Annotated in this window: 58 protein-coding genes and 1 riboswitch (2 of these 59 only partly in view); of the genes, 56 read left to right on the plus strand and 2 right to left on the minus strand. The window is 45.9% G+C overall.

Going from position 1 to position 56,979, the window contains the following annotated elements; all coding sequences use genetic code 11:
• The 23 genes from HMPREF9380_RS08680 to HMPREF9380_RS08570 all read left to right on the plus strand — a co-directional run.
• Positions 1–183, plus strand: partial view of a cob(I)yrinic acid a,c-diamide adenosyltransferase gene (locus HMPREF9380_RS08680; protein WP_002896444.1) — the 3' portion only. Its footprint begins 393 nt before the window's first position; only the last 183 of its 576 coding nucleotides appear in the window; its start codon lies beyond the left edge, outside the window; its stop codon occupies positions 181–183.
• A gap of 11 nt (positions 184–194) precedes the next feature.
• Positions 195–626, plus strand: a complete 432-nt coding sequence (locus tag HMPREF9380_RS08675; protein WP_002896443.1) for a precorrin-2 dehydrogenase/sirohydrochlorin ferrochelatase family protein — start codon at positions 195–197, stop codon at positions 624–626.
• A 15-nt stretch (positions 627–641) separates the two neighbouring features.
• A complete protein-coding gene (gene hemA, locus HMPREF9380_RS08670; RefSeq protein ID WP_002932264.1) occupies positions 642–1,895 on the plus strand; it encodes a glutamyl-tRNA reductase in 1,254 nt (417 codons plus the stop codon).
• The gene (gene hemC, locus HMPREF9380_RS08665; protein ID WP_002932265.1) at positions 1,882–2,802 is read left to right on the plus strand and encodes a hydroxymethylbilane synthase; all 921 of its coding nucleotides are present in this window, start codon (positions 1,882–1,884) and stop codon (positions 2,800–2,802) included. The genes hemA and hemC overlap by 14 nt, the downstream gene beginning before the upstream one ends.
• The gene (locus tag HMPREF9380_RS08660) at positions 2,787–3,512 is read left to right on the plus strand and encodes a uroporphyrinogen-III synthase (RefSeq protein ID WP_002932267.1); all 726 of its coding nucleotides are present in this window, start codon (positions 2,787–2,789) and stop codon (positions 3,510–3,512) included. The genes hemC and HMPREF9380_RS08660 overlap by 16 nt, the downstream gene beginning before the upstream one ends.
• On the plus strand, positions 3,499–4,470 hold the full coding sequence (hemB, locus tag HMPREF9380_RS08655; RefSeq protein WP_002932272.1) for a porphobilinogen synthase: 972 nt from the start codon (positions 3,499–3,501) through the stop codon (positions 4,468–4,470). Before HMPREF9380_RS08660 ends, hemB begins: the two co-directional genes overlap by 14 nt.
• A gap of 43 nt (positions 4,471–4,513) precedes the next feature.
• Positions 4,514–5,812 (plus strand): glutamate-1-semialdehyde 2,1-aminomutase, encoded by a 1,299-nt coding sequence (hemL, locus tag HMPREF9380_RS08650; protein WP_002932273.1) that lies wholly within the window; start codon positions 4,514–4,516, stop codon positions 5,810–5,812.
• The gene (cobU, locus tag HMPREF9380_RS08645) at positions 5,805–6,389 is read left to right on the plus strand and encodes a bifunctional adenosylcobinamide kinase/adenosylcobinamide-phosphate guanylyltransferase (RefSeq protein ID WP_002932274.1); all 585 of its coding nucleotides are present in this window, start codon (positions 5,805–5,807) and stop codon (positions 6,387–6,389) included. The genes hemL and cobU overlap by 8 nt, the downstream gene beginning before the upstream one ends.
• Positions 6,386–7,114: an adenosylcobinamide-GDP ribazoletransferase gene (gene cobS / locus HMPREF9380_RS08640; protein ID WP_002932275.1), complete on the plus strand. Its 729-nt coding sequence runs from the start codon at positions 6,386–6,388 to the stop codon at positions 7,112–7,114. Before cobU ends, cobS begins: the two co-directional genes overlap by 4 nt.
• Positions 7,111–7,683: a histidine phosphatase family protein gene (locus tag HMPREF9380_RS08635; RefSeq protein ID WP_002932276.1), complete on the plus strand. Its 573-nt coding sequence runs from the start codon at positions 7,111–7,113 to the stop codon at positions 7,681–7,683. The genes cobS and HMPREF9380_RS08635 overlap by 4 nt, the downstream gene beginning before the upstream one ends.
• 51 nt (positions 7,684–7,734) lie before the next feature.
• Positions 7,735–8,838 carry an NADH-dependent flavin oxidoreductase gene (locus HMPREF9380_RS08630; RefSeq protein WP_002932277.1) on the plus strand — a complete coding sequence of 368 codons (1,104 nt, stop codon included), beginning with the start codon at positions 7,735–7,737 and terminating at the stop codon, positions 8,836–8,838.
• A gap of 176 nt (positions 8,839–9,014) precedes the next feature.
• Complete coding sequence (locus HMPREF9380_RS08625) at positions 9,015–10,550, plus strand: ABC transporter substrate-binding protein (RefSeq protein WP_002932278.1); 1,536 nt, start codon at positions 9,015–9,017, stop codon at positions 10,548–10,550.
• 3 nt (positions 10,551–10,553) lie between these two features.
• On the plus strand, positions 10,554–11,336 hold the full coding sequence (locus tag HMPREF9380_RS08620; protein WP_002902478.1) for an ATP-binding cassette domain-containing protein: 783 nt from the start codon (positions 10,554–10,556) through the stop codon (positions 11,334–11,336).
• A complete protein-coding gene (locus HMPREF9380_RS08615) occupies positions 11,333–12,103 on the plus strand; it encodes an ABC transporter ATP-binding protein (protein ID WP_002932279.1) in 771 nt (256 codons plus the stop codon). The genes HMPREF9380_RS08620 and HMPREF9380_RS08615 overlap by 4 nt, the downstream gene beginning before the upstream one ends.
• Entirely contained in the window at positions 12,093–13,076 is a 984-nt protein-coding gene (locus HMPREF9380_RS08610; RefSeq protein WP_002932280.1) for a M14 family metallopeptidase, read from the plus strand. Before HMPREF9380_RS08615 ends, HMPREF9380_RS08610 begins: the two co-directional genes overlap by 11 nt.
• Positions 13,069–14,064, plus strand: coding sequence for an ABC transporter permease (locus HMPREF9380_RS08605; RefSeq protein WP_002932281.1), 996 nt, complete (start codon positions 13,069–13,071; stop codon positions 14,062–14,064). The genes HMPREF9380_RS08610 and HMPREF9380_RS08605 overlap by 8 nt, the downstream gene beginning before the upstream one ends.
• Positions 14,057–14,866 carry an ABC transporter permease gene (locus tag HMPREF9380_RS08600; RefSeq protein WP_002932285.1) on the plus strand — a complete coding sequence of 270 codons (810 nt, stop codon included), beginning with the start codon at positions 14,057–14,059 and terminating at the stop codon, positions 14,864–14,866. The genes HMPREF9380_RS08605 and HMPREF9380_RS08600 overlap by 8 nt, the downstream gene beginning before the upstream one ends.
• Positions 14,867–14,951: 85 nt before the next feature.
• The gene (nikA, locus tag HMPREF9380_RS08595; RefSeq protein ID WP_002932287.1) at positions 14,952–16,559 is read left to right on the plus strand and encodes a nickel ABC transporter substrate-binding protein; all 1,608 of its coding nucleotides are present in this window, start codon (positions 14,952–14,954) and stop codon (positions 16,557–16,559) included.
• Positions 16,560–16,650: 91 nt separating this feature from the next.
• Positions 16,651–17,592: an ABC transporter permease gene (locus HMPREF9380_RS08590; protein ID WP_002932289.1), complete on the plus strand. Its 942-nt coding sequence runs from the start codon at positions 16,651–16,653 to the stop codon at positions 17,590–17,592.
• Positions 17,585–18,391, plus strand: a complete 807-nt coding sequence (locus HMPREF9380_RS08585) for an ABC transporter permease (protein WP_002932291.1) — start codon at positions 17,585–17,587, stop codon at positions 18,389–18,391. Before HMPREF9380_RS08590 ends, HMPREF9380_RS08585 begins: the two co-directional genes overlap by 8 nt.
• Positions 18,379–19,170 carry an ATP-binding cassette domain-containing protein gene (locus HMPREF9380_RS08580; protein WP_002932293.1) on the plus strand — a complete coding sequence of 264 codons (792 nt, stop codon included), beginning with the start codon at positions 18,379–18,381 and terminating at the stop codon, positions 19,168–19,170. The genes HMPREF9380_RS08585 and HMPREF9380_RS08580 overlap by 13 nt, the downstream gene beginning before the upstream one ends.
• On the plus strand, positions 19,157–19,867 hold the full coding sequence (locus tag HMPREF9380_RS08575) for an ABC transporter ATP-binding protein (protein WP_002932294.1): 711 nt from the start codon (positions 19,157–19,159) through the stop codon (positions 19,865–19,867). The genes HMPREF9380_RS08580 and HMPREF9380_RS08575 overlap by 14 nt, the downstream gene beginning before the upstream one ends.
• Before the next feature lie 52 nt (positions 19,868–19,919).
• Positions 19,920–20,495, plus strand: a complete 576-nt coding sequence (locus tag HMPREF9380_RS08570) for a flavin reductase family protein (protein ID WP_002901082.1) — start codon at positions 19,920–19,922, stop codon at positions 20,493–20,495.
• A 32-nt stretch (positions 20,496–20,527) separates the two neighbouring features.
• Here HMPREF9380_RS08570 and queG read toward each other — a convergent pair whose 3' ends face one another.
• Positions 20,528–21,670, minus strand: a complete 1,143-nt coding sequence (gene queG, locus HMPREF9380_RS08565; protein WP_002932299.1) for a tRNA epoxyqueuosine(34) reductase QueG — start codon at positions 21,668–21,670, stop codon at positions 20,528–20,530.
• A gap of 183 nt (positions 21,671–21,853) precedes the next feature.
• Between queG and HMPREF9380_RS08560 the strand changes: the two genes are divergently transcribed.
• From HMPREF9380_RS08560 to recG, 32 genes are all read left to right on the plus strand, one after another.
• Complete coding sequence (locus tag HMPREF9380_RS08560) at positions 21,854–22,510, plus strand: hypothetical protein (RefSeq protein ID WP_002932301.1); 657 nt, start codon at positions 21,854–21,856, stop codon at positions 22,508–22,510.
• Positions 22,511–22,813: 303 nt separating this feature from the next.
• Positions 22,814–23,545 carry a hypothetical protein gene (locus HMPREF9380_RS08555; protein ID WP_002932303.1) on the plus strand — a complete coding sequence of 244 codons (732 nt, stop codon included), beginning with the start codon at positions 22,814–22,816 and terminating at the stop codon, positions 23,543–23,545.
• 306 nt (positions 23,546–23,851) lie between these two features.
• Complete coding sequence (locus tag HMPREF9380_RS08550; RefSeq protein ID WP_002932304.1) at positions 23,852–25,168, plus strand: HAD family hydrolase; 1,317 nt, start codon at positions 23,852–23,854, stop codon at positions 25,166–25,168.
• Between the two features lie 39 nt (positions 25,169–25,207).
• Positions 25,208–25,642: a EutP/PduV family microcompartment system protein gene (locus tag HMPREF9380_RS08545; protein ID WP_080560675.1), complete on the plus strand. Its 435-nt coding sequence runs from the start codon at positions 25,208–25,210 to the stop codon at positions 25,640–25,642.
• A gap of 64 nt (positions 25,643–25,706) precedes the next feature.
• Positions 25,707–26,801, plus strand: a complete 1,095-nt coding sequence (cobD, locus tag HMPREF9380_RS08540; RefSeq protein ID WP_002932307.1) for a threonine-phosphate decarboxylase CobD — start codon at positions 25,707–25,709, stop codon at positions 26,799–26,801.
• Entirely contained in the window at positions 26,794–27,660 is an 867-nt protein-coding gene (locus HMPREF9380_RS08535; RefSeq protein ID WP_002932310.1) for a hypothetical protein, read from the plus strand. Before cobD ends, HMPREF9380_RS08535 begins: the two co-directional genes overlap by 8 nt.
• Position 27,661: 1 nt before the next feature.
• The gene (gene cobT, locus HMPREF9380_RS08530) at positions 27,662–28,729 is read left to right on the plus strand and encodes a nicotinate-nucleotide--dimethylbenzimidazole phosphoribosyltransferase (RefSeq protein WP_002932312.1); all 1,068 of its coding nucleotides are present in this window, start codon (positions 27,662–27,664) and stop codon (positions 28,727–28,729) included.
• 12 nt (positions 28,730–28,741) lie between these two features.
• Positions 28,742–29,341 (plus strand): cob(I)yrinic acid a,c-diamide adenosyltransferase, encoded by a 600-nt coding sequence (locus tag HMPREF9380_RS08525; RefSeq protein WP_002932314.1) that lies wholly within the window; start codon positions 28,742–28,744, stop codon positions 29,339–29,341.
• A gap of 260 nt (positions 29,342–29,601) precedes the next feature.
• Positions 29,602–29,750, minus strand: a riboswitch (adenosylcobalamin (AdoCbl) riboswitch).
• A gap of 310 nt (positions 29,751–30,060) precedes the next feature.
• Positions 30,061–31,203 carry a 1-propanol dehydrogenase PduQ gene (locus HMPREF9380_RS08520; RefSeq protein ID WP_002896393.1) on the plus strand — a complete coding sequence of 381 codons (1,143 nt, stop codon included), beginning with the start codon at positions 30,061–30,063 and terminating at the stop codon, positions 31,201–31,203.
• Between the two features lie 96 nt (positions 31,204–31,299).
• Positions 31,300–31,644: a BMC domain-containing protein gene (locus HMPREF9380_RS08515; RefSeq protein WP_002898216.1), complete on the plus strand. Its 345-nt coding sequence runs from the start codon at positions 31,300–31,302 to the stop codon at positions 31,642–31,644.
• Between the two features lie 24 nt (positions 31,645–31,668).
• Positions 31,669–32,244, plus strand: coding sequence for an ANTAR domain-containing response regulator (locus HMPREF9380_RS08510; protein ID WP_002902510.1), 576 nt, complete (start codon positions 31,669–31,671; stop codon positions 32,242–32,244).
• Positions 32,244–33,680 (plus strand): sensor histidine kinase, encoded by a 1,437-nt coding sequence (locus HMPREF9380_RS08505; protein WP_002932319.1) that lies wholly within the window; start codon positions 32,244–32,246, stop codon positions 33,678–33,680. Before HMPREF9380_RS08510 ends, HMPREF9380_RS08505 begins: the two co-directional genes overlap by 1 nt.
• A 113-nt stretch (positions 33,681–33,793) precedes the next feature.
• The gene (gene eutA, locus HMPREF9380_RS08500; protein WP_002922089.1) at positions 33,794–35,227 is read left to right on the plus strand and encodes an ethanolamine ammonia-lyase reactivating factor EutA; all 1,434 of its coding nucleotides are present in this window, start codon (positions 33,794–33,796) and stop codon (positions 35,225–35,227) included.
• 31 nt (positions 35,228–35,258) lie between these two features.
• Positions 35,259–36,629: an ethanolamine ammonia-lyase subunit EutB gene (locus HMPREF9380_RS08495; RefSeq protein ID WP_002903902.1), complete on the plus strand. Its 1,371-nt coding sequence runs from the start codon at positions 35,259–35,261 to the stop codon at positions 36,627–36,629.
• A gap of 16 nt (positions 36,630–36,645) precedes the next feature.
• A complete protein-coding gene (gene eutC, locus HMPREF9380_RS08490; protein WP_002919542.1) occupies positions 36,646–37,566 on the plus strand; it encodes an ethanolamine ammonia-lyase subunit EutC in 921 nt (306 codons plus the stop codon).
• 15 nt (positions 37,567–37,581) lie between these two features.
• Entirely contained in the window at positions 37,582–38,235 is a 654-nt protein-coding gene (gene eutL / locus HMPREF9380_RS08485) for an ethanolamine utilization microcompartment protein EutL (RefSeq protein WP_009659835.1), read from the plus strand.
• A 15-nt stretch (positions 38,236–38,250) separates the two neighbouring features.
• Positions 38,251–38,814: a BMC domain-containing protein gene (locus tag HMPREF9380_RS08480; protein ID WP_002903904.1), complete on the plus strand. Its 564-nt coding sequence runs from the start codon at positions 38,251–38,253 to the stop codon at positions 38,812–38,814.
• Between the two features lie 6 nt (positions 38,815–38,820).
• Entirely contained in the window at positions 38,821–40,299 is a 1,479-nt protein-coding gene (locus HMPREF9380_RS08475; RefSeq protein WP_002901059.1) for an acetaldehyde dehydrogenase (acetylating), read from the plus strand.
• Between the two features lie 34 nt (positions 40,300–40,333).
• Positions 40,334–40,615: a BMC domain-containing protein gene (locus HMPREF9380_RS08470; RefSeq protein ID WP_002932323.1), complete on the plus strand. Its 282-nt coding sequence runs from the start codon at positions 40,334–40,336 to the stop codon at positions 40,613–40,615.
• Positions 40,616–40,670: 55 nt separating this feature from the next.
• Positions 40,671–40,946, plus strand: coding sequence for a propanediol utilization microcompartment protein PduA (gene pduA / locus HMPREF9380_RS08465; protein ID WP_002896373.1), 276 nt, complete (start codon positions 40,671–40,673; stop codon positions 40,944–40,946).
• A 195-nt stretch (positions 40,947–41,141) separates the two neighbouring features.
• Positions 41,142–41,783 (plus strand): hypothetical protein, encoded by a 642-nt coding sequence (locus HMPREF9380_RS08460; RefSeq protein ID WP_002896366.1) that lies wholly within the window; start codon positions 41,142–41,144, stop codon positions 41,781–41,783.
• Between the two features lie 23 nt (positions 41,784–41,806).
• Complete coding sequence (eutD, locus tag HMPREF9380_RS08455) at positions 41,807–42,433, plus strand: ethanolamine utilization phosphate acetyltransferase EutD (RefSeq protein ID WP_002896361.1); 627 nt, start codon at positions 41,807–41,809, stop codon at positions 42,431–42,433.
• Positions 42,434–42,464: 31 nt separating this feature from the next.
• Entirely contained in the window at positions 42,465–43,112 is a 648-nt protein-coding gene (locus HMPREF9380_RS08450; protein ID WP_002932325.1) for a hypothetical protein, read from the plus strand.
• 14 nt (positions 43,113–43,126) lie between these two features.
• Positions 43,127–43,408: a EutN/CcmL family microcompartment protein gene (locus HMPREF9380_RS08445; RefSeq protein ID WP_002896356.1), complete on the plus strand. Its 282-nt coding sequence runs from the start codon at positions 43,127–43,129 to the stop codon at positions 43,406–43,408.
• A 16-nt stretch (positions 43,409–43,424) separates the two neighbouring features.
• Positions 43,425–44,519 (plus strand): ethanolamine utilization protein EutH, encoded by a 1,095-nt coding sequence (locus tag HMPREF9380_RS08440; protein ID WP_002896353.1) that lies wholly within the window; start codon positions 43,425–43,427, stop codon positions 44,517–44,519.
• 17 nt (positions 44,520–44,536) lie between these two features.
• Positions 44,537–44,986, plus strand: a complete 450-nt coding sequence (locus HMPREF9380_RS08435; protein WP_002896350.1) for a cupin domain-containing protein — start codon at positions 44,537–44,539, stop codon at positions 44,984–44,986.
• Between the two features lie 501 nt (positions 44,987–45,487).
• Entirely contained in the window at positions 45,488–48,007 is a 2,520-nt protein-coding gene (gene secA / locus HMPREF9380_RS08430) for a preprotein translocase subunit SecA (RefSeq protein WP_002932331.1), read from the plus strand.
• Between the two features lie 20 nt (positions 48,008–48,027).
• Entirely contained in the window at positions 48,028–49,059 is a 1,032-nt protein-coding gene (locus HMPREF9380_RS08425; protein ID WP_002932333.1) for a 3-deoxy-7-phosphoheptulonate synthase, read from the plus strand.
• 1 nt (position 49,060) lies between these two features.
• A complete protein-coding gene (locus HMPREF9380_RS08420) occupies positions 49,061–50,092 on the plus strand; it encodes a 3-deoxy-7-phosphoheptulonate synthase (protein ID WP_002932335.1) in 1,032 nt (343 codons plus the stop codon).
• Positions 50,093–50,203: 111 nt separating this feature from the next.
• The gene (acpS, locus tag HMPREF9380_RS08415) at positions 50,204–50,566 is read left to right on the plus strand and encodes a holo-ACP synthase (protein ID WP_002896329.1); all 363 of its coding nucleotides are present in this window, start codon (positions 50,204–50,206) and stop codon (positions 50,564–50,566) included.
• The gene (alr, locus tag HMPREF9380_RS08410; protein WP_032907189.1) at positions 50,556–51,662 is read left to right on the plus strand and encodes an alanine racemase; all 1,107 of its coding nucleotides are present in this window, start codon (positions 50,556–50,558) and stop codon (positions 51,660–51,662) included. The genes acpS and alr overlap by 11 nt, the downstream gene beginning before the upstream one ends.
• 105 nt (positions 51,663–51,767) lie before the next feature.
• On the plus strand, positions 51,768–53,783 hold the full coding sequence (recG, locus tag HMPREF9380_RS08405) for an ATP-dependent DNA helicase RecG (protein ID WP_002932337.1): 2,016 nt from the start codon (positions 51,768–51,770) through the stop codon (positions 53,781–53,783).
• A gap of 714 nt (positions 53,784–54,497) precedes the next feature.
• Here recG and HMPREF9380_RS08400 read toward each other — a convergent pair.
• Positions 54,498–55,460: an asparaginase gene (locus HMPREF9380_RS08400; RefSeq protein ID WP_002932338.1), complete on the minus strand. Its 963-nt coding sequence runs from the start codon at positions 55,458–55,460 to the stop codon at positions 54,498–54,500.
• A 180-nt stretch (positions 55,461–55,640) separates the two neighbouring features.
• Here HMPREF9380_RS08400 and HMPREF9380_RS08395 point away from each other — a divergent pair, with 180 nt between their 5' ends.
• Positions 55,641–56,979: the 5' portion of a Cof-type HAD-IIB family hydrolase gene (locus HMPREF9380_RS08395; RefSeq protein ID WP_032907192.1), read on the plus strand. 59 nt of this gene lie beyond the right edge of the window; only the first 1,339 of its 1,398 coding nucleotides appear in the window; the start codon lies at positions 55,641–55,643; the stop codon falls past the right edge of the window.

A 56,979-nucleotide genomic window follows, 5' to 3' on the forward strand; every position in this document is an offset into this window, starting at 1 on the left:
CGCCTGGAGCGGCGCATGGTGGCTGTTATAGAGGCAGATGAAGCGGTCAATGAGATAGGCTTGATCTACATCAACCGCCTGTCAGATTACTTTTTTGTGCTGGCTCGATTGGTCAATGACCGTCTAGAGGAGCCAGATACAATCTACAAACGCAGCGCGAAAATCTTTCGGGAAAAGAAATAGGAGAAGCTAGCATGTATCCAGTCATGATTAATATCAGAGAGAAGAAAGTCGTGGTAGTGGGAGGCGGCAAGGTCGCTGCGCGGAAGATTAAGACCCTGCTGGCTGAGCAGGCTGCTGTGACAGTGGTCAGTCCGACTCTGCATGCTGACATTCCGCAGGCGGAGATCCAATGGCTAGCTAGACCCTACCAGACAGGCGATTTGGAAGGCGCGAAGCTGGTCTTTGCCTGTACAGATCAGGCGGAGGTCAACCGTCAGATTATGGAGGATGCGGCACCTAGCCAGCTGGTAAACAATACGGGCGACAAGACCTTTTCTGACTTCTACAATGTAGCCATTGCGAGAAAGAAGGACGTATCTGTCATGATCTCGACCAATGGTCTCTCGCCCAGCCGTTCCAAGGAGATTCGTAAGAAGATAGAAGCAATTTTAGACCAACTTTAAAAGAAGGAAAGAAGCATGCACCTATTATATGTGGGTTTGACCCATCGGGAAACGCCGCTGCCAATTTTGGAAAAAGCGCATTTCTCAGATCAGGAGGGGCTCAAAGCTCTAAAGCTCCTGAAAAGAGAAAAAAGTATCTTGGAAAATATCATCCTGTCCACCTGCAATCGGACCGAGCTCTATCTGGTGGTGGACCAGCTGCACACTGGCCGCTACTATTCCAAGCATTTTTTGGCGGACTGGTTTCAAATTCCTGTCAAGGAGCTGGAAGAGTATTTAGTCTTTCGTGAGGGGGATGAGGCCTTGCGGCATCTGCTGCGGGTTTCTATCGGCCTAGAATCCAAAATTGTCGGTGAAAGTCAGGTCTTGGGCCAGCTCAAGCAGGCTTTCTTGACAGCGCAAGATGCTGGTACGACTGGAATTGTCCTCAATCAGGCTTTCAAGCAGGCGCTGACCTTTGCCAAGCGCATGCATGATACTTATCGAATCAATGACCGGCCTATTTCTATCGGCCTGACGGCTATCCAAGAATTGGACCGAATGGGGCTGGATTACAGCACTAAAAAGATAGCTGTTATCGGTTTGGGAGAGATTGGTCAGCTGGTGACCAAGTATGCTCTGCATCGTCCATTCGAATCCGTCATGCTGCTCAACCGGACGGTCAGCAAGGCCCAAGCATTTCTGACAGAGGACAGGGTATCTGCCCATGGCTGGGATGAGTTGGAGGCAGTGCTGGCGGATGCGGATGTGGTCTTTTCAGCGGTTAAAACGGAAGAATACATTATCTTTCCCTCTATGCTTAAGGAGGGTGCGATTGTATTTGACCTCTGTCTGCCGCGTTCCTGCCATCCTAGCTCGTCTCTGAAGCTCTATAATATCGAAAATCTAACCAATCAACTCGAGCAATATAAGGCAGAGCGGCAGGAGATTGCCGGTCGGATTGCTTTGGAGATTGATGAGGAGCTGGTCAAGTTTGCTGACTGGCGTCAGCAATTGGGCATTATTCCTCTGATTCAGGAAATCAGGGATAAGGCTTTGGAAGCTCAAGCTTCGGCCATGGAAAGTCTTAATCGCAAGATTCCAGATTTGACCGAGCGGGAGCAGAAGCAGATCTCCAAGCACATGAAGAGTATCATCAACCAAGTCTTGAAGGAGCCAATCTTGCAGCTCAAAGAGCTGTCAGTAGGAGAGCATTCAGACTATGACATTGCCTTGATTGCCAAGATATTTGGCTTGCACAGAGAAAGGGGAAAAGATGAAGGTCATTAAGGTAGGAACCCGCAAGAGTAAGCTGGCCATAACCCAGACCCAACAGTTAGTGGACCAACTCAAGGAGCTCCATCCAGAGCGGGACTTTGTCCTCGTTCCCTATACCACAAAAGGAGATCGCCTGACCCACGTCAGCCTCCAGGAAATTGGCGGCAAGGGAGTCTTTGTCAAGGAAATTGAGCGGGCTCTCTTGGCTGGTGAGATTGATATGGCCGTTCACAGTCTCAAGGACATGCCGGCTAAGCTAGCTGAGGGCTGTGCGCTCGGTGCGATTAGTCGGCGAGAAGATGTTCGGGACTGCTTGATTTTCCGTCAAGCTGGCCAGACGCTGGCGGACCTGCCTAAGGGCGCTCTTATAGGAACCAGCAGCATTCGCCGACAGGTTCAGCTGCAGGCTCAGAGACCGGATTTGGCTTTTAAACCACTTCGAGGCAACATTGATACACGCATCAAGAAGCTGGAAGAAGGCGAGTACGACGCGATTGTCTTGGCTATGGCCGGACTTAAACGCTTGGGCTGGCTGGACCAAAGCCGTCTTCACATTCAGCCTTTAGAGACCAGTCTTTGTCTGCCGGCTATTTCTCAGGGAGCTTTGGCAGTGGAATGCCGGGAAGAGGATGAGGAGTTGCGGAGTCTGTTAGCGGCTGTTCAGGATGAGAAGACAGCAGCTGAAGTGGCAGTTGAACGGGCAGTTTTGGCTCAGATGAATGCAGACTGCACCTTCCCTATCGCTGCTTTTGCCCAGAAAAACGGTCAGGACTATCAGCTAGAGGCCATGCTGGCCAAGGAGGACGGCCAATGTGTGTTTGTCAGCCTTCAAGGGCAGGATGGTCAGGAATTGGCAGAGCAGGCTGTGCGCCAGTTAGCCGATAAGGGAGCAGTAGGAATGCCATGGTTAAAAAAATAATCTTTACCAGAGAGCAGGCGCCGAACTCTGCCTGGCTAGAAGAAATCAGACGAGCTGGGTTTGAGACGCATCATGTTCCTCTCATTCGTTGTCAGTCCCTGCCCTTGCCAGAAGATGTCCAAGCAGCACTGCCAGAAGCTGACTGGGCCTTTTTTACCAGTGCTGTCGCAGTAGAGGCTTTCAGTCCCTATCTGAAAGCGGACTACCAGATTGCGACCATTGGGCCGCAGACCAGTCAGGCGCTGGATAAGCTAGGCCGAGCCTGTGATTTTCAGGCCAGCAGCCACTATGGTCTTGATTTTATTCAGGAGTGGCTGGATTTGGCTCTGCCGACGCAGAAGATCTTGTTGCCCCAGAGCAGCTTGTCCAATCCCAGTCTGGCTGAGAAATTAAAAGAAGCAGGCCATGAGGTCTGGGCTTGGCCTATGTACGAAACGACCTCAAATCCTGCTGGTCAGGACCAGCTCGAGACCTATCTGTCCCAGGAGGATGTGATTTGGACCTTTGCCAGTCCGTCGGCTTGGCAGAGTTTTTGTGCTATTAAGCCCCATCTAGCGTCCAGCCATCAGATTGCAGTGATTGGCCAGACCACGGCTCAGGCGGTTAAGGAGTCCGGCTATGGGGTAGACTACCAGCCCCAGAGTCCTTCTGTTGAGGAAATGGTCAAGGAAATAATCAAGAAAGAAGAGAAGAAGCATGGAATTTTATAGACATCGCAGACTGAGAAGAAGCAGCGGTTTGCGGCAGCTGGTTCGAGAAACCAAACTGTCTGTGGATGATTTTATCCAACCCTTGTTTGTCAAGGAAGGCTTGACTGAAAAGAAAGAAGTTGCCTCCATGCCGGGAGTTTATCAGTTCTCCCTCGAGGATTTGCTGCCAGAAGTTCAGGAATGTGTGGACTTGGGCATTCGAGCTTTTATCGTCTTTGGCATTCCGTCAGGAAAGGACGAAATAGGCAGTCAGGCTTCAGCTGAAAATGGCATTGTCCAAGAAGCTATCCGTCTAATCAAGAAGCATTTTCCTGAGACGGTCGTCATTGCAGACACCTGTCTCTGTGAGTTTACCAGTCACGGACATTGCGGTATTTTGCGAGGGGAGGAAGTGGACAATGATCTGTCTCTGACTAGACTGACAGAAGTCGCTGTCAGCCAAGCCAGGGCTGGAGCAGATGTCATTGCGCCTTCCAATGCCATGGACGGTTTTGTGGCGGCTATCCGTCAGGGACTTGATGTGGCGGGCTTTGAAGACATTCCGATCATGTCCTATGCGATTAAGTTTGCCTCTAGCTTTTATGGACCTTTCCGAGATGCAGGTGAGAGTGCTCCGGCCTTTGGCGATCGCAAGACCTATCAGATGAATCCAGCCAATCGCTTGGAGGCTTTGAGAGAAGCCAAGAGCGATGAGGAGCAAGGAGCAGACTTTCTCATGGTTAAGCCGGCTCTGGCCTTTCTGGATATCCTCAGAGAGCTGCGCCAGGAAACCCGGCTGCCTCTGGTGACCTATAATGTCAGTGGAGAATACGCCATGGTCAAGGCAGCAGCTCAGCAGGGGTGGATCAATGAAAAAGCCATTGTCATGGAAACTTTGACCAGTATGAAGCGGGCTGGTGCAGACTTGATTATCACTTATTTTGCCAAGGATGCGGCTGGCTATCTGAAAGAAGGATAGAGACTGCGGAAAATCAGCAGTTTTCTAGATAAGGAGGACGAACTTGAAGAGAGAACATTCCAACCAATATTTCACAGAGGCTCAAAAGCTCTTTCCAGGCGGGGTCAACAGTCCTGTCAGGGCTTTTAAGGCTGTGGGCGGCCATCCGCTTTTTATTGAAAAAGCCAGCGGAGCCTATCTGCATGATGTCGATGGCAACCGCTATATTGACTACGTCCTGTCTTGGGGGCCTATGATTTTGGGACATGCTCCTAAGGATGTGTTGCCAGCAGTTGAGGAAGCTATTTGGGAGGGGACCAGTTTTGGTGCTCCGAGCCCCAGAGAGATTGCCCTCGGCCAGCTGGTGCAGGAGCGTCTGCCTTTCATGGAAAGAATGCGGATGGTCAATTCGGGAACGGAAGCGACCATGAGCGCCATTCGGGTAGCGCGTGGAGTGACCAAGCGTTCTAAAATTGTCAAATTTATCGGCTGCTATCACGGCCACAGCGATTCCTTTTTGGTTCAGGCTGGTTCAGGCTTGGCCAGCTTTGGGATTGCTGATTCTGCCGGAGTCATTGCTCAGGTAGCTGGGGAAACTCTGGCCTTGCCTTACAATGACACAGATGCTCTCAAGACTTGCTTTGAAAAGCATGGAGATGACATCGCCTGTGTCATTTTAGAAGCAGTTGCTGGCAATATGGGTTTGATTCCAGCGGATGCGGACTTTATCAGTACTATTCGCTCCCTCACTCAGGAATACGGCTCTCTCTTTATCGTGGACGAGGTCATGAGTGGTTTCCGAGCTCATTATCAGGGGGCAGTTGGCCTCTATCAGACAGAGCCAGATCTGGTCTGCTTGGGCAAGGTTATTGGTGGCGGCTTCCCAGTCGCAGCCTTTGGCGGTAAGGCCCTCTATATGGATCAGGTAGCGCCTCTAGGCAGCATCTACCAGGCTGGTACCCTATCAGGCAATCCAGTTGCCATGACGGCCGGTTATGAAACCCTGAAACAGCTAACACCTGAACTCTTTGCTGAGATTGAAGAGAAAACAAGCTACCTCTGTGATGGCTTGCGAAATCTAGCAGACAAGTACAGTATTGATCTGCAAGTCGTATCAAAAGGTACCATGTTTGGCTTCTTCTTCAGTCAGAAGCCAGTCCGCAATTTTGAGGATTCTAAGGCGGCTGACCATGCTCAGTTTGCACGACTGCATGGACTCTTGCTGGAAGAGGGCATTTATCTGGCGCCATCTCAGTATGAAACCAACTTTATGTCCAGTGCCCATACTAGAGAGGATCTAGACCAGACTTTGGCAGCCTTTGAGCGGGCATTTCAAGCAATGAAAGAAGAAGCAAATGGCTAAGATTGTGTTAGTGACAGGCGGTGCCAGAAGCGGTAAGTCGGCATTTGCGGAGGAGCAGTTGGCGGATCGAGAGCGAGTTTGCTATATTGCGACCGGCCTACCCCGAGGAGAAGATCCAGAATGGCAGGAGCGGATTCGGCTGCACCAAGAACGCCGGCCGACTTCCTGGACGACTCAAGAGCAGTATGCAGGGCTGGCCGACTGGCTGCGAGAGCAGTCGCATCCAGTTTATCTGCTGGATTGTGCCACGCTTCTGACCAGCAATCGCCTCTTTGATTTGATTGCTCAGCATTTTCCAGACAAGCTGGAGCTGACAGAGGAGCACTTTCTCAGTCGGCAGGAGCAGTCTTTCCTACTGCAGCTCTTGGAAGAAGAATGGCAAGAGCTTCTATCTATAATCCGTCAGATAGATTCTGAGTGCTGGATTGTAACGGACGAGGTTGGCCTGGGCATTATCCCAGAGACCAGACTAGGACGCTTTTTCCGTGATGTGCAGGGAAAGATCAACCAACTGATTGCAAAGGAGGCGAGTGAGGCTTATCTAGTCATCTGCGGCCTCGCTCAGCAGTTGAAATGATAAAGGCATTGATTATCTATACTCAATTTTTTAGCCGGATTGTGATTCCAAAGGCAGTGGATATTTCCTATCTGCGACGGGGACTTCCTTTTCTAACCCTCTTTGGTCTCTTGCTGGGTTTGATTTCAGGAGGATTTTATTTCCTGATGAGTCTAGTTCTGCCTGGAATGGTTGCTTGGGTTCTGACCCTTGCTTTCGATGTTCTGCTGACGGGCGGTTTTCACTTAGACGCTTTAGCGGATACGGCAGACGGTCTCTTCTCCTCTCGTAAGAAGGAGCGGATGCTGGAAATTATGAAGGACAGTCGCATTGGCAGCAATGGCGTTCTGGCACTCATTCTCTACTATGCTCTGATGCTGGTTCTCTACCCTTATCTGCCAGAGCCTCGCTGGTTTATCGTGGCTAGTCTGTCCATGATTGGCAAGGCCGGTCTGAGCCTACAGCTCTATCGGATGACCTATGCCAGAGAAGGCGGTGGATCAGGGAATTTCTTCAGTGGCAGCAAGACTAGTCATATTCTGCTTGCCCAGTTTTTGCCTGTGCTCCTGTCTCTGTTGTTTTTCAGCTGGAGAGGTCTCTTGGCTTACGGCTTGGTATTTCTGGGAGCAATCGGCTATCGCCGGTTCGTTTATAATAAAATTGACGGCCACACAGGCGATACGCTAGGAGCCTATGTCGAAATTGCCCAGCTCCTCTATCTCTTAGGATTGGTGGTGCTAGGATGAAAAGATGGTATCTAATGCGGCACGGTCAGACAGACTACAACCGCAGGCGCTGTTTCTATGGCAGCCATGATGTCTCTATCAACGGACAGGGCCAAGAGGATGCTAGGCAGCTGGCGCTTCTGATGCAGGAGCACCCAGTTGATGTGATTTACACCAGCTGTCTCAAGCGGACACAGGAAACAGCCCAGCTGGCTTTTCCAGAAAGGAAAGTCCAGCCCATAGCCGACTTTGACGAGCGGGGCTTTGGGCAATGGGAAGGCTTGACAGCTGATGAGATTGAAGCGGCTTTTCCAGAAGTCTGGCAGGCTTGGCTGGAAGCACCCTTTGAGGTCACGCCTCCTGAGGCAGAAGTTTTCTCAGCTTTTCAGACCAGAGTCTGGACAGCAACAGACCGCCTGCTAGATAGTGCTGAGGAATCAATGGCTCTAGTAGCTCATTTGGGAGTCCTTCGCTTAATTTACCAGCATTTGGTTGACCGAGAGGCTGTTTTTTGGAACATTGATGTCCCCCAAGGACGAGTGCTGCTCTTGGAAGAGCGGGACCAGACTTGGCAGGCGACCTTACTCTAAGGCTTTATTATTAAAAAACAACATGATTTATCTTGGGAAAGAGGTGACTAGATGAATACACAGATTCAGGATAAATTTACTTTTAAAAATGGTCAGACCATGCGCAATCGCGTTGTATTGGCTCCTATGACTATCTGCGCTAGTGAGCCGGGTGGCTATGTATCTCAGGCAGATATTGATTTTTTTGCCCGCCGGTCTAGGTCGGTTGGTATGGTCATTACTGGCAGTACCTATGTCCATCCTCTGGGAAAGTCCTTTGCGGAGAGCTTCAGCGGCGCCGAGGACGATAAGATTGAGGGGCTTAGCCGTCTAGCTAAGGCCATCAAGGACCAAGGGGCTCTGGCTATTGTGCAGCTTTATCATGGTGGTCGTATGGTTCTGCCTGATTTGATTGACGGTCAGCCAGTAGCACCCAGCGCTGTCAAGGCTCCGCGCGATTATCTGGCAGAGCCGAGAGCGCTCAAGAATTCTGAAGTGGAGCAGGTGATAGAGGATTTTCTGTCAGCCATCAGACGGGCCATTCAGGCTGGCTTTGACGGAGTTGAGCTTCATGGCGCCAATACCTATCTGATCCAGCAGTTTGTCTCTCCCCATTCCAATGTCCGTCAGGACAAGTGGGGCGGCAGTCTTAACAACCGCCTGCGCTTTCCAAAGACCTTGCTGAAAAGAGCCAAGCAACTAGTCAAAGAAGAGGCTGACCGCCCCTTCCTGATTGGCTACCGCTTTTCTCCGGAAGAGATTGAGGAACCAGGTATCCAGCTTTATGATACCCTGCAGTTACTGGAGCAGCTTATCTATCATCAGGTGGACTATCTGCATATTTCGACCTCTGATGTCTGGCGCTCGTCTATCAGAGATTCTCAGGACTCAGAGCCAGTGATTCAGAAAATTATCAAAAAAATTAATGGTAGAGTGCCCCTGATTGGTGTCGGTCAGATAGAGACCAAGCAGGATGCCCAGCGAGTATTGGATGCGGGGATTCCGCTTTTTGCCCTCGGCAAGGCCCTGCTCCTAGACCCCGACTGGGCAGAAAAGGTTGTCTCTGGCCGAGAGGCAGAAGTCATCCGAGCTTATCGCGATGAGCTGCAGGCTGACCTAGCTCTGCCAACGGCCTTTGTCGAAGATGCTCGAAGCTATCTGGAAGGAAAAGATTAAGACAAGCAAATCCCCAAGGAGGAAAAAGAATGAGCAATCATTTGTTTTTCACTCGTTTGCTCTCTCATCTTCAGGACATAGAACCACCTTAGACAGAGAGCGAAGCGTATTTAGATTTGACTAGGACAGACCGTCTTAAAGTAGTTTACTAAATAGAAAAGGAAGTTGAATATTTTATGAAACATTTTAAAAAAATTATGGCTCTAGCCTTGGCAGGCCTAGCCCTAGCCTCCTGTGTAAACCCTAGCAAAACCAGTGAGTCTACTGGCGATAGTGGCAGTAAGACTGTAACCATTGGCTACACTCAATTTCCAGCAAATGTAGATCCAGCAGCGGAATACAATGGCTGGTTCACGGTTCGTTACGGAGTGGGAGAAACCCTCTTTAAGATGGACGACAAACTTGAGGTAAAACCTTGGCTGGCTGAGAAAATCGAAGCAGTCTCGGACCTAGAGTGGAAAATTACCCTCAAGGATAAGGTGACCTTCCAAAATGGTGAAAAAATGACCGGTGAAAAGGTCAAAGCTTCTCTGGAACGCTTGATTAAGACAAGCGAGCGGGCAGCATCAGATATGGGTATTGACAGCATTTCTGCGGAAGGTCAAACTGTGACCATCAAGACAAAGGCTGCGCAACCGATTATGGCGAATCTCTTGGCAGAGCCCTACTCCGCTATTGTTGATACGACTGGCAAGAGCGCATCTGACAAGGCTCCTGTCGGAACTGGACCTTACATGGTGACCAAGTACACTCCTGAGAGCGGAGCAGAGCTCAAGGCTTATGAAGACTACTGGGATGGCAAGCCAAAAGTTGCTAATCTGAAGATTAAATACTTCTCTGATCCGACAGCTATTTCTGCAGCCCTCAAGTCTAAGGAAGTTGATGCCGTCTATGGTCTGCCTTATGCAAATCTAAGTACCTATGCTTCCGATAAGAACTACAAAATCTCTGAAGTAGAAGGTTCTCGCTACCTAGCTTACTACTATAACTTTGAAAATCCTTATGTAGCAGATGACAAATTCCGTCAGGCTTTAGATACCTTGGTAGACAAGAAGACCTACTCAGAATCCCTCTTTAAAGGCTCAGCTGTGCCAGCTGTTGGACCTTTCCCTAAAGGGTTTGCCTTTGCCCTGCAAAAGAGCGTCCATGAATTTAACGTAGACAAGGCTAAGAAACTCTTGGATGAAGCTGGTTACAAGGATACTGACGGTGATGGTTATCGTGAAAAAGACGGCCAAAAAGTCAGCATTGAGTTGCTGTCCTTTACTCGTCTGCCTGAAATGCCGCTGGCTGTAGAAGCAACCCAGCAACAGCTCAAGGAAGTCGGAATCGAAGCGACTATCAAGAAAGTTGAAGTCAGTGCCGTTGCCAGTGAAAAGGACTATGCCTTCACACCTTATGCGGTGGTAGCAGCTCCTATCGGTGACCCATACGCCTTCTTCAACAGTGCTGTTAAGACTAATGGTACAGCCAATATCGGTCACTACAGCAACCCAGAAGCAGACAAGAAAATCGAAGAGTTAGCGACTGAAACTGATCCAGCTAAGCGTAATCAGCTCAGCAAGGAAATCCAAGAAATCATGGATAAGGACTACGGCTTTACTATTATCGGCTTCTTCAAGGTCGCTCTGGTGATGGACAAGTCCGTCTCTGGTTTGGAATCTCATCCGACAGACTACTATCACGTCAGCAACAAACTATCAAAGGAATAAAACATGCTGGAAATGAAAGATCTGCTGGTGCAGTCAGCAGATAAAGTCATTCTCGATCGGGTCTCCCTCTCTCTTGCTGAGGGGGAGTCCCTTTCGATTGTGGGCGAGAGTGGCAGTGGCAAGTCCACCCTGCTCAAGATGCTGCTGGGTCTCCCTCTTAGGGGTCTGACAGTAACAGAGGGCAGTATTACCTTTGAGGGGCAGGAAATTCAGCCCCAGGATCACCGCATTTATCTGCCTTTTGTAGGCCGAGAAGTGGCTTGGATTAGTCAGCATGCCAGTCTCAGCTTCAATAACCGCCGTAAGATCAAAAAGCATTATCAGGACTTGGTGAAAAATCAGGGCCAGCAGGCAGCAAATCTCCGTCCCTTGGAAGAATGTCTAGAAATGGTGGGACTGCTGCCTGAAAAAGTCGTCAATAAGTATCCTTTCGAACTTAGTGGCGGTATGATGCAGCTAGTCGGTGTGGCGCTAGCTCTAGCTAGCAGACCCAAACTATTGCTGGCTGACGAGCCGACTAGCGCTCTTGATGTCCTGTCGAAAATGAAGCTGCTTGATCTCTTGAGCAAGCTTCATCAGGAGGAAAAAATGGCCATTCTCTTTGTTACACATGATATCAGTGTGGCTGAGCATCTAGCGCAAAAAGTAGTCGTCATGAAAGAAGGGCAGATTGTCGAAAGTGGTCCAGCCCATCAAGTTCTTCGCCATCCTGAGCAGGCCTACACCCAGAAATTGCTGAAGGCCGTGCCTAAGCTAGCAGCATTTAGAGAAGGGGGGCAGCTATGAATCAAGTATTGGTTGGTCGCCAACTGACCTACGAGTACAGTCAGATAGGTGAGCGGAGAATCGGTGTATTTGATATTGACATTAGCTTGGAAAAGGGACAGGCTTTAGGGCTGGTCGGAGAGTCAGGCTCTGGTAAGAGTACCATTGCCAAACTCATTTGCCGCTTTTTAAAGCCGGACCAAGGGAAGCTGACCCTACTGGGCAAACCAGTCTATGACTACAAGGATAGGGAATACTATGCTCGGGTCCAGTATATTGCCCAGCAGCCCCAGTCGACTTTTCATCCCAAGCGCAGCATTCAGCAGAGCCTGGAAGAGGTCTGTCGTAACTTCTCTCTCTATCAGCAGCAGTTAGATAGAAAGCAGGCCATCCATGACTTGCTGACCTCAGTTGGTCTGACAGCTGAGCTTGCCCAGCGGCTGCCGTATCAGCTGAGCGGAGGAGAATGCCAGCGGGCGGCCATTGCCCGTGCCCTGCTGATTAATCCCGATGTGCTCATCTGCGATGAAATCACCAGTGCCCTTGATGTGACTGTTCAGTATGAAGTCATGCAGCTGCTGGCAGATATCAAGGAGCGCTCGCAGACATCCTTTCTCTTCATCTCTCATGACATCGCTCTGGTCAGCAATTTTGCGGAAGATTTGATCGTCCTCAAGGACGGAATCGTGCAGGAGAAGGGCAGCATGCGAGAGGTCGTCTCTGCTCCCAAGAGTGACTATACCAAGCTCTTGCTCAGTCAGTACAGGGAGGATAAAGATGAGGATTAAGCAAGAACTAGACTCTATGGCTCCTTGCAGCAGCTATCAAGGCAGTCTGCCCATCACGGATGAGCTGGCTATCCAGTACACCCTGCTCAAAGGACAGGCTACCCAGCCCTTGCTGACCATCAGTGCGGCGGTTCATGGCTGTGAGTATGTCGGGGTTAAGGCGCTGATGGACTTAGCGCATGAATGGGACTTTAACTTTCAGGGCTCTGTCCTCCTCCTGCATGCAGTCAATGTCAGCGGCTTCTGGGCTCGGGAGACGACACTTGTACCTGAGGACGGCCTCGATCTGAACAGGATTTTTCAGGATCAAGAGCCGGTTTCCAGCCTCAGCTATCAGATTCGGTCTGTGATTGAGAGTCAGGTCTTTAGCGTCAGTGACTTCCTGATTGACCTGCATAGTGGCAATCGGGAAGAACTGCTGACCCCTCATGGTTACTATTCTCTGCGGGCAAATCCAGAGGTGATGGAAAAGTCCTATCAGATGCTGCAGGCTTCAGGGACACCGATAATCTATCAATCTCAGGACTGCGGCAATCTTTATCACGCTGCCTCGGTGGACTATGGACTGCCTAGCATCCTGCTGGAGCAGGGAGAAAATGGTACCTGTCTGCCAGAAGATGTATTGGCTATGAAGGAGTCAGTCAAACAAGTCGCCCGCTATCTTTTTGAAGGGACCATGCCCTATTATAAGCAGGCGCCGCTGATCTTTGACGACAGTTACTATCTGACCTGTCAGAGGTCGGGCTGCTGGATGTGCTTTGTCCGGCCCAATCAAACAGTACAGGCTGGTCAGGTCATCGGCGAAATCTGTGATATTTATGGCAATATTTTAGAAAAGGTGACTGCCAAGGAAGACGGTCTGGTCCTCTACCAGAAGGCGACCCTGGTTGTCCACCAAGACGAAGTGCTGCTGGCCGTAGCTAGCAAGAAGCCTGAAAGCTACCAGACATCTGAAAGGGAGGCGCATGATTAAATTTATTATCAAAACTATTCTGCAATTCGTCCTCATCCTGCTCTGCGTCAGCTTTATCTCCTTTTTGCTGGTTTATCTAGCACCGGGAGATCCGGCTGAGAGCATCCTCAACGCTCAGGGCATTCCTTTTACCAAGGAACTGCTGGAAATCAAGCGGGCAGAGATGGGTCTGAATGGCAGCTTTATGGAGCAATATCTGGCCTGGCTGGGCAAGATTGTCCATGGCGACTTTGGTGTGACCTATAATTCCGGAGCTTCGGTCTGGGAGCAGCTGGTTTTCTATTTTCCCAATACAGTCTACCTAGCTTTTTATACCCTGCTAACAACTCTGGGAATTTCCTTGCCGACAGCTCTCTACACATCCTACCATGCTGGAAAGCCGGTTGACCGCTTCCTGATGGGAGGTCTGGCCTTCCTAAATGCCATTCCTAGCTTTGTTATGGGGATTATCCTGATTCTGATCTTTTCTGTTCAGCTGCACTGGTTTCCCATTCAGGCAACGGCCAATGAGCTGGGCTTGGTCTTGCCAGTCATAACACTGGCCATGATCATGTCCACTCGCTATATTCCGCAGCTGCGGACCGCTCTGATAGAAGTGCTGCATTCGCCAGAAGTCGAAGGTGCGCAAGGTCGGGGGATTCGAGAGGGACATATCCTGTTGCATGACGTGATTTACAATGTCCTGCCCTTTCTTCTCACCTTGGTCAGCCTTTCTCTGGGCTCGCTCTTGGGCGGCGTGGCTATTATTGAGCACCTCTTTTCCTGGCCGGGCATTGGTAAGATGCTGATTGGCGTAGTTGCCAAGCGGGATTATCCTCTCATTCAGGGGGCGGTTCTCTTTATCACAGCGGGAGTTTTGACTGTAAATCTAGTCTTTCAACTGCTTACTGTTTGGCTCAATCCTCGTGTCCGACTGGCTCAGGAAAATCCCAAACTGCTGCCGCGCACGAAGAAATTAAAAGTAAGCAAGGAGGGTTCGTATGGATAAGAAAATCAATCGAAAACTCCTGGTCTTGGGCGGTCTCATCCTCCTGGCCTTGGTCCTTTCCTCCTTGGCTCCTCATCTCTTGGGTGACAGTTTAACCAAGGTCAATCTGGGACAAGCCCTACAAGGGCCCAGCAGCAGTGAGTGGTTCGGAACAGACGCTCTGGGACGGTCTGTCTTTGCGCGTGCAGTGAGCGGAGGTGCGGAAACGGTCCTGCCAGCCTTGATGATTCTGATGCTGATTGCGGCGGTGGGCTCCTTTATCGGGGTGACTAGCGCTTTTATCGGCGGGAAATTCGACCAGTTCATCTTGCTAGTAATCACGGCTTTTCAGTCTTTCCCATCTATCATTCTGGTCATTGCTATCGTCAGTATCTTGGGCATCGGTCTCCAGCAAACCCTCATCGCTATTTGCTTGACGGCCTGGACCAAGTATGCCTACCTGATGCGCTCCATGACCATGCAGCTGAAAAATGAACCCTATATCCAGTCCTCGAAAATGTATGGCAATAGTTTTTGGACAAGCCTGAAAAACTATTATTTCCCCAGTCTTTTCCCTCAGATTCTGACGACCATGAGCTTTGACATCAGCACCATTATCATGGAAATCGCTGGTCTCAGCTTTGTTGGATTGGGAGCTCAGGCACCGTCGCCTGAGTGGGGAGCCATGATAAATGACGGACGGATCTACATTCAGGAAGCCCCTTGGATTGTGGTCTTTCCTTGTATCTTGCTGATTTTGACCATTCTCCTCTTTACCAAGTTCGGAGACGCTCTGAACAGCAAGTACAACCGCATGAATTGATTATCAAAAAAACATAAACTATAGCCCCTATCTCTTGGGACTGCAATCATAAAAAATATGAATACAAGAAAGTGATTCAATAAAAATGAGAAAAAAACTATTTTTATTAGTTGTCCTCTTGCTGCCTTTATTCTTGGTAGCCTGCCAGCAAAACTCAAATTCTTCCAAACAAGCCAATGAGAAAGACAAACTCACTATGGTCTGGGGAGAGGACTTTGGGGATGTCAATCCTCACCGCTACAATCCAGACCAATTTGTCATTCAGGATATGGTCTATGAAGGCCTAGTCCGCTACGGTGACAATGGTAAAATCGAGCCAGCCTTGGCTGAAAGCTGGGATATCAGCGAAGATGGTAAAACCTATACCTTCAAGCTGAGAAAGGCAAAATTCTCAGACGACTCTGACTTTAATGCTGAGAATGTCAAACGGAATTTCGATACCGTCTTTTCAGAGGAAAACAAGAAAAACCACACTTGGTTTGACTTTACTAACCAATTGGAAAGCTATCGAGTTGTAGATGAGCATACCTTTGAGATTAAGCTCAAACAAGCCTACAGTGCGACTCTCTATGATTTATCAATGATTCGTCCGATTCGCTTCATAGCTGATGCTGCTTTCCCTGACGGAGACGATACGACCAAGGACAACCTCAAAAAGCCAATCGGAACAGGTCAATGGGTTGTCAAAGACAAGAAGCAAAACGAGTACATTACCTTTACCCGTAACGAAAATTACTGGGGTGAAAAGCCTAAATTGAAAGAAGTAACAGTCAAGATTATTCCAGATCCACAAACCCGTGCTCTTGAGTTTGAGTCTGGCAATGTTGACTTGATCTATGGAAATGGCGTTATCGGTCTGGATAACTTTGCCAAGTATGCCAAGGATGACAAGTACACAACGGATGTATCACAACCAATGTCCAGCCGCCTCATGCTCTTGAATGCCAAGCAAGAAATTTTCAAAGACAAGACTGTCCGTCAGGCGATGAACCATGCAGTTGATAAGAAGTCTATTGCGAAAGACATTTTCCGCGGCACAGAAACACCAGCTGATACCATCTTCTCTAAGTCTACACCGCATTCTGACGCCAATCTGACTCCCTATGACTACGACATCAAGCAGGCTGAAAAGATGCTGGATCAAGCAGGCTGGAAGAAAGGTTCTGACGGTATACGTGAAAAAGATGGCAAGAAATTAAGCCTAAATGTTCCTTATATCTCTTCTAAGGCGACAGACAAGGACTTGGTTGAGTACTTCCAAGGCGAATGGAAGAAAATCGGAATCGACGTTCAGCTTAAAGCTATGGAAGAAGATGACTACTGGGAAAATGCCAAGACAGGAAACTTTGACCTGATGTTGACTTATTCTTGGGGAGCACCGTGGGATCCGCATGCTTGGATGACTGCCTTGACTTCACCAGCAGACCATGGTCACCCAGAAAATATTTCCCTAGAAGCTCTGCCATCTAAGCCAGAAATTGATAAAATTATCAAGGCGACTCTGGTCGAACCAGATGAGGCAAAAGTCGATGAAGGCTATAAGAAAGTCCTCACCATGCTCCATGATGAAGCTATCTATATTCCAATCACTTACCAATCTGTTGTTTCCGTCTACCGCAAGGGAGAACTCGATGGCATGCGCTTTGCCCCAGAAGAAAATGCTTTCCCACTGCGCTATATTGAGAAAAAATAAAAGCTGGCTTCATAACTGCAAATTTTAATATAAAGGGAGTAGTGCTGCTAAGTTGAAAAGCTTATCAGCCGCCCCTTTTCTTTTAAGGACTATGAAAAAAGATTTATTTAAAAAAATAGTTTCTTTCTTAGCTGCTCTATTGATGATATCAGTATTGACCTTTCTCTTGGCCAAGCTATCCTCGGCTGATCAAGCAGAAAACTATTTAAGGGTATCTAAGATTCAAGTAACCCCTCAATCCTTGGAAAAAGCCAGAGAATATCTGGGCCTCAATCAACCTTGGCCCCGGCAGTATCTAGCTTGGCTGACTAAGGCCCTTGGTGGGGATTTTGGGACGTCTTATCTATTAAAGGTTCCTGTCCTGCCCTTGGTGCTGGAACGTTTCCAGTCAACCCTTTCTCTGGGCTTGACTTCCTTTGCTCTCATTTTGCTTACGTCCATTCCTTTGGGGATTTTTAGTGCGGTCTACAAGGATTCTCTCTTTGATAAGGTCACTCGTTTTCTATCCTTTTCCAGCGTTTCCATGCCTAGCTTTTGGTTAGGCTACATGCTGATTGTGATTTTTGCTGTTCAGCTCAGATGGCTGCCCGTTTCGGGCAAGCAGGATTTTAGCAGCTTGATTCTTCCTAGTCTGACCCTCAGTATGTCATTGATTGGCCAGTATACCGCTTTGATCCGCAAGGCTGTGCTGGAGCAGATGAACAGTGTCCATGTCGAAAATGCCCTCCTGCGCGGAGTCAGCAAGTTCTTCCTGGTCAAGAATCATCTCTTGAGAAATTCCCTGCCAGCCATTGCGACAGGCCTGAGCCTGACCTTGGTCTATCTCCTGACAGGTTCCTTGATTGTCGAAGAAGTCTTCTCCTGGAATGGTGTCGGCTCCCTCTTTGTAGATGCGCTCCAGTCTGTGGACCTGCCCATCATCCAGTGCTGTATGCTTTTATTTGGCCTATTATTCTTGGGAAATAACATTCTAACCCAGCAGCTGCCGCTCTGGATAGACCCTAGAGTCAGAAAAAGGAGGAGCAATGTCTAAACGATTTATTTTTTCAAGTGTCATTTTGCTGGTCCTCTTCATCTGCGCTCTCTTTGCTCCCTTTCTATCCTCTTTTGATCCCCAGCAGGTAGAAATCTCAAACAAACTAATGGCACCTGACGCTGTTCATCTGCTGGGAACGGATCAGCTAGGTAGAGATGTCTTGTCTCGTCTGCTGCACGGGGCTCGTTATTCTCTCTTTTTATCCTTGACTATCAGTCTGCTAGAAGTGGTCATCGGTGTGACAGTCGGCTTGCTGATCGGATGGTACCAGGGAAAGGCTGAAGCAACCTTCTTATGGTTTGCAAATGTTATTTCCGCCTTTCCTAGCTTCCTGCTATCGCTAGCTACTGTTGGGATATTGGGGCAAGGAATGACCAATATGATTTTAGCCATTGTTATCATAGAGTGGGTCTATTATGCTCGGGTAACGGCCAATCTGGTCAAGAGTGCCAAAGAGGAAGCCTATGTCATTTCTGCCCAGACCATGGGACTCTCTCAGATTCATATCCTCAAAACTCATATCCTGCCCTTTATATACAAGCCTATTTTGATTATTGTGTTGATGAATATCGGGAATATCATTCTCATGATTTCTGGCTTTTCCTTTCTGGGAATCGGTGTCCAGCCCAATATTACCGAATGGGGTATGATGCTGCATGATGCTAGAAGCCATTTTCAAACGGCAACTTGGATGATGCTGGCGCCTGGACTGGCTATCTTTCTGACTGTGGTCGCCTTTAATCTATTTGCCGAATGCTTTGAAGAGAAAGGCTGGAAACAGATATGGAAAAAATAGCAGTAAAGCAACTGACAGCCCAGATTGAGGGAAAGACCATACTACAGGACATCAGCTTTGAAGTGGAGGTGGGGCAGTCTCTGGTCATCATTGGGGAGAGTGGTTCTGGTAAAACTCTCTTAACCAAGATATTGATTGGGCAACTGCCTTCATCCTTGAGCATGCAAGGTGAAGTTCACTATGGCTCCATGTCTCTGGAGCGCAGCTCTCTTAAGGACTGGCAGCAGCTGCGGGGGAGCCGAGTGGCCTATATGTCTCAAAATCCGATGGCTATGTTCAATCCCTTTCAGACCATTCAAAGCCATTTTTGGGAAACCATGCGCAGCCATAGCAAGATTTCAAAAAGCGCTTGTCTGACTAAGGCCCTAGCCTCTATGAAAGAGGTCAGACTGGGAGAGCCGGAAGAGCTTTTGAAGAAATATCCTTTTGAGCTCAGTGGCGGTATGCTGCAGCGGGTCATGCTGGCCATCTTGCTTTGCCTAGAGCCAGAGACTATCATTTTGGATGAGCCTACTTCGGCGCTAGACATCCACAATCGCGAGCAGATTATCCTCATCTTAAAGGAGCAGTTAGCTAAAGGAAAGACCCTCATCACAGTGACCCATGATTATCATTTGGCGCAGGAGCTAGGAGGCAAGATGCTTGTCATGTATCAGGGGGCTATCATGGAGGAAGGTCCAGTGGACAAGATCCTCGAAAGTCCTTCGCAGGCCTATAGCCAAGACCTTATTTTAGGAAATCCATACGAACGGTTGGTGAGACAAGATGCTGGAATGTAGACATGTTTTTAAAAAATTCGATGGCAAAATGGTTGTCAAAGACTGTAACTTCTCCGTCCAGAAAGGTGAAATGATTGGTCTGATGGGCGAGAGCGGCAGTGGTAAGAGCACGCTGGCTAAATTGCTGATTGGTTTAGAAAAGCCCAGTCAAGGTCAGGTCTTACTAGATGGCCAGCCCTATTCAGTCAAAAAGTCTGGCGTGAGAATTCTGTTGGTCTTTCAAGACTCGCTCCATTCAGTCAATCCGCACTTTACAGTCGAGCAGGTTTTGACAGAGGCCCTGTCAAAAGATGTGGCTAGAGACGAGATAGAAGCCATTCTAGAAGACGTCGGTTTGGATAAAAGCTATCTGAATCAGCCAGCACGCCAGCTCAGTGGCGGCCAGCTCCAACGGATTTGCATCGCCCGCGGCCTGCTCTTAAAGCCAGATATTCTCATCTTTGATGAGGCTCTGAGCGGTTTGGATCCCATTGTTCAAGGAAAGTTGTTACGCCTCCTATATGATTTGTGGGAGAAATACCAGCTGACCTATCTTTTCATCTCGCATGATTTCAAGCTGAGCTATGCTCTCTGCCATCGGATTTTGGTCATGGCAGACGGGGAAATCGTTGACGAGATAAAGGACTTTGAGCTTCCTATCCAGGCTCATCACCCTGTGACAAAAAAGTTGATAGGCGACATGGGACATTTTAGCTGACGCATGCCCCAGCCAGCTAAACTATTTTAAAATTAAAAATAAAGGAATATATATGAAACGTACTTTTGAAACGAGAAAACTTTACTTCGGCTTTCCAGTCTTCTTTTTAGGCTATAAAGACGATGTTCACGGCTATAATATTTCAACCTCAAGCTCGGTTTATTCCTTGGGCAGCATGATGGTTATTGCCATGCGTACCAAGGGGAATGCCATTACAGAGATTACCAAACACCAGCAATTCACTGTCAATGTCCCTGAGAAGGATTTGACCAAAGAGTCTGAAATTGCTGGTTTCAACAGTCGTAAGGACAAGTTTGCCCTGACCGGTCTCAGCTACACAATCGGCGAGACTGTGGATGCTCCGCTGGTAGACCAATGCCCTGTATCCATTGAGTGTCAGGTGCTGGATATGGTCGAATGCGGTGCCTTGACCAATGTCATCGCCCGTGTCACTCGGCGCGTGGTTGATGAAGACTTGATTGATGAGAATGACGCTTTCCGCAGCGACCGCTTTTCCCCTATCAGCTACATGGGAGACGGTGATGGTCGGCTTTACCGCTATTTCAGCGACGAGTCTGTCAAGATGGGCTCCATTATCAAAGAAATCCGAAAACAAGAAGAAAAATAAAGAAACCGCTGAGATTGAAGAATCTCGGCGGTTTAGTTTTCTATCATAAGTTTTTCTTTTAGGCCAAATTTCTCTAGGAAACGGCCTTGTTCTTCTTGGATTTGAGGGGTCGGATTTTTGACGTTCATGACCAGTTCTATCATTTCTGGATGGACCTCACGCACCAGCTGACTCAGAGCCCAGATAGCTGTAGCGACATGAATCGGATTTTGCCCCTTGTCGATAATTTCCAGCATTTTAGGAATGGCAGAGCGGTCATTGGCATTTGCCAGAGCGATAATGGCATTGCGCTGCAGGATGTTTTTCCCCCGCCAGCTGCCAGCCACATGACCGAATTTCTCCTTAAACTGACCGTTGGAAAGCTCCAAGAAAGGCAGGAGCTCTGGATGAGAAAGGTCGGGATCAATCTCTGTCGCCAGAGGATTATCCAAACCTTTATTGTAAGGACAGCAGATTTGACAGATATCACAGCCATAGATGACAGTCTTAATCTTCTTGCGAAATTCCAGATCCATGACGCCCTTGTCCTGAGTCTGAAAGGATAGACAACGCTTGGCATTCATGCTGCCATCACCAATCAGGCAGGAAGTAGGGCAGGCTGTCACGCAGCGGTTGCAGTCTCCGCAGCCGTAGTCGACAGGCTGATCAGGCTCGATGTCCAGATTGGTGATTAGCTCTCCCAGAAACATATAAGAACCAAATTCCTTGGAGATGACCAAGCCGTTCTTGCCGATAAAGCCGATTCCTGCTCTTTGGGCTACGGCGGTATCGACTAAGGCGCCCGTGTCCACCATGCCCTTGTATTCAAAGTCAGCGGTCAGTTCCTCAATTCCCTTGGCAAGCCGGTCCAGCTTGTCCTGCAGGACATAGTGGTAGTCCAGCCCCCAGCTGTTAGGGGTGAATTTCCCTCGCTTGTAGGCCGTTTTCTGAGGCTGCTGCTTGAGCTTGTGGGGGTAGGCGACTGCGATAGAGATGATGGTCTTAGCCGAATCCAGACTCAGCTTGGGCTTGATCCGTTCCTCAATATTCTTGTGCTCAAATCCTGAATTTCGCCCTTCTTCTACAGCCAAGCGCAGCGACTTCTCCAGATAGTCAAAATCATCCGCTGTCGTAAAACCAATCTTAGAAATCCCAATGTCTTTTGCTAAGTTAATAATTTCTTCTTTGATATTCATCCTTTCTATTATAGCGGAAAAATGCCAACTTGGCGAATGATTGAGAAAGAGAACTATCCTATAGAAACTATATCTATAGATTTATAAGACTTCCTTAGCCTATATGCTGTATGATATAATGAAATGTAGAATTTTTTATAGAAAATTTCGCAAAGTTTAGGGGAAATTTTATAAAGTTAGACAATGGGAGTTTACAAAATGAAAAAGAGATATTATGAATTTTTGAATGTTCTTGTTACGGATTGTAATCCAATCAAAAACTTAGATTTTTATAAGGCTGGTTTAATTGAGTTATTTTTTATCTCACTGGTATTTATCGTTTCTATTTTCTTACGCGGTGAGATGCATCATCTGAGTATGATAGTCATGAATTTTACTATCGTTCACACGCTTATTTTGTTTCTAGCCTTTTTACTCTTCCAAAAGTTTTTTGATACCAAAGCCTTGCAGCTCATTCCGACCAGCTCTTACCTATTTCTTCATTTTGAATTGCTTTTTTGGGGCTCCATCTTTTTTGGTGAGAACCACTTAGCATTTTTTATGATTTTTATCATACTCAGCTTGTCTTATCAGCTGATCAATTTGCTCTATCAGATGGTGATCGTTTCAAAATTGAGATATTTTGAACAGAAACAAAAGATCAATATTTTGCAGATTCACGCCATCGTCCTGTGCTGCTTGTCAGCTGCAGTAGCAGTCATCACTCGCTTGTTTATGCTGTCAGGACTCTATATGATTATTGCCTTGGTAGGTTTGAGCATCGCATTGACGCCCTTGTATCTATTGGGCTATGCACAAGTTTTCACTGGCTGGAGAAATCAAGTGCCTGAAAAATTGTAGAATTGAAGGGGATTATCGAAGAAACGATTTCCCTTTTTTTATTAAGAGGAAAGCTGGAAATATGAACGTATCCTCTATAACTGGATTGTTTATCAAGAATGATTTAAAATGGATAAGAGTAATTAATACTGAGAAGTTTAGAAGAAACAAAAATATCAATACAGGAGCTGCGAAATGAAGAAAAAATATTATGATTTTTTGAAGATGATTATTATAGATTATAGTCCAATAAATAATTCAGATTTTTACAAATCTTTTCTAATAGAACTAATGGCTTAAACTAGTGGAAGGGTGGTCTCGTTAATGGTAAAGATAAATAGAAAAGATAAAGTAAATATTACTAATATAGAAAAAGAAAGATATCACGGTCCTTTGATTACACATGGTGTCAGTTTAGGATACATTAAGATTTATCCATGGATAAATTTACCATTTTGCTCATTCTTCTTTTACTGGGCCCTTATAGGTGAAACAGGAAGTCGTCAGGGATGGATTAAAATTCTATTTTTGACTTGCATCATTCTTAATGTGGTAAGTATTTTATTTGCTTTTTCTAAGTTTCTAATCAATCGATTTAAATTTTTAACCTATATTCTGATTGCTTTGCTTACTTGGAGCGCATTAGTTTGGATCAATTTTATCGGAATGTTGATGTTTGCAATAGTAGGAGATTCAAAAAGTATAGAGGGAATATATCAATCCCCTCTCACTCCATTTTATGTAATATTGATGATGTTCCTTTTTATCTTTGCTTGTGGCCTCTATGCTTGGTATTATCTCCCAAAGAATCAAGGAAAAGTCTGGACCTTTAATCAAGTAAAAGAGGGAAATAGAAAGAAAACATGGTGGAATAATTTTGCTATAGCTTTTGCTGGGGCAACAATCATTCCCTCCCTCCTAACAGGCTATATTCAGAATGTCTTTGGTATTTTATTGGGAATTTTGTTAACCTTGACGCTGACAGCTGTTATGGTAGATGCGTTTTATGCAGCTATTTATATAAGGAAGCATCCGAAAAGTGATGAACTGATTTGAGGTGTTTTTAGTAACTGACAAAAAGTTGAGTGGTGTTCCAAATATCTCCTATGTAGTTAAACAGTTATAGCGTTTATATTCTAAAAGTTTGCTAAGGTAGAGAAATATTTTTCTCTGTTTTTATTTTTTTACAAATCTGAAAGCGCTTCATTGACAAAGTCTGCCAGATAGTTTATAATATAATAACAGTATAGAAAATGGCAAGGAAGCCTGATTTGATCGCAATGAAGCGAGTGTTTCAGAATCAAAGGGGTTTTCTATGCCATTTTTTTGCGCACTATTATTTTTTTATGGAGGATTGTTTCTATGCGGACAAAAGGAATTGTGCTGCTTTGTGGTTTGGCTTTGCTTCTGGGAGCTTGTCAAGCGGGGAATAATAAGACGACGACGGAGTCATCCTCGGCTAAGACAGAGACAACAGATAAGGACAAGGCTAAGACTTTGGATAAGGGCGTTTGGGAAGACAAGCTTTATGCCCGTCTGACCAAGCTCATCAAGGAAAATGGGAACACCAGCTCTAGCTATGATAAAAATAAAAAGCCTTATGCCGTCTTTGACTGGGACAATACGACCGTCATTAACGACATTGGCGAAGCAACCTTTACCTATCAAATTGAAAATCTGGCCTTTAAGATGACGCCGGAAGAATTTGACCAAGCAGTACGGACTAATATACCGAGCGACGATTTTGTTGAGGATTTCCATAACAAAGATGGTGAACCAGTGAACATTGACAAGATTGCGGCCGACTTGCTTTCTGACTACACGGCTATTTACAATAGCTATAAGGGAATGCAAGGAGATAAGTCTCTGGAAGAAGTCAAAAAGACTGATGAATACCAAGATTTTGCTGCTAAACTCCGCTATCTTTACGAAGCGATTGGTGACACCTTCAGCTCTGACATCAGCTATCCATGGGTGACCTACCTCTATGCAGGTATGACTTCTGAAGAAGTTCAAGCTCTATCTGAAAAGTCTATTGACCAGGCTCTCCAAGACAAGCTGACTTCTGAAACTTGGGAAAGTCCAGAAGGCTTGAAAGGTGAGTCAGGCCAAATCACTGTGACCTTCAAGCGCGGTGTTCGCTCAGTCAAGGAAATGCAAAATCTCTACAAGACTCTGATGGCTAACGGCATTGATGTCTATATCTGCTCAGCGTCTTATATCGATGTGATTATCCCTTATGCTAGTAATTCTAAGTATGGCTACAATATTCCTAAAGAAAATGTTACTGGTATGCGCCTGAAAAAGGATGATAAGGGTGTGATTCAGCCGGAATACGATACCAACTATGCTCAGACTCAAGGTGAGGGCAAGACAGAGACCATCAAAAAGCTGATTGCTGTCAATCATGACAATCAAGAACCAATCCTGATTGCCGGTGACAGTAATGGCGACTATGCTATGCTCAAGGACTTCCCTAAATTGCAAATGGGTATCATCTTCAATCTTCTGAGAGATCCTAGCAAGGGAATCGGTCTTTTGCAAACTAAGGCGATTGAAACTTACGGCCAGGAAGATGCCCTTTACTATCTGCAAGGCCGCGATGAAAATAAAGGTGTACTGCTCAACGGCAGGGAAACTATCAAACTAGATAGTAAGGAAGCCCAGCTCAGTAAATAGCGGGCAGTCCCCTGTCATAGAGAGGAATGGATGCAAAATATGAAAAAAATCATGTTTGTCGGTCCAGTCGGAGTGGGTAAGACTACTCTGACCCAGCGACTGAAAGGCTTGGAGCTAAGCTACTTTAAGACTCAGGCTATTGAGTTCTATGATGCCATCATTGATACGCCCGGAGAATTTCTCCAGCATCGTAAGTATTATAATGCTCTGAACGTGACAGCAACAGAAGCTGATGTGATTGGTCTCTTGGTGGCGGCTTCCAATCAGATGCAGACCTTTCCTCAAGGCTTTTCTTCCCTCTTCAATAAAGAAGTGATTGGCATTGTCACCAAGATTGATATGGCTGAACAGCCGGAGCAAATTGAAAAAGCGCGGCGACAGCTGAAAGTGGCTGGAGCCAAGGAAATTTTTGAAATATCAGCGACGGAAAACGAAGGAATTGACCGTCTTCAGGCTTATCTGGAGTCAGACTAGGGACGAAAAAGCCGAATATGGTATACTAGATTCTAACAAGGAAACGAGGAAGGAATGTCTATTTATGAAAGTAGAGCACGGTGGAAATGCGGCAGCTTTGGCTGAGGAATTTGGTTTTTCTCTAGAAGACTGTCTGGATTTCAGTGCCAATATCAACCCTTTGGGGATTTCTCAAAAGCTTAGGGCTTGTCTGACCGAGTCCATTGATTGGCTGGTTCATTATCCAGACATCAGCTACAGCCGCTCCAGAGAGCTTTTGGCACATCATCATGACCTAGAAAAGGACAATGTCCTGCTGGCAAATGGTGCGGTAGAAGTCTTTTATGAGCTGGCCCGCTTCCTGCGTCCAAAAACGGTCCTGACTCTGAGCCCTACTTTCATGGAATATGAAAAAGCCTTCTTGCAAGTGCAGACCAAGGTGGAGCGCTTTAGCCTTCCTTCTCCATCCTATGAGTGGAATCTAGCTGACATGTTGCCAGCCTTGGATTCACTGACTGCAGGAGACGCTGTACTCATCTGTAATCCCAATAATCCGACGGGTACCTTGATTCGGCGTACTGAGTTAGAAAAGCTAGCTGACTACTTGCAGGAGCGGCAAATCTTTTTGATATTGGATGAAGCTTTTATGGATTTTCTGGACGATGAGGAGGCCTATAGCTTTGTCTCATGTCTAGCTGTCTATCCAAATGCAGTAGTGGTACGGTCTCTGACTAAGTTTTATGCTATTCCTGGTCTGAGATTGGGCTATGCTCTCAGCTGTCATCCGACTTGCTTTGATGAGATAGAGGGGAGCCGTGCTCCTTGGTCGGTCAATGCCATGGCGGATTACGCCCTGCCTGTCCTTTTGGAAGACCAGGCCTATCAGCAAGCTACCAAGGAGTGGCTTCGAGTAGAAAGAGATTTCCTTTTTCAAGGACTGACTGCATTTTCACGGATTCGGCCGGTCAAGCCTAGTGTCAACTATATCTTCTTTGAATATTTAGGTCAGCAGGACCTGCGTCAGGAGCTTCGGCAGAGAAAGATTTTTATCCGTTCCTGTCAAAATTATCATGATCTGACAGACCGGCATTACCGCATAGCCATCCGCAGCCATCAGGAGAATGAACAGCTTCTGACTTGCCTGATAGAGGTCTTGGCGAAAGAGGCTCCTTATGACTAAGGGGATCGTGTCTTGTCCGGGTTCCTGCGGTGAATTATTTCAAGGTCTAGTAGGAGAGCAAGAGGTCCTGCTCTCCTATGGGATTGAGAAGCGTAGTCGGGTTAGATTGGACGGAACTTCGTCTCTCGCAAGGCAAGCTCAAGGTGAAAAGGTAAGGCGAGCTTTGGAGCTCCTGCCTGTGGCCAATGCTTTCTCTTTTGTTCAGGAGTCAGACCTGCCGATCAGCAAGGGCTATTCTAGCAGCACAGCTGATATGGTTAGCTGCCTGCAGGCGGCCTTTCTGGGGCAGAAGCAGCTTCTAAGAGCGGCAGACTTGACTTGTCTCTGTGCCAAGATTGAGCCTACTGACTCAGTGGCTTTTGCGGACTGGACGGTCATTGATCCCCTGACTGGTCAAGTGGTCTGGCAGACAGACTGGCGACCGGAGCTCTATGTTTATATCTTGGAGCCTGTGGAGATGGTGACTACCCTTGACTTGGTTCGGATGAAGGACAGTCCTAGCTATCCGGCTGAGGAGTCCAAGCGCTTGCTTCCTCTCTTTCAGGAAGCTTGTCAGGAGAAGAGTCTGGAAAAGATTGGTCATTTAGCGAGTTATAGTGCTTTGTTGAATAACAAACGGCTACCCAAGCCCTACCTGAAAGAATTACTGAATTTGGTAAAAGAATACCAGTGCTTAGGCCTCAATGTTGCTCATAGTGGTACATTGGTTGGTCTGCTGCTGAACAGGGAACAGCTAGAAATCTTGCCCAAGCTAGAGGCTGAACTAGCTCGCTCAGCTAGTGGGGCTTATTATCAGACTCGGACCTTGAGTAGGATTATTTTTGAAGGGGTGCAGCCGGTCAGGGAGGAGACAGACTAGTTTGAAAGACTTAGAAAAAATTATTGAGCAGATTCTTCCGATAGACAGAGACAAGGTTCAAGAAGGGCAGAGCTACTGTGATCGGCTAGGAAAGCCGCCAGGCTCCTTAGGAAAGCTAGAGACCATCTATGCTCGCTTGCATGCCATGTTTCCTGGTCCCATTGATTTGGAGAAGAAGATTGTCCTTGTCTACGTAGCGGATAATGGCATCGTGGCTGAAGGCGTTTCAGCCAATCCTCAGGAAACGACCTATACTGTTGCTCGCAATATTCTAGCAGGGAAGTCAGGCTTGTGTGCTATTTCCAAACATGCAGGTTCAGACATCTGTCTGGTAGACATTGGCTGCAAGAAGGATATCTTTGAGGAGAATGAGGACAAGTTTTGTCATGGGACGCGTAATATGCTCGAGGAGCCAGCCATGACTCGTGAGCAGGCAATAGCGGCAATTCTAGTCGGCTACAAGAAGACAGAGGCCTTGATTAAAGACGGCTATCGTCTCTTTGGAACAGGAGAAATGGGGATTGGCAACACCACCACCTCAGCAGCTGTTATTGCTGCAGTTCTCGGTCTTAAAGCAGAAGACGTCACAGGCTATGGAGCTGGTCTGACTCAGGATATGAAGGCTCATAAAACTGCCGTTATCCAGCAGTGTTTGGATCGTCACGCTCCTTATGGAGATATTCTGGATCTGACCGCTAAGCTTGGCGGGCTGGATATGCTGGCTATGGCAGGCACTCATCTTGCCTGTGCCCGCTATCAGCTGCCATGTGTAGTGGATGGCCTTATCTCTCTGACGGGGCTTCTGATTGCCCATCAGCTGACTCCTCATGTCTTGGACTATACCTTTGCTTCCCATGCTTCGACGGAGCCTGCTTACAGACTGGTCAGTGACTTTCTAGGACTGGAGCCCATGCTTTTGCTGGACATGCGATTGGGTGAAGGCTCGGGCTGCCCTTTGGCTTTCTTTCTGCTGGGAAATGCTGTCTATACTATGGAGCACATGCCAACCTTTGCTGAAGGCAGCTTGAAAGAAGAAGATTATGTTGATATTCGCAAAAATGTGACTTAAAGGAGGAAAAATATGCAACTCTATACAAAAACAGGTGATAAGGGCTTGACCAAGCTAGTTGGCGGCCAAAGTGTCGCCAAGGATGCAGAACGAGTTAATGCTTATGGAACCATTGATGAGCTGAACTCTTGGATTGGTTATACTATTACCAAGCTGGACAAGGATGATAAGCTGAGAGATGAGCTGCTCCAGCTGCAGCATTATCTCTTTGACTGTGGTTCAGACCTCTCTACTCCTAAGGGAGTTTACCCTTATAAGGTCGATCAGCAGCTGATTGACTGGATTGAGGAGAGGATTGATACTTACGCAGAAATTCCACCGGCTCTGGAAAGGTTTATCCTGCCAGGTGGTGACGAGATTGCTTCCATGATTCATGTGGCTCGGACCATTGCAAGACGGGCAGAGCGTCATATCGTAGGGGCTATGTGGACTACGGAAATTAACAATAATGTCCTGATTTTTGTCAATCGTCTATCAGATTATTTCTTTGCCTTGGCTCGGGTAATCAACTTTACCAAGCATCAAGAAGATATCGCCTATGAAAGAGGTGCCAAGGTCTTCCACAATATCACCAAGGCGGATGTTGAGCGTTGGGCTAGCAAACGCCAGTGACAAAAAGATACAGAAAAAGTTCTGTCTTTCCAAATTGACTCCTACTGAGTCTTGGAAGGACAGAACTTATTTTGATATTCTAAAAAAGAAAGCCGCCTATACATCATCGTATCTTCATGCTAAGCTTCGTTGATTAGCACTAGCTTTCCAATTATTGACTCTGCTCCTTTGCAGAAAGACAAGTGAAACCTCATCTTTAGAAAATTAACGTACTTAAACGTAGAGTCAATAATGGAAACTAAGCTAAAATGTTTGTTCCAAACTGACATCACTACCTTACATCGAGGCATGAAATCTACTAAAATTTAAGAATAAAGACCTGACTTAAAGCTGAAAAGCTTATCACAGTGGCGGGACCGCGCTGGATTTGCACCAGACTTCCATATCCTTAAAAGTACTAAAATCAATTTCCTAGTAACTAGATTGTAACACCTTTCACAGGGAATTACAAGGAAAATGAACTAAATTTTAATAAAAATTTAATTCTTCAAATAAACTTGGCTTTGCAAGGGGATGCGGCACTAAAAATTTCTTATATTAATGACTTTTTCATTGCCTTGAAAGCGCTTTTGTGTTATAATTCAATATAGTACAAAGGGGTACTGAAGATAAATAAGCAATGAAGCTATATGAAAATGCTGTGACGTGTGTAGGGGAGCAGTCTTATTTTCATATAGTTTCTTTTTGTTTAAAAATAGATATAACAGAAAGGAGAAAAGATGTATAAGATTTCCTATAAGACTGAATTGCATGTGGGCAAAGGCGCTCTGCAGCAATTAAGCCATTATAAAAATGAGCATATTTTAGTCGTTGCCGATCCTTTTTTGAAGACATCTGGCACGTTGGATGCCATTTTAGCCAACTTTGATGACAGCAATGATATTGTTGTTTTCACAGATATTGTGCCTGATCCGCCAATCGAAACAGTTGTAGCTGGTATCAAGAGTGCAGGAGACAAGCCAATCAGCATTGTGCTTTCTATTGGTGGCGGCTCTGCTATTGATGCTTCCAAGGCTATGTATTATTTTGCCAAGAAACAGGGTGCCTTCTCCGAGGCTATTCTCATCGCCATCCCGACGACAAGCGGAACTGGATCTGAAGTAACATCCTTTTCTGTCATCACGGATGCAGAGAGAGGTACCAAATATCCTTTAGTGACCAAAGAAATCCTTCCGGATGTTGCGATCTTAGATGCGGATTTGGTTCTGTCACTTCCTGGTAACATCACGGCTGACACTGGAATGGATGTGCTGACCCATGCCATTGAAGCTTATGTATCGACCAAGGCTACGGACTTCTCTGATGCCTTGGCTGAAAAGGCAATCAAGCTGGTCTTTGAATACCTGCCTAAAGCCTACAAAAATGGTCAGGATGTAGAAGCGCGTGAAAAGATGCATGCAGCATCCACTCTGGCTGGTATGGCCTTTAACACAGCTTCTTTGGGTATCAATCACAGTCTGGCACATGCGGCAGGAGCTAAGTTCCATGTACCTCATGGTCGTTTAAACAGTATTTTAATGCCCCATGTCATTCAGTATAATGCTGGTATCGAATTCAACAATCGGAACCGGCAGGCGACAGACAAGACTGTAGCAAGCCGCTATCAGGATATTGCCAAACTACTGGGATGCAGTGCTTCAAGTCCTGTGTCAGGAGTAAGACAGTTGGTTGAAGCCATCAAGAAACTGCAAAGAAAGCTGGAGATGCCAACTTCTCTAAGAGAATATGGTGTGAAAGCAGATGCTTTTGCTCAGTACAAGGTAGAAATTTCAGAAGCTGCTCTGCATGATGGCTGTACTCCGACTAACCCTCGTGTCCCTACGGCAGAAGAACTGCTTAAAGTATTAGAGAAAGCGTTTTAATCCTCTGAATTGCTGTTATGCCAAAATTATTGTATAATGATTAAGAGCATGCAGTACACTTCTGAACGTTTAAAATCATGAAGAAGGTTTACTAAATTGGAAGAAAAACAAAGAATGATACAGGAATACGTTCCTGGGAAACAAGTGACCTTGGCGCACCTTATCGCTAATCCTGATGAAGTCATTTTTGAAAAATTGGGATTGCAGGCAGAAATCAAGGATGCGATTGGAATCTTGACGATCACTCCGAGTGAAGCGGCTATCATTGCGGTTGATATTGCGACCAAGGCTGCGGATGTTCAAGTTGGTTTTGTGGATCGTTTCAGCGGCTCTGTCGTGATGACAGGTGACGTTTCTTCTGTTGAGGCAGCTCTCATTGCCGTTTTACAAGGTCTGGAAGAGATTTTGGGCTTCTCCAGCACTGTCGTAACGCGGACATAAAAAATCAAACTGTCGAGGGGAAGTATGAAAGGCAGAATACTAATTGTTGATGATGATCCAATTGTAAGATTAGATATCCGAAATATATTAGAGGCAGCTGATTATGAAGTGGTGGCTGAGGCATCCGATGGCTTTGAGGCTATTGATTTGTGTCAGAAATATCGTTGTGACTTGGTCATGATGGACATCAAGCTTCCGCTTTTGGATGGCCTGACAGCGGGTAAGAAAATACTCGAAGATGCTTTAGCCTACAGTGTGATTCTACTGTCAGCCTACAGCGATGAACACTATGTTCAAAAAGCTAAAACCAATGGGATTAGTGCTTACTTGGTTAAACCTTTGGATGCCAAGTCCTTGATTCCAATGGTAGAGGTCTGCATTGAGAAGGGCCGTCAGTTGCAGCAGATGTCCAATGAAATGGTCAAGCTGTCTAAAAAAATAGATGATCGGATTGTGATTGAAAAGGCTAAAGGCTTGCTGATGGCTCGTGATCATTTATCAGAGCCAGAAGCTTTCAAGCGTATTCGGACAATTAGTATGCAAAAGAGAGTGCCAATGATTGAGATTGCTAAATTGCTGGTGCTCCAAGATGATGTGTAATGATGTATAAAGATAAGATAAAGCAGCTTTGTCAGGAACAGACAAATTTGGATGAGGCTGATATCGAGCATCTTGTCCAACAGGCTGACGAATTATTGAAAAACTCAGCTTATGCTAATGAAGATGTCTTCATTGACGTAAAGAATATCTTTTCGGAACATGCCATTGTCATCTTTCACAAAAAACCGGAAAGCAAGCTCAGCTTGTACGAAAACACGGTCGTAGGTGCTATGGCCTACCTGGAAAATGAGCCAGGTGTTATCCGGACCTTGGAGACAGGCGCTCCCTCGATTGGGCTTTCGGCCAGATCGCAGGAGGGCTTAGCCATCCATCAGACGGTCTTTCCGATAGTGAGAGAAGAGCGCGTCATTGGAACGCTGATTATCGAAAGAAATGCTCCCCAGACTTTACCAGACCACTTTTCTTTAGATAAAGAGGATGACGGTTTTGAGTTGCGGAGCACTCCTGAGATTTCAGTCCAAGAGCAGTTTGTTTTATTTGATCATATTGACGAAGCTTTTCTGGTCTTTGACCAGCAGGGCTATCTCAAGTATTTCAATCAAGCAGCTGCCGATTCTTATCGCCATAAGCTGGGCTATATGGACTCGATTGAGGGAATGCACTATAGCAATCTGGTCTTAGACAGTCTGACTTTTGAAGAAATCCAGCAACTGGGACCGCAAGCCCCTCAAGAAAAACCTCACCAAGTTGAGGTACATTATGGCACTTATTGCTTTTTGGTCAAACGCTATCTGCTGGCTGAGAGTGAAAATGTGGTCATGATCTGTAAGGATATTACAGACATCAAGGAAAAGGAAGCACAGCTCTTAACCCATACAACTACCATTCGTGAAATGAACCATCGGGTAAAGAATAACTTGCAAACTGTTGTTTCCTTGCTGCGACTACAGGCTCAGCAAAGTCCAGGAGCAGACACCAAAAAAGCTCTTAATGATAGTATGAATCGTGTGCTCTCCATAGCGGCGACTCACGAGCTCCTGTCTTCTCAGCAGGATGACAGCATTCAGATTGAGCATCTGCTGAAGAGAGTTATCGAAAATGTTCAGCGTTGTTTTTACGGGCATAGGGAAATAACCCTTACCTATAGTCTGGAACCGGAACTCTGTCTCGATAGCAGCCGGGCCACTTCACTGGCGCTAATCGTCAATGAATTACTGCAGAATAGCTATGAACATGCTTTTAAGGACAAAAAAAATCCAGAAAAACCGCAAATCCGTTTGCAGGTTGGACTTAAAAATGATATAATAACTTTAAAAGTACTGGATAATGGCAGCGGTTACAATCAAGAGCACACCTTTGAAAATCATCTAGGCCTGCTCTTGGTGGAACGCTTTGTCCAAGGAAAGTTGTTTGGAACCTTGTCTATCCACTCAGACCATGAGGGAACGGCAACGACCATTCGTTTTAAAAAATAAATACTACCAGACTAACAATGATGTCAGTCGAAAAAAGCAATGACGCTTGAAGAATGTAAATGAACTCTGTTTGTTTGCATTGCTTTGAGCGTCTTTTTTTGGAGGTTTTTAGTATGTCAGATAAAATTTTGAGTGTGGGGCTCGATATCGGGACAGCCACTACACAGCTGATCTTGTCAGAGCTTACCATCGAGAATATTGCTTCTGTGTTTACTATTCCTCGTGTCTATATTACAGATAAAAAAGTTCTTTATAAAAGTGAAATTATCTTCACACCAATTTCGGATCAACTCTTGATCGAGGTGGATAAGATCAAAAACTTTGTTCTGAATGAGTATGCGAAAGCAGGCATTCAGAAAAAAGATATTCAGATGGGAGCAGTCATCATTACTGGTGAGACGGCTCGCAAGGAAAATGCCAGTCAGGTGCTTCAAGCACTGAGTGGCTACGCTGGTGACTTTGTCGTTGCGACGGCTGGCCCAGACCTTGAGAGTATCATCGCTGGTAAAGGGGCCTGCAGCCATCAGTATTCTCAAGAGCATCATACATCAGTGGTCAACATTGATATTGGTGGGGGGACTTCCAATCTGGCGGTCTTCCGAGAAGGAGATGTGATTGATACAGGGTGTTTTGATATCGGAGGTCGGCTGATAAAGATGGATCCGCAGACCCAGCGGATTAGCTATATTGCTCCAAAACTGCAGACTATCATTGCAGAGCAGGGGCTTCAGCTGGCAGTTGGTGAAACAGTCCATCGGGCTGATTTGGATCGACTGATTCAAGAAATGGTCTCCGTATTAGAACAGTCTGTAGGAATTGACAATCACAGTCCTTACTATGAGCTCCTACAGACCAACCACGGTCTCAAGTTGAACTATGATCTCCACTGCGTATCTTTCTCTGGTGGTGTAGCTGATGGAATATACTTGGAAACGACCTCGGCGGATGATTTCCGCTATGGGGATATCGGTATCTTGCTAGGCAGGGCGCTGAGAAAATCCAAGATTTTTGATCAAAAGAAAGTCATCCAGTCAGCTGAGACCATCCGGGCAACCGTTGTTGGAGCGGGCAGCCATACGACCGATGTCAGCGGCAGTACCATTACCTACATCTCTGATATCCTCCCTATTAAGAACATTCCAGTTCTCAAACTGGCTGCTTCTGATGAGCATGAGGACAAGGAGGGGCTGCAGCAGATTATCAAGGACAAGGTGGCCTGGTTCACACTGGAAAATGAAGTCCAGCAGGTGGCTTTGGCTATCAATGGAGAAAAAAGCCCAAGCTTCGCCCGGGTTTTGGAATATGCAGAGGCTATTGTCAAGGGAATGAGTGAAAGCATTGAAAAGAAAATCCCGCTGCTAGTGGTGGTCAGAGAAGATATGGCCAAAGTTCTAGGTCAATGTCTCTTTGCTCAATTACCTAAGGATTATCCATTTGTCTGCATTGACTCAGTGGATGTTCAAAATGGTGACTATATCGATATTGGTAATCCAGTCATTGAAGGCTCGGTCCTACCGATTGTCGTGAAAACATTGGTGTTTAATTAAACTTTTATTTACACAAAGGAGGAAGTAATCCATGATTTTGAAAACAAAATTGTTTGGTCGGCTTTACGAATTTAAATCCGTAAAAGAAGTGCTGGCCAAAGCCAATGAGTACAAATCCGGAGATCAGCTAGCCGGAGTAGCAGCAGAATCTGCCGAAGAGCGTGTCGCTGCTAAGGTTGTACTAGCTCAGCTAAAACTGTCTGATTTGTTCAATAATCCGGTAGTGCCTTATGAAGAAGATGAGGTAACACGGATTATCATTGACGATGTCAATCTTCGTACTTACGAAAAGATTAAGAATTGGACAGTAGAAGAACTGCGTGAATGGATCTTGGATAACAAGACTAAGAACGTAGACATTCAGTGGCTGTCTCGTGGGTTGACTTCTGAAATGGTAGCAGCGGTTGCTAAGTTGATGACCAACTTGGACTTGATTGTCGCTGCCAATAAGATTGTCATTACCAAACATGCCAATACAACGATTGGTATGCCAGGAACCTTCTCTTCTCGTCTTCAACCAAACCATACCACAGATGATCCAGACGGTATCATGGCTTCTACTATGGAAGGTTTTGCTTATGGATGTGGGGATGCTCTCTTAGGATTGAACCCAGTAGATGACTCAGTAGAAAGTACCAAACGCGTCTTGCATAAGTTTAACGACTTCATCGAAGAGTACAAGATTCCAACTCAGCACTGTGTGCTAGCTCACGTTACTACTCAGATAGAAGCCATGAATCAAGGTGCTCCGACAGGATTGGTCTTCCAGTCTATCGCTGGATCTGAAAAAGGAAATGAAGCCTTTGGTTTTGATGCTAAAATCATTCAAGAAGCTTGGGATACAGCTCTGAAAGTGGGAACAGCTGCTGGACCGAATGTCATGTACTTTGAAACAGGTCAAGGTTCTGAACTTTCATCTGATGCTCACCATGGAGCAGACCAAGTGACTATGGAAGCTCGTTGTTATGGTTTCGCTAAACGCTTCGATCCATTCTTGGTAAATACCGTTGTTGGATTCATCGGACCTGAGTATCTTTATGATTCTAAGCAGGTTATCCGTGCTGGTTTGGAAGACCACTTCATGGGCAAACTGACTGGTATCTCAATGGGTTGTGATATCTGCTACACTAACCACATGAAAGCTGACCAAAACGACGCTGAAAATCTCTTGGTTCTTCTCGGAGCAGCCAATGTTAACTACATCATGGCGATTCCTCATGGTGACGATATCATGCTTAACTATCAAACAACTGGTTACCATGAAACAGCAACCATGCGCTCACTTCTCAACAAACGTCCGATTAAGGAATTTGAAGAGTGGATGGAAAAGATGGGCTTGATGGAAGATGGTCACCTGACAGAAATCGGCGGAGACGGCTCCATCTTTATGAAATCAAATTAGCAAGGAGGAAATCATTGTGGATGAATTGCAATTAAAAGAAATGATTCGCTCATTGTTAAATGAGATGGGCGGCGACTCAGCTGTTAAAGAAACAGCAGCGACTGACCAGAACAAAGCTGAAAAACCTGCGGTTTCTCTGCAGGAAGAAGTTAAACAAGACACTTCGGTGATTGAAGATGGCATTATTCCGGATATAACAGAAGTAGATATTCAGGAGCAGTTCTTGGTTCCAAATGCCATCAATGAAGAAGCCTACCGGAAGATTAAGAAATTTACTCCGGCACGTCTGGGCTTATGGCGGGCAGGCGATCGCTACAAAACACAAAGTGTTTTGCGTTTCCGTGCAGACCATGCGGCAGCTCAGGATGCGGTCTTCTCCTATGTCTCAGATGACTTTATCAAGGAAATGGGCTTCATTCCTGTACAGACTAAGGCGACTACTAAAGATGAATATTTGACACGTCCAGATTTTGGCCGGGTCTTCCCTGAAGATCAGCAGGCGATTATCAAGGAAAAATGCAAACCTAATGCCAAAGTTCAGATTGTCGTTGGTGATGGTCTTAGCTCATCAGCTATCGAGGCTAACGTCAAAGACTTCCTGCCAGCTCTGAAGCAAGGTCTGAAAATGTTCGGACTGGACTTTGGTGAAGTACTCTTTATCAAGCATGCTCGGGTTGCAGCTATGGACCAAATCGCAGAACTGACTGGAGCAGAAGTTATCTGTATGCTGGTCGGTGAGCGTCCAGGTCTGGTAACAGCTGAGTCTATGAGTGCTTATCTGGCTTACAAGCCAACAGTTGGTATGCCAGAAGCGAAACGGACCGTTGTTTCCAATATTCATAAAGGCGGAACACCAGCCGTTGAAGCTGGAGCCTATGTAGCAGAAATCATTAAGAAGATTCTTGATAATAAGAAATCAGGAATTGATTTGAAATAATAGGAGGTAGTGGCTTTGAAAAATGATCGATTAGGTGCAAATGTATTAAGTGCCCTTCTGATTTCAAACGTGGATGCAGGTTTGGCAGCTTCTTTGGAGCTGAAACCACATCACAGAAGCCTGGGAATTATCACTTCTGACTGTGATGATGTCACTTATGTAGCCTTGGATGAAGCAACCAAGGCAGCAGATGTCGAAGTGGTCTATGCTCGCAGTATGTATGCTGGTGCAGGCAACGCTTCAACTAAGCTGGCTGGTGAAGTCATCGGTATCTTGGCTGGTCCAAACCCAGAAGAAGTTCGCAGCGGTCTGGATGTAGCAGTCTATGAAATCGAAAATGGGGCTAGCTTCTACAGTGCCAATGATGATGACAGTATTCCTTATTTTGCTCATTGTATCTCTCGTGCAGGTTCTTACCTGTCAGAGGGGGCTAATGCAGAAGAAGGAACAGCGATTGCTTACTTGATTGCTCCACCGGGTGAAGCTATGGTGGCACTAGATGCGGCTTTGAAAGCGGCTGATGTGCAGGTTGGAGCCTTCTACGGACCACCAAGTGAAACCAACTTTGCCGGCGGACTTCTGGTCGGATCACAGTCAGCATGCCGAGCTGCCTGCGACGCATTTGCGAATGCAGTTATCGCAGTAGCAAATGATCCTAAAAGTTATTGATTAGGAGTTGATTAAATGGCAGATAGAGCACTAGGTTTAATTGAAGTAAAAGGTTATCTAGGTGCTGTAGTTGCGGCAGATGCGGCTTTGAAGGCTGCCAATGTATCATTGCTTAATATTGAAACGGTCAAAGCTGGTTTGAATACGGTTCAATTGATAGGCGATGTCAGTGCAGTCCGCTCAGCGGTTGATGCAGCAGTTGAGTTGGTACAGGATAAACCTTACTATCTGGCCAGCCATGTAATTTCTAGGTTGGATAACCAGACAGACCTTCTCTTTGTACCAAAGAGAAATAGTAAAACAGCTAAAAAAGAGATTGCTTCTACGGCGGAAACAATCCCTTCAGAAAAAATCGAAGAAAAGCCTCAGCCTGTAAAGGAAACTAAGGCTGAACCAGCAGAGAAGCTTGAAGGAGAGACAAGGACCTACACCAGAGAAGGACTGGAAAAACTAAAAGTCGTCGAACTACGCAGCCTTGCCTATCATCAAGAAGGTATCCGTCTCAGCAAGAAAGAAATCAAATTTGCCAACAAGAAACTTCTCGTTGAGACTTTGATGGAAACAATAGGAGAGGAGTAATTGCGGATGTTTTTAGAAGATAAAGATTTGGTATCGATTCAGGAAGTAAGGAATTTGATTCGGGATGCAAAGAAAGCCCAAGCAGAACTTGCTAAAATGAGCCAAGAGCAAATTGATACCATTGTAAAAGTAGTAGCGAAAGCTTGTTATGATGAGCGTGAACGCCTAGCTAAAATGGCGGCTCAGGAAACTGGCTTTGGCCGCTGGGAAGACAAGGTGTTGAAAAATGCTCTTGCTTCCAAAGGTATTCTTGAAGAAATCAAGGATATGAAAACGGTTGGGGTTCTCAGCGAAGACAAGGAAAAGAAAGTCTTGGAAGTTGGAGTTCCAGTCGGTGTCATTGCTGGCTTGATTCCATCAACCAACCCGACCTCAACGGTTATGTATAAGGCTTTGATCGCTTTGAAGGCAGGAAACAGTATCGTCTTCTCTCCTCACCCAAATGCTCTTAAGTGTATTGAGGAAACGGTGGAAATCATCAAGAAAGCTGCTAAGTCAGCTGGCTGTCCGGATGGAGCCATCAGTGCGATTCATCGGGTATCCATCGCAGCTACAAATGAGTTGATGCGACACAAGGATACAAATCTGATTTTGGCGACTGGTGGAAATGCCATGGTCAAAGCAGCTTACTCATCTGGTACACCAGCAATCGGTGTAGGTCCTGGTAATGGTCCAGCCTTCATCGAAAGAACAGCAGATGTGCCAAAAGCAGTTCGTCAGATTTTGGATTCTAAAACCTTTGACAATGGTGTGATTTGTGCATCTGAGCAGTCTATCATCGTCGAAGAAGATATGAAGGAAAAGGTTGTAGCAGAGTTCAAGAAACAAGGTGCTTACTTTGTTCCAGCAGAAGATGCTAAGAAATTAGGCTCCTTCATTATCCAGCCGAGTGGCGCAATGAATCCGAAGATGGTTGGTAAAACACCGCAAGTGATTGCTGAGTTAGCTGGTATTTCAGTTCCAGCTGATGCTAGGGTCTTGATTGCAGAAGAAACAGGCGTCGGTAAGCAGTATCCATATTCTATGGAAAAACTGGCTCCAGTCTTAGGCTTCTACACTGTCAAGGACTGGTTGGAAGCTTGTGAGCTGAGTATTAAGATCTTGCATCATGAAGGTGCAGGCCACACTCTTGCTATTCACAGTCAAAACGAAGAAATTATTCGTGAATTTGCACTGAAAAAACCAGTATCTCGTCTGCTGATCAATACGCCAGCAGCCCTGGGTGGTGTCGGTGCAACGACTGGTCTCTTCCCAGCCTTTACTTTGGGTTGTGGAGCAGTGGGTGGCAGCGCGACATCTGATAATGTCAGCCCACTCAATCTCTTCAATATCCGTCGTGTAGCTTATGGTACATCAGAACTGTCAGACCTGCGACAAGCAGAAAATATGGCAGTGGAAGAACCAAAAGCAGTAGCAGTTGACGGATCAAACGAAGAAGAACTGGTAACCTTGTTGGTTCAACGCGTATTGGAAAAACTAAAATAGTCAATATTAAACATTATAATTGGAGGATACAATCATGGCAAACGCAAATGCATTAGGAATGGTAGAAACAAGAGGACTTGTCGGCGCAATCGAAGCAGCTGATGCAATGGTCAAAGCCGCTAACGTAACTTTAGTTGGTAAAGAACAAGTCGGCGCTGGATTGGTAACAGTCTTGGTTCGTGGTGATGTCGGTGCAGTCAAAGCAGCGACAGATGCTGGAGCAGCTGCAGCTGAAATCGTTGGTGAATTGATTTCAGTTCACGTAATCCCACGTCCACATGCTGAAGTGGAAGTAATCTTGCCTCATCAAGAATAAGATTACAGACTTTCGGATAAAATTAAAAACAAGAAAATAATCGGAGGAAATAAACATGGCAAACGCAAATGCATTAGGAATGGTAGAAACAAAAGGACTCGTCGGCGCAATTGAAGCAGCTGATGCAATGGTCAAAGCGGCTAACGTAACTTTGATTGGTAAAGAACAAGTCGGTGCTGGTTTGGTAACTGTAATGGTTCGTGGTGATGTCGGCGCAGTCAAAGCAGCGACAGATGCTGGAGCAGCTGCAGCTGAAAATGTTGGTGAATTGATTTCAGTTCACGTAATTCCACGTCCACATGCTGAAGTGGAAGTCATTCTGCCCAAATAATCTGGGACAGATAAATATTTGCTGAAAGGGCCTGTATTGTAGCGTTTAGGCCTGATACAGGCCCTGAGGTAAATAGAATACTCAGTGAAAATGAAGCTTATGGGCAGCAGCCCGATACTAGACAGAAATGTTGATTTTCAGAGAGTATCAGATTGATTTTCACAGAGTATCAACGGAGTAGAAGGATGTGAATACATGTCAGTTTTTACAGAAGCTAAGATTAGAAAGCTTTATAGAGAATCCGTTCTCGCTGATAACGGTGTCTTTGAATTAAACAAAGATGAAAAACTGACGCCAGCAGCCAGAGGTTTTCTCAATGATCACCATATTCGAATTATTTCTTCAGGTCAGACCAAAGGGAAAACAGCCTCAGCTGCTGATGCTATCAGGGTGCCGATTACAAACCTTGAGGACTCTGCTGTGTATCCACGACTATTTAGACTGACTAAACTTTATACTTGCTTTTTGAAGAACCAGAGAGAATTGCATCAGGCTTTTCAGGATGAAAAGTGTGAGCAAGTTGGCCAACTATTGAACATAGTAGAACAAATCGTCGGCCATCATATTCTGGATGATATTTCTGATTACCAGACAGACCTGCCTAGCAATGCAGAATTGCAGGCCATTCGGGTCAGTCGACAGCTCGATCAAGAAACGGTTATGATGAGTTATCAAGAGCCGACTTGGCAGCTGAATTGCTATGAAACCTATATCGAAACGACTCTCCTGCGCAAAGAATTGGAGCAGGCTGCTGATGGTGACAGAGATCAATTTGCTTGTAAGGTTTCTCAATTATTAAAATCAATTGAAGTCTTGCTCTGGTTGATAGCAAGCTAATAACAAGAGAAAGAAGAACAGCAATGACTTTAGAAAATTTGGTAAATAAAGTAATTGATAAAGTTCAGGAAGAATTGCAGGGGTCATTTGAGGTAGAAGCGAGCGGACGTCATGTCCATTTGAGTCAGGAAGATTTGGAAGCCTTGTTTGGTCCCAACTATCAATTAACAAAAGCAAAAGACCTATCACAGCCAGGCCAGTTCGCTAGTCAGGAAAGGCTGACAGTTGTCGGTCCAAAAGGCGCTTTTCACAATGTGGTTATTCTGGGACCTGTTCGCAAACATTCTCAGGTAGAAGTTTCCTTGACAGACTGTTTGCAGCTGGGCACCAAGGCACCCATTCGCGAAAGTGGTGATATCGAAGGAACACCGGGTGTCATCTTGGCTCATGGAGACAAGGCAGTTTGTCTGGATAAGGGCCTGATCGTAGCTAAGCGTCATGTTCATATGACACCGGAAGATGCCGAACGTCTGAATGTAAAAAATCACGAGATTGTACAAGTCAGAGTAGAAGGAGCTCGTCCGCTGATATTTGATGATGTGGTCATCCGTGTTAGTCCTAAATTTGCGACTTATATGCATATTGACTACGATGAAGCCAATGCCTGTGGTTTCAAAAAAGGAACACGCGGACGGATTATTAAAAAATAAGTCGTATGAGCAAATAAAAGGTAGGTAAAGAATGGAAAATCTAGATCATTTAGTAGATTTGATTACAGACCGCCTGATGGAAAAGTTGAAGAAAAAGCCTCAGAAACCTTCAGTATACGTCATTGGAGGCGATAAGATTCCTGACTTATTAGAAGGGGAAGGCTTTCAAGTTGTAAAAGATTCTTGCACAGCAGAGATTGTTGTTGTTGAGTCACTTGGTTTTGATGCTTTTCTAAGACTCTCATCCCTTTGCCCTTTAGCGGTGGAGGAAGCAGTCATTTTAAAGAGTCTTTTGAAAGGCAAAAAAGTCCTCGTATCAGAAAACGCCTTTGCTATTCAACAGTACAAGCAATCTTCTAAGGTGCACTTGTATCAGGAACTGCAGGGACAGCACGAAAAGCTGGTTCGATACGGTCTGCAATTTTATAAAGAAGGCCAGCTCTTAGCACTCCTAGAAAGCAATCAGGCTGAAGAGCCTCGTCCGGAAGTGAAACGGGCGGTGGCAGAAGAAGTCAGCTCGAAGACTAAGGCTCCGGGCAAGCCAGTTTTGCTGACAGAGAAGAGGCTGAGAGAGATGGGCTTACCTGAAAGCGGAAGCTTTAAAATAGAAAAAGGAATGATTGTGACAGCCTTGGCGAGAGATTATCTAAAACGTCAAAAAATAGAAATCATAGAATAAAGGAGTGGGTAGAGATGTTTGTTGGTAAAGTAAAAGGAAGTCTTTGGGCGACTAGAAAAGACGAAAATTTAAATGGTTTGAAATTTTTAGTGGTCGAACGGCAGCTAAATGAACATCAAAGTGACCCAGCTCTGCTTATTGTGGCCGACTGCATCGGTGCAGGCGAAGGAGACCAAGTAATGGTAACCACTGGCAGTTCTGCCCGGATGAGCCTAAATAAGACGAATATCCCTGTGGATATGGTCGTTGTGGCTATCATTGACAAGGTTGACTATCACAGTGATGAAGAATATTAGAAACTAAGGTAATGTTATGAGTATCAATGAAATTATCATTTATATCATGGTTCTATTCATGCTGATCGGTGCAGTGGATAAATGTATCGGTGGCAAACTAGGACTAAGTGAAAAATTTGAAGAAGGTATCATGGCTATGGGAGCTTTGGCTCTGTCTATGGCTGGGATTATGGTAATCGCTCCCCTCTTGGCGGATGTCTTGAAACCAATTGTCGTGCCTTTGTATGGCTTGGTGGGCGCTGACCCGTCTATCTTTGCGACAACCTTCATTGCCAATGATATGGGAGGAGCTCCTCTGGCTCTCAGTCTGGCTCAGGATCCGGCGGTAGGAAATTTTGCTGCCTTTGTACTGGGCTCTATGATGGGGCCAACCATCGTCTTTACGATTCCAGTTGCCTTGGGTATTATCGAAAAAGATGACCGTCCGCTTTTAGCTCGTGGAATCCTATACGGTTTGGTAACTGTTCCGATTGGCTGTCTCCTCGGAGGAATTTTCGTGCCAGGTCTGCCTTTTGGAACCTTGGTTGTCAATCTTATCCCGATTATCATTGTATCTGCTCTGATTTTCATAGGATTGCTTTTGGCACCTAATGCCATGATTAAAGGTTTTGAAGTGTTTGGTCAGATTATTGTTATCTTGGCAACGCTTGGTTTGGCTTTTGGTGCAGCTCAGCTCCTGACTGGTAATGAATGGCTCATCAGCCTCTATCCAAAAGGTGCTGAGACACTGAAGGAAGCCTTTGAAGTTGTCGGAACGATTGCCGTGACCTTGGCTGGAGCCTTTGGTCTGGTAGCTGTCTTTACCAAGGTAGCTAACAAACCGCTTTCTGCTATCGGAAAATCCCTAGGAATGAACGAAGTTGGTGCAGCTGGTTTGGTAGCTTCTCTGGCTAATAACATTGCCATGTTCCAGATGATGAAGGATATGGACAAACGCGGTAAGATTATCAACGTAGCCTTTGCCGTATCTGCTTCCTTTGTTATCGGAGATCACCTAGGCTTCACAGCTGGTCAAAAACCGGAAATGATTGTGCCGATGATGATTGGTAAATTTGTCGGCGGTATCACAGCGGTATTACTGGCTTTCTTCCTAACGAAGAAGGAAGCTTAGACTTGGAGGTATAAAGTATGGCAGATATTAATCGTTCTGACCTAGAAACATTGGTTCGTAAGATTTTATTGGAAGAATTAGCCACTAAAGATGGCGGGAAGAAAGTCAGTAAGGCAGGAGTGGCTTCTATCGCCCTGCCAGGTCTAGATGTTCGTCCAGAAGATCGCTTGGATACAGGTGATGCGAGTCATCAAGTTTATACACGAGACTTGCTGACTTTAGACGAAAGCCCACGATTGGGCTTGGGTCTGATGACCATGGAAAAGACAACTTTCCCTTGGCATCTGGACTATGATGAAGTGGATTATGTCATTGAAGGGCGTCTTGATATTATCGTTGGTGACGAAGTCATGACAGCTGGCCCTGGCGAAGTACTCTTTATCCCTAAAGGCAGCGACATTCAGTTCTCTGTCAGAGATAAGGCCCGCTTTATCTATGTGACTTATCCGGCTGACTGGCAAGGCTAGTTTGTTGGAGAATTGAACTATTGGATTCAATAGTTTGATTCCCCGCTAAGGGGAAGTGAAATACGAATGGTATCCCCATATAAAAACCAGTGCCTCTGTACTACACTACAAAAGTTAGACACAAAAATCTAACTTTTTAGAGTCAGTACACTTTAGGTGCTGGTTTTCGTTTATATAACTATCAGCCCGTCTAGTTCCATAAGACTCTAGCCAATAAATCACGCCATGCAGGTGCAAATTGAAGATTCTCTTAAAAAATCCAAATGCGATACAATTAAGGTGTTGAAGTTTGCTCAAAACTGAGAGGGGAAAATATAGATTGAAAAGCACATAGTTTATCATGCACAAATTATCCTCGAATATCCTGCCATCTCCCAGTTCTGCAAGCACAGTCTGATGGAGCTTTTTTGCTTTTTTCATTCTTGAAAGATATAGGAAAACATGCTATAATGAAAAGAACATTCTAAAAATCAGAAAGATTATTATATAGTAAGGAAAAAAATGGCGAATATTTTAAAGACTATCATTGAAAATGATAAAGGTGAATTAAGAAAATTAGAAAAAATGGCTGACAAGGTCTTGGCTTATGAAGACGAAATGGCAGCTTTGTCTGATGAAGAACTTCAGGCAAAAACGGAAGAATTCAAGAAACGCTATGCTGATGGTGAAACTTTAGATCAGCTCTTATTTGAAGCTTTTGCAGTTGTTCGTGAAGGAGCTAAGCGTGTGTTGGGTCTTTTCCCTTATAAGGTACAGGTTATGGGGGGGATCGTTCTCCATCATGGTGACGTTCCAGAGATGCGTACCGGTGAAGGAAAAACCTTGACAGCGACAATGCCAGTTTACCTAAATGCCCTTGCAGGAAAAGGTGTGCATGTTGTCACAGTCAACGAATATCTGACTGAGCGTGATGCGACTGAAATGGGTGAACTCTATTCTTGGCTGGGCCTTTCTGTTGGTATCAATCTGGCAGCTAAGTCTCCATCTGAGAAGAAAGAAGCATATGCTTGCGACATTACCTATTCAACCAATGCTGAGATCGGCTTTGACTACCTGCGTGATAACATGGTAGTCCGTGCTGAAAACATGGTGCAGCGTCCACTCAACTATGCCTTGGTCGATGAGGTGGACTCAATCCTGATTGACGAAGCTCGGACACCACTGATTGTTTCAGGACCGGTTTCTTCAGATACCAACCAGCTTTATCATATGGCTGACCACTATGTCAAATCTCTGGATAAGGACGACTACATCATCGATGTTCAGTCTAAGACGATTGGTCTGTCTGACTCAGGTATTGACAAGGCAGAAAGCTACTTCAAGCTGGACAATCTCTACGATATTGAAAATGTTGCCCTGACTCACTTTATCGACAATGCTCTGCGAGCTAACTACATCATGCTCCTTGATATTGACTATGTGGTCAGTGAAGATCAGGAAATTCTGATTGTCGATCAGTTTACCGGTCGGACAATGGAGGGACGTCGTTACTCTGATGGTCTCCACCAAGCGATTGAAGCCAAAGAAGGTGTGCCGATTCAGGAAGAAACAAAAACTTCTGCTTCCATTACTTATCAGAACCTCTTCCGTATGTATAAGAAGCTGTCCGGCATGACGGGTACAGCTAAGACGGAGGAAGAAGAGTTCCGCGAAACATACAACATTCGTGTTATTCCGATTCCAACCAACCGTCCGGTAGCACGTATTGACCATTCTGACCTGCTCTACCCAAGTATTGATTCTAAGTTTAAGGCAGTTGTTCAGGATGTTAAAGAGCGTCATGAAAAAGGCCAGCCAGTTCTGGTTGGTACTGTTGCGGTTGAAACCAGTGATTATATTTCTAAGAAATTGGTAGAAGCTGGAGTTCCTCACGAAGTTCTTAATGCGAAAAACCACTATAAAGAAGCACAAATTATCATGAACGCCGGCCAACGTGGTGCGGTTACTATTGCGACCAATATGGCCGGACGGGGAACTGATATCAAGTTGGGTGAAGGTGTCCGCGAACTGGGCGGTCTCTGTGTTATCGGTACAGAGCGCCATGAAAGCCGCCGGATTGATAATCAGCTGCGCGGACGTTCAGGCCGTCAGGGTGATCCAGGTGAGTCACAATTCTACCTGTCACTGGAAGATGAGCTGATGCGCCGCTTTGGATCAGAGCGCATTAAAGCCCTCTTGGATCGAATGAACCTTAGTGACGAAGATTCTGTTATCAAGTCTGGCATGCTGACCCGTCAGGTAGAGGCAGCTCAGAAGCGTGTCGAAGGAAATAACTACGATACGCGGAAACAAGTCTTGCAATATGATGATGTGATGCGTGAGCAGCGGGAAATTATCTATGCCGAGCGCCATGATGTTATTACTGCTGACCGTGACCTCAGTCCTGAAATCCATGCTATGATTAAGCGGACTATCAACCGTATTGTTGATGGCAGCAGCCACTCTGATCAGGATGATAAGATTGAAGCGATTTTAAACTTTGCTAAGTATAACTTAGTTTCAGAAGATTCTATTTCTGATAGCGATTTGGAAGGCAAGTCTGACCAAGAAATCAAAGATTATCTGTTTGAACGTGCATTGGAAGTCTACGACAGTCAGATTGCTAAGCTGCGAGATGAAGAAGCTGTGCGTGAATTCCAGAAGGTCTTGATTCTGCGCGTGGTGGACAGCAAGTGGACTGACCATATCGACGCCCTTGACCAGCTGCGCAATGCTGTTGGACTGCGCGGTTATGCACAAAATAACCCAGTTGTCGAATATCAAGCAGAAAGCTTCCGTATGTTCAACGACATGATTGGTTCTATTGAGTTTGATGTGACTCGTCTGATGATGAAAGCGCAGATTCATGAGCAAGAGCGCCCTCGGACAGAGCGGGCTATCAATACGACAGCTACCCGCAATATCTCTGCCAAGGCGCCAAATATGCCTGAGAATGCAGACCTGTCTAATGTAAAGAGAAATGACCCTTGTCCATGTGGTTCTGGCAAGAAGTTCAAGAACTGCCACGGCCGTAAAAAGTAAACATAAAAGAAGGAGAATAGATGACCTTTAAAGCAACTAGTCAACCCATTGATGTGGCAGAAGTTCGCCAACTTGCTAAGCTAGAAGGCGACATGTTGGCTCGCAAGGAAAAGCGTGACCGAGAGTTGGAAGCAATTCTGCGTGGTCAAGATGACCGCATTCTCTTGGTTATCGGTCCCTGCTCTTCAGATAACGAAGAAGCGGTGCTAGAGTATGCCAAGCGTCTAACTGCTCTCCAAGAAGAAGTAAAAGACCGCATTTTCATGGTCATGCGGGTTTATACTGCTAAGCCTCGGACGAACGGAGATGGCTATAAAGGGCTTATTCATCAGCCCAATGCGACTGCCGCTCCAAGTCTGATTAACGGCATCAAGGCAGTCCGCAATCTGCACTATCGGGTTATTTCCGAGACAGGCATGACCACAGCTGATGAGATGCTCTATCCAGAAAATCTGCCTCTGGTAGATGATTTAATTTCTTACATGGCTGTAGGAGCTCGCTCGGTCGAAGACCAGCAGCACCGATTTGTAGCTAGTGGAGCGGATCTTCCGACTGGATTGAAAAATCCGACTTCTGGTAATCTCAATGTCATGTTTAACGGCATCTATGCAGCTCAGAACAAGCAGAGTTTCCTATTCGCTGGTAAGGAAGTAGAAACATCTGGCAATCCCTTGGCGCATGCAATCTTGCGCGGTGCTCTGAATGAATACGGTAAGAATATTCCCAACTACTATTATGATAACCTGCTGGACACCATTGCCCAGTATGAAAAAATGGGCTTAGAAAATCCCTTTATCATCATTGACACCAATCATGATAACTCTGGTAAGCAGTATCTGGAGCAGGTCCGTATCGTTCGCCAGACTCTGATTAACCGTGACTGGAATGAAAAGATTAAGGCTACAGTACGTGGCTTTATGATTGAGTCTTATCTGGAAGACGGTCGTCAGGACGAGCCGGAAGTCTTTGGCAAGTCCATTACTGACCCTTGTCTGGGCTGGGCTAATACAGAACAGCTAGTTCGTGAAATTTATGATACATTAGGAAAATAGTATGGCATTTATTGAAAAAGGTCAGAAGATTGACATTGAGCAGATTAAGTCCAGAACCAGGCTGACTGGTCAGGCCTTGGCTCATAAAAACAAGCGAGACCAAGAACTAGCTGAGATTCTCAGTGGGGAAGACGAGCGTATTCTCTTGGTGATTGGTCCTTGCTCATCAGACAATGAAGAGGCTGTGCTGGAGTATGCCCGCCGTTTGTCAGAGCTGCAGAAGAAGGTCGCAGATAAGATTTTTATCGTCATGCGGGTCTATACTGCTAAGCCGCGGACCAATGGGGATGGTTATAAGGGCTTGGTTCACCAGCCGGATACTTCTAAAGCACCTAGTCTTATCAATGGTTTGCAGGCTGTTCGCCAGCTGCACTACCGTGTTATCACAGAGACTGGTCTGACGACGGCTGATGAGATGCTCTATCCGTCCAATCTTGTGCTGGTAGACGACTTGGTCAGCTATCATGCTGTGGGGGCTCGCTCGGTTGAAGACCAGGAGCACCGCTTTGTGGCATCAGGTATTGACGCTCCAGTCGGCATGAAAAATCCAACTTCTGGTAATCTGGGTGTTATGTTTAACGCTGTCTATGCGGCGCAAAATAAGCAGACTTTCCTTTTTCACGGTCAGGAAGTAGAAACCTCTGGGAATCCTTTGGCTCACGTTATTCTGCGTGGGGCGACCAATGAATACGGTAAGAACATTCCAAATTTCTACTATGAAAATATGCTGGATGCCATTTCCTACTACGAAAAAATGGGCTTGGAGAATCCTTTCATCGTCATTGATACCAATCACGATAACTCCGGCAAACAATATCTGGAACAGATTAGGATTGTGCGTCAGACCTTGCTGAATCGGGATTGGAACGAAAAGATTAAGAGAGCGGTTCGTGGTTTTATGATTGAGTCTTATCTGGAAGACGGCCGGCAAAATGAGGCGGAAGTCTTTGGTAAATCTATCACTGACCCTTGCCTGGGCTGGGATAATACAGTTCAGCTCATTGAAGAAATTTACAACACTTTATTTAGATAATTAAGGAAAATTGAAAGGGACAGTCTTGACCTGTAAAGAGGACTAACTGTCGGGTGAAGACGAACTCAGCTGGCGGCCCAGCTGAGTTTTGTCGCCTTTCTAGAGAATGATATGATAAAAGGACACGGAATTGATATAGAAGAGCTGGCTGCCATTGAGCGAGCCTATCTGAAAAATGCCCGCTTTGCAAAGAAGGTGCTGACAGAGGCGGAGCTTTCTCGTTTTGAGGAGTTATCCGGCAAACGGAAAATTGAATTTCTGGCTGGCCGTTGGGCTGCCAAGGAGGCTTTTTCTAAAGCTTGGGGAACCGGTATCGGTAAACTCAGGTTTCAGGACTTAGAGATTTTAAATGACCGTCAGGGAGCGCCTTATTTCAGCCGGTCACCTTTTACTGGCAAGGTTTGGATTTCGCTCAGCCATGCTGCTGGCCTAGTTACAGCCAGCGTTATTTTGGAGGAAAATGATGAAAGCTAGTCTGCATAGACCCAGCAAGGCAGTGATTGATTTAGCTGCCATTGATTTTAATATTAGACAATTGAGTGCCCATCTGCCTCAGACGACAGAGAAGTGGGCCGTTGTCAAGGCCAATGCTTATGGCCACGGAGCTATTGAGGTTTCTAGGCATATTGAGCCCCTCGTAGATGGCTTTTGTGTGTCTAATATCGATGAAGCCTTGGAGCTGCGTTCAGCTGGCATTGGCAAAAAAATTCTGGTGCTTGGAGTATCAGATCTGGCTGCGCTTCCGCTGGCTAGAAAGGGAAAGGTGTCTCTGACCGTAGCCAGTTTAGAATGGTTGGATCTAGCTTTAACTGCTGAAGAAGACTTGACTGGATTGAACTTTCATATCAAGATTGACTCTGGTATGGGGCGGATTGGTTTTCGAGATAGTCAGGAAGCTCAGGAGGCAATCCATCGCCTGCAGGCTGCTGGGGCTGTCGCAGAGGGGATTTTCACCCACTTTGCAACGGCAGATGAAGCGGAGCACCATAAGTTTGAAGCCCAGCTGGCTCGTTTTCATCAGATCTTATCTGAGTTGGACAATGTACCTCCTCTCGTTCACGCTAGTAATTCTGCCACCTCTCTCTGGCACAGTGAGATTGTTCTAAATGCCGTCCGGCTGGGTGACATCATTTATGGCCTCAACCCCAGCGGAACTGTTTTAGAACTTCCTTATGAATTCAAGCCAGCTCTGTCGCTGGTCTCAGAATTGGTACATGTCAAGGAAGTAGAGGCTGGAGCAGATGTTGGCTATGGAGCCACCTACACTAGCCAGTCTCAGGAGTGGATTGGCACTATTCCTTTGGGTTATGCAGATGGCTGGACACGCGATATGCAGGGCTTTGATGTCTTGATTGATGGTCAGCGCTGCCCTATTGTTGGCCGCGTTTCCATGGACCAAATTACAGTGCGCCTGCCTCAGGCTTATCCCCTTGGCACGCCGGTTGCGTTGATTGGAAATAGCGGAGCAGAGACCATTACGGTGACAGATGTGGCAGAAAAGCGTGGCACCATTAACTATGAGGTGGTTTGCTTGATTAGCGACCGTGTACCGAGGGTCTATAAAGACTAAGAAGATTAATGCAGGGAACCGCTTGAAGTATTTGATAATGCTCTAGCTTGGTCACCCTGTCTGTGATGACAGCATCGCAACAGTATCAGAACTGAAAGAGGAATTATGAATTTACACCAACCTTTGACGGTTCTGCCTGGTGTGGGACCGAAATCAGCAGAAAAATTTGCCAAGCTGGGTCTAGAGACCTTGCAGGATTTGCTGCTTTATTTTCCTTTTCGTTATGAGGATTTTAAGAGTAAGAATGTCCTAGACTTGGAGGATGGAGAAAAGGCGGTTGTTTCTGGTCAGGTCGTAACCCCGGCCAATGTCCAGTATTACGGCTACAAACGCAATCGCCTGCGCTTTACCATCAAGCAGGGAGAAGTCGCTCTGGCAGTTAATTTCTTTAACCAGCCTTATTTGGCAGATAAGATTGAAGTGGGAGCTAATATAGCCGTCTTTGGCAAGTGGGACAAAGCCAAGGCTAGTCTGACTGGCATGAAACTTCTGGCTCAGGTAGAGGACGACTTGCAGCCTGTCTATCGGCTGGCTCAGGGAATTAGTCAGGCCAATCTGGTCAAGCTGATTAAGACAGCCTTTGACCAGGGATTGGACTTGCTCTTAGAGGAAAATCTGCCCCAGTCCCTGCTGGAACGCTACCAGCTAGTGAGCAGAGTTGAGGCTGTGCGGGCTATGCATTTTCCAAAGGACTTGGCGGACTACAAGCAGGCTCTTCGGCGGGTTAAATTTGAAGAACTCTTTTATTTCCAAATGCAGCTGCAGGTCTTAAAGAGAGAAACCAAGGCTGTCAGCAATGGATTGAAGATTGATTGGCAGTCGGATGCTGTAGCCGAGAAAAAGCAGAGCTTACCTTTTGAGCTGACTTCAGCTCAGGAGCGCAGTCTGACAGAGATTTTGCAGGATTTGCGGTCGCCTGGACACATGAATCGCCTGCTGCAGGGCGATGTGGGAAGCGGAAAGACAGTAGTCGCTGGTCTAGCTATGTATGCTGTTTATACAGCTGGCTTTCAGTCAGCTCTGATGGTTCCAACAGAAATTTTGGCTGAGCAGCATTTTGATAGCCTAGCTCAGCTATTTCCAGAATTGAATCTGGCCCTGCTAACTGGTGGGATGAAAGCAACAGAACGCAGAGAAACCTTGGCAGCGATTGAAAACGGTCAGGTGGACATGATTGTCGGAACCCATGCCCTGATTCAGGAAGGAGTCCGTTACCATGCATTGGGCTTGGTCATTATTGACGAGCAGCATCGCTTTGGTGTGGAACAACGCCGGATTTTACGGGAAAAGGGAGACAATCCTGATGTCCTCATGATGACGGCGACGCCTATTCCCAGAACCCTTGCCATTACAGCATTTGGTGATATGGATGTCTCCATCATTGACCAGATGCCGGCAGGACGCAAGCCTATCATCACCCGCTGGGTCAAGCATGAGCAGCTGGGAGTCGTCCTCGACTGGCTTAAAAAAGAGCTTCATAAGGGAGCTCAGGCCTATTTTATTTCTCCTTTGATTGAGGAGTCAGAAGCTTTGGATCTTAAGAATGCCATTGCTTTAGAAGGAGAATTGACAGCCTATTTTGGTCATCAGGCCCAAGTGGCCCTGCTTCATGGCAAGATGAAGAGCGAGGAAAAAGAGGCGATTATGCAGGACTTCAAGGAAGGACGGACTGATATTCTGGTCTCTACCACAGTCATTGAGGTCGGAGTCAACGTCCCAAATGCTACGGTGATGGTCATCATGGATGCTGACCGCTTCGGACTCAGCCAGCTTCATCAGCTGAGAGGCCGCGTCGGCCGAGGGAGCAAGCAGTCTTATGCCGTCCTTGTTGCCAATCCCAAGACGGAGTCGGGCAAGAGTCGCATGAAAATCATGACTGAGATGACCGATGGTTTCCTGCTGGCTGAGGAGGATTTGAAAATGCGAGGCTCTGGAGAAATCTTTGGCACTCGGCAGTCTGGTATTCCTGAGTTTCAAGTGGCAGACATTGTGGAAGATTATCCGATTTTAGAAGAAGCCAGAAAGGTTGCCAGCCAGATTACAGCTGATCCGAACTGGCGGACAGATCCTAGTTGGCACTTGATTGCTCTTCATTTGGACAAGCGAGATTACCTAGATTAAAGGTTCTTTGAATTAAGTTTCCTGCAAGATATTTATAAGTAGGCTTTAAGTTTGAGGAATTATACTATTGTCAAATCAAAGAAAGAGGTAGGATCAATGACAATGTAAACATCCCTTAAAATCTGGTAACCAAAGCTTGAAGACTAGAAGACCTGCGAGGTATGTGTTTCTCAAAGAATAAGAATAATTTAGAATTTTTTCATCATAAATCTCCTAACAATCACAAGCTTCACCCAATCGGTGAAGTTTTTTTGTATTTAATTGAAAAGATTTGTTCATTTCAATTAGTAGGTAAGGATTGCTGCCGGATTTCTTTGACTATAAGCTTTCCCTAAGAAATCTATAAGAGATTCTTAAGTTTAGGGCTGTATCCTTATATCCAAGTAAGAACAAAAAGATTAGAGACCAAACTTGAAGTCAAACACTCCAAGAGTTTCGTTTTTGCTCTTAAAGAATGAATGATAAGCGAGGTAAAAGCTATGAAAGTTGCAATCAAAGTCCACTATCCAAAGACATTTAAGAAAGCTCAGAAAATAGAGGTGACCTATGGTAAGTGATTATATTTTTGAAATTTTAGAGTCTCTGTTTGAGGTTATCTTCTAAGTCCAGCGATTCAATGAAGTTTTCCCAATGTTAGAATATGAAAGAGTCAAAAAAGTGCTAAGCAACCTTAGCACTTTTTGATTTAAAGAAAGTAAATAAGGACTTTTTCTCTCAGCCTTCCATATAATCTCGTAGTTCTTGGTCTTTGAGTCCAGCATTCAGGGCGATGAGCAGTTTGATTCTGGCTTTTTGAGCATTGAGCTCCTTGACGAAGAAGATACCAGCCTGGTGCAGCTGAACTCCGCCTCCTTCATAAGCATAGACTGGCTCAGCAATCCCGTTAAAACAGCGAGAGACCAGAGCAACTGGCAGGCCGTCAGCTATCATATCAGCCAGTTTGTCAGCTACTTCCTTGGGGAGGTTGCCAGCACCGAATGCTTCTATGATGAGGCCGTCTATCTTGTCTAAATCCAGCATGTCCAGAAGCTCTGTCTTCATACCGGCATAAGCTGGAATGATGGGCACCAGACCAGAAATGCTGTTCAAGTCAAAGCGGACCCGAGGCTCCGCTGTCTTAAAATAGAGAATCTCTTGTTTCATAATCAAGCCAAGCGGTCCGTGAGTCGGCGTCTGGAAGGTGCTGACATTGGTCGTGTGGGTCTTGGTTACATACTTTGCAGCATGTGCCTCGTCATTCATAACGACAAGTACACCTTTATCACAGGCTTTTTCATCACTTGCAACCCGCAGGGCTGTCAGGTAGTTATAGACTCCGTCGCTCCCCAGCTCATTGGAACTGCGCATAGCTCCGGTCAGAACGATTGGAATCTTCGGCAACTGCATAGTATCCAGAAAGTAAGCCGTCTCTTCTAAAGTGTCCGTCCCATGAGTAATGACTACTCCGTCAAATTGGTCAGCACTGGCTTTGATTTTTTGATAAAGCTTGAGCATGTGCTGGGGCGTGATATGAGGACTAGGAATATTAAAAAAGTCAATGACTTCCGTCTCAATCCCCTCAAGCGGAACTGTCACATGGTTCATAGGGTTATCAGCATTGGTGACGACAGCCCCAGAGCCGTCAGCCTGCATGGAAATGGTTCCTCCTGTGTGCAGGACCAAGATTTTTTTTGTCATAAATCCTTTTTCTCCTTGTAGTCATAATGCAGAGTTGAAAACTCACATTATATTTTCATAGAGTTTTCATTTCTGTTGCATGGATATTACTCCAGCTTTTCTTTTCTGCAATTCATGTGATTGTATGTCATTTTTGTGTTATAATTTATTGTATCATAAAAGGAAAGAATGAGAAAATCAATGGAAGTAAAGGCCGTCTTTTTCGATATTGATGGGACACTGGTCAATGATAGTCGAACGGTTTTGAAATCTACAGAAAAGGCTATTCAGAGTTTAAAGGAGCAAGGAATATTGGTCGGTTTGGCAACAGGCCGCGGTCCTTTCTTTGTCAAACCTTTTATGGAGCAATTGGACTTAGACTTTGCTGTGACCTACAATGGCCAGTACATTTTTTCAAGAGACAGAGTGATTTCTGCCAGTCCCATTGACAAGCAGAGTTTGCGGGATTTAATCTCCTATGCTAAGAAGCATCGGAAAGAGATTTCCTTGGGAACGGCTGAGGCTATGCTGGGCTCCAAGATTATGTCCTTCGGCATGAGCCCTTTCTCCCAGTGGACTAGCCGCTTCATCCCTAAGAGAATGGCGCGAACAGTTAGTCACGGTTTTAATAAAGTCATCAGCAAGGCCTTGCCCCAGCATGAAAAGGATCTCCTGCAGCTGATTCAGGAGCCGATTTACCAAGCTTTGATTTTAGCCAGTCCAGAAGAAAGCCGTAAGATTGAAGCGGACTTTCCTGATTTGAAATTTACTCGCAGTAGCCCCTATGCGGTCGATATTATCAATAAAGACACGTCTAAGCTAGAGGGGATTCGCCGAGTCGGCAAGGAATATGGATTTGACATTCATCAGGTCATGGCCTTCGGTGACTCTGACAATGACTTGGAAATGTTATCGGGAGTTGGTCTGTCCATTGCTATGGGAAATGGAACCAGCTCAGTCAAGGAAGTGGCCAAGCATACGACTAGCAGCAATAGTCAAGATGGGATTCACAAGGCTCTGGAGCATTTTGGCATACTAGCGAGGGAAAAGGTCTTTACCAGCAGCGACCATCACTTTAATAAGGTTAAAGAGTTCCATAGTGTTATGGATGAAAGTACTCAGGAAGAGCCAATTGCTTGGTCGCCTCAGGACGCTCGCTATCGGGCAGGCTTCAAGCTGGAAGAGCTGGTCGAGTTTCTGCGAGCAGCTAGTAACTCAGAGGAAGACTTTGATAGCTCTGTAGCCTATCTCCATCAGGCCCTTGACAAGGCTGCCGACAAGGTTCGCTCCAAGAGTCAGGCTGAGGTTTCTCTAGTCGGTCAGGTGGATGCCTTGATTGATACTCTATACTTCACTTATGGCAGTTTTGTCCTGATGGGAGTGGATCCAGAGCAGCTGTTTGATATTGTCCATCGGGCTAATATGGGCAAAATTTTCCCAGACGGGAAGGCTCACTTTGACCCCGTCACCCATAAAATCCTCAAACCAGATGACTGGGAAGATAAATACGCTCCTGAAGGAGCAATCAAAGAAGAACTGG

Source organism: Streptococcus sanguinis SK49 (genome assembly GCF_000212815.1).
Lineage (GTDB): Bacteria > Bacillota > Bacilli > Lactobacillales > Streptococcaceae > Streptococcus > Streptococcus sanguinis_C.

Coding starts and splice junctions, on each gene's coding strand:
- HMPREF9380_RS08635 (WP_002932276.1), top strand. CDS start 7,111: ATGAAAAGATGGTATCTAATGCGGCACGGTCAGACAGACTACAACCGC.
- HMPREF9380_RS08535 (WP_002932310.1), top strand. CDS start 26,794: ATGACTAAGGGGATCGTGTCTTGTCCGGGTTCCTGCGGTGAATTATTT.
- HMPREF9380_RS08605 (WP_002932281.1), top strand. CDS start 13,069: ATGATTAAATTTATTATCAAAACTATTCTGCAATTCGTCCTCATCCTG.
- hemB (WP_002932272.1), top strand. CDS start 3,499: ATGGAATTTTATAGACATCGCAGACTGAGAAGAAGCAGCGGTTTGCGG.
- recG (WP_002932337.1), top strand. CDS start 51,768: ATGAATTTACACCAACCTTTGACGGTTCTGCCTGGTGTGGGACCGAAA.
- HMPREF9380_RS08675 (WP_002896443.1), top strand. CDS start 195: ATGTATCCAGTCATGATTAATATCAGAGAGAAGAAAGTCGTGGTAGTG.
- nikA (WP_002932287.1), top strand. CDS start 14,952: ATGAGAAAAAAACTATTTTTATTAGTTGTCCTCTTGCTGCCTTTATTC.
- queG (WP_002932299.1), bottom strand. CDS start 21,670: ATGAATATCAAAGAAGAAATTATTAACTTAGCAAAAGACATTGGGATT.
- cobU (WP_002932274.1), top strand. CDS start 5,805: ATGGCTAAGATTGTGTTAGTGACAGGCGGTGCCAGAAGCGGTAAGTCG.
- eutA (WP_002922089.1), top strand. CDS start 33,794: ATGTCAGATAAAATTTTGAGTGTGGGGCTCGATATCGGGACAGCCACT.
- HMPREF9380_RS08625 (WP_002932278.1), top strand. CDS start 9,015: ATGAAACATTTTAAAAAAATTATGGCTCTAGCCTTGGCAGGCCTAGCC.
- HMPREF9380_RS08600 (WP_002932285.1), top strand. CDS start 14,057: ATGGATAAGAAAATCAATCGAAAACTCCTGGTCTTGGGCGGTCTCATC.
- HMPREF9380_RS08425 (WP_002932333.1), top strand. CDS start 48,028: ATGACCTTTAAAGCAACTAGTCAACCCATTGATGTGGCAGAAGTTCGC.
- HMPREF9380_RS08475 (WP_002901059.1), top strand. CDS start 38,821: ATGTTTTTAGAAGATAAAGATTTGGTATCGATTCAGGAAGTAAGGAAT.
- HMPREF9380_RS08560 (WP_002932301.1), top strand. CDS start 21,854: ATGGGAGTTTACAAAATGAAAAAGAGATATTATGAATTTTTGAATGTT.
- HMPREF9380_RS08615 (WP_002932279.1), top strand. CDS start 11,333: ATGAATCAAGTATTGGTTGGTCGCCAACTGACCTACGAGTACAGTCAG.
- HMPREF9380_RS08620 (WP_002902478.1), top strand. CDS start 10,554: ATGCTGGAAATGAAAGATCTGCTGGTGCAGTCAGCAGATAAAGTCATT.
- eutD (WP_002896361.1), top strand. CDS start 41,807: ATGACTTTAGAAAATTTGGTAAATAAAGTAATTGATAAAGTTCAGGAA.
- HMPREF9380_RS08545 (WP_080560675.1), top strand. CDS start 25,208: ATGAAAAAAATCATGTTTGTCGGTCCAGTCGGAGTGGGTAAGACTACT.
- HMPREF9380_RS08480 (WP_002903904.1), top strand. CDS start 38,251: ATGGCAGATAGAGCACTAGGTTTAATTGAAGTAAAAGGTTATCTAGGT.
- HMPREF9380_RS08495 (WP_002903902.1), top strand. CDS start 35,259: ATGATTTTGAAAACAAAATTGTTTGGTCGGCTTTACGAATTTAAATCC.
- HMPREF9380_RS08575 (WP_002932294.1), top strand. CDS start 19,157: ATGCTGGAATGTAGACATGTTTTTAAAAAATTCGATGGCAAAATGGTT.
- HMPREF9380_RS08555 (WP_002932303.1), top strand. CDS start 22,814: ATGGTAAAGATAAATAGAAAAGATAAAGTAAATATTACTAATATAGAA.
- HMPREF9380_RS08580 (WP_002932293.1), top strand. CDS start 18,379: ATGGAAAAAATAGCAGTAAAGCAACTGACAGCCCAGATTGAGGGAAAG.
- hemC (WP_002932265.1), top strand. CDS start 1,882: ATGAAGGTCATTAAGGTAGGAACCCGCAAGAGTAAGCTGGCCATAACC.
- HMPREF9380_RS08610 (WP_002932280.1), top strand. CDS start 12,093: ATGAGGATTAAGCAAGAACTAGACTCTATGGCTCCTTGCAGCAGCTAT.
- pduA (WP_002896373.1), top strand. CDS start 40,671: ATGGCAAACGCAAATGCATTAGGAATGGTAGAAACAAAAGGACTCGTC.
- cobS (WP_002932275.1), top strand. CDS start 6,386: ATGATAAAGGCATTGATTATCTATACTCAATTTTTTAGCCGGATTGTG.
- HMPREF9380_RS08550 (WP_002932304.1), top strand. CDS start 23,852: ATGCGGACAAAAGGAATTGTGCTGCTTTGTGGTTTGGCTTTGCTTCTG.
- alr (WP_032907189.1), top strand. CDS start 50,556: ATGAAAGCTAGTCTGCATAGACCCAGCAAGGCAGTGATTGATTTAGCT.
- acpS (WP_002896329.1), top strand. CDS start 50,204: ATGATAAAAGGACACGGAATTGATATAGAAGAGCTGGCTGCCATTGAG.
- HMPREF9380_RS08630 (WP_002932277.1), top strand. CDS start 7,735: ATGAATACACAGATTCAGGATAAATTTACTTTTAAAAATGGTCAGACC.
- HMPREF9380_RS08400 (WP_002932338.1), bottom strand. CDS start 55,460: ATGACAAAAAAAATCTTGGTCCTGCACACAGGAGGAACCATTTCCATG.
- HMPREF9380_RS08590 (WP_002932289.1), top strand. CDS start 16,651: ATGAAAAAAGATTTATTTAAAAAAATAGTTTCTTTCTTAGCTGCTCTA.
- hemA (WP_002932264.1), top strand. CDS start 642: ATGCACCTATTATATGTGGGTTTGACCCATCGGGAAACGCCGCTGCCA.
- HMPREF9380_RS08420 (WP_002932335.1), top strand. CDS start 49,061: ATGGCATTTATTGAAAAAGGTCAGAAGATTGACATTGAGCAGATTAAG.
- HMPREF9380_RS08450 (WP_002932325.1), top strand. CDS start 42,465: ATGGAAAATCTAGATCATTTAGTAGATTTGATTACAGACCGCCTGATG.
- HMPREF9380_RS08460 (WP_002896366.1), top strand. CDS start 41,142: ATGTCAGTTTTTACAGAAGCTAAGATTAGAAAGCTTTATAGAGAATCC.
- secA (WP_002932331.1), top strand. CDS start 45,488: ATGGCGAATATTTTAAAGACTATCATTGAAAATGATAAAGGTGAATTA.
- HMPREF9380_RS08585 (WP_002932291.1), top strand. CDS start 17,585: ATGTCTAAACGATTTATTTTTTCAAGTGTCATTTTGCTGGTCCTCTTC.
- HMPREF9380_RS08570 (WP_002901082.1), top strand. CDS start 19,920: ATGAAACGTACTTTTGAAACGAGAAAACTTTACTTCGGCTTTCCAGTC.
- HMPREF9380_RS08445 (WP_002896356.1), top strand. CDS start 43,127: ATGTTTGTTGGTAAAGTAAAAGGAAGTCTTTGGGCGACTAGAAAAGAC.
- cobD (WP_002932307.1), top strand. CDS start 25,707: ATGAAAGTAGAGCACGGTGGAAATGCGGCAGCTTTGGCTGAGGAATTT.
- HMPREF9380_RS08660 (WP_002932267.1), top strand. CDS start 2,787: ATGGTTAAAAAAATAATCTTTACCAGAGAGCAGGCGCCGAACTCTGCC.
- HMPREF9380_RS08440 (WP_002896353.1), top strand. CDS start 43,425: ATGAGTATCAATGAAATTATCATTTATATCATGGTTCTATTCATGCTG.
- HMPREF9380_RS08520 (WP_002896393.1), top strand. CDS start 30,061: ATGTATAAGATTTCCTATAAGACTGAATTGCATGTGGGCAAAGGCGCT.
- HMPREF9380_RS08435 (WP_002896350.1), top strand. CDS start 44,537: ATGGCAGATATTAATCGTTCTGACCTAGAAACATTGGTTCGTAAGATT.
- HMPREF9380_RS08470 (WP_002932323.1), top strand. CDS start 40,334: ATGGCAAACGCAAATGCATTAGGAATGGTAGAAACAAGAGGACTTGTC.
- HMPREF9380_RS08505 (WP_002932319.1), top strand. CDS start 32,244: ATGATGTATAAAGATAAGATAAAGCAGCTTTGTCAGGAACAGACAAAT.
- HMPREF9380_RS08510 (WP_002902510.1), top strand. CDS start 31,669: ATGAAAGGCAGAATACTAATTGTTGATGATGATCCAATTGTAAGATTA.
- HMPREF9380_RS08525 (WP_002932314.1), top strand. CDS start 28,742: ATGCAACTCTATACAAAAACAGGTGATAAGGGCTTGACCAAGCTAGTT.